We start from the raw sequence: 57,671 nt of genomic DNA, 5'->3' as shown, positions 1-57,671 counted from the left end.
CCGGCCACGAATAGCGGCTTAAAATGGCAGCGGCATCCGGCGTCATCCCCGCTACATGCTTGCCTAATACCCCGCTGTAATAGTCCAGGTAATGCTGCGTTAAAAGCGGAATATCTTCTTTGCGTTCCCTAAGGGATGGAATGCTTAAGGGAATCACGTTCAGGCGATAATAAAGATCCTCCCGGAACTCACCGGAGGCAACCATCTTCTCCAGATCCCGGTGCGTAGCAGTTATTACCCTTACATCAATCGGCGTTGACCGGGCGCTGCCGATTTTCTCCACCCGTTTTTCCTGCAGTACCCGCAGCAGCTTTACCTGCAAATGCAGCGGCATATCCCCGATTTCGTCTAAGAAAACGGTACCATTATGGGCCAGCTCAAATTTGCCTAATTTGCCCCCTCGCCGCGCCCCGGTAAAAGAACCTTCCTCGTAGCCGAAGAGCTCGCTTTCCAGCAGGCTTTCCGGAATGGCACCGCAATTGATCGCAATAAACGCATTGTTCTTCCGCTTGCTGCTCTGGTGAATCGCCCGGGCCAGCAGTTCCTTTCCTGTGCCGCTTTCGCCCTGTATTAGCAGGGTTGAACTGCTTGCGGCAACCCGGGAGGCCAGTTCTTTCAGCTCCCGGATACGGCCGCAATTGCCGATAATCTGGGAAAACTCGGTAGCAATATCGCTAACGGTAGTATCCTGGACCAGCCGTTTGATTTGATGAACATCCTTAAGAACAATTACGGCACCTTCTACCGCCTGGCCGGTAATAATCGGCAGGGCATCGCAGTACCACTGGACATTACCATGGCGGCCCCGTACCTGTCCGGAAAACACCTCGCCTTTTTCAATGGCTTTCCAGAGCTTTTTATCATCCATAATCTGCGTCAGTTCCATGGACTGCCCATCTGCAATATCGGCAAGCTGAGCGCCAATCTGGTTATGATGAATAATCCGTTTGCTCTCATTCACCACCAATATGCCGTCATGCAACAGATTTAGCACTGTCACTAATTTGCGTGACAGTGCTTCTCTTTTCTTATCCTGCCAGTGCTGATCAATCTTCCCGGAAATCAGATCGGCCATCTTCTCCAGAAAGCGGAGCAGCGAATCCTTTCGCTCCAGCACCCGCTGCGCCTGCTCCACATCAAAGCCAATCAGTCCGATAACCCCAAGGGTCTTTTCCTCCAGGCGGATTGGAACAACAACTTCAGCGGTTTCCGAGCATTTGTCCCATAATGCACAGGGGCGGCAAAGCTGATGCCGGCCCGGTTGATCAATCACGACAGGCTGACCTGTTTTTACAACATGAGAATAAACAAAGCCTTCCAGCTTTTGACTGCAGCCTGCTTTATAACGGCCTGTTCCGGCTACGCGGACCAGGTTTTCATCGGCTATTTCCACCTCGATTTGCAAGGCTTCAGCAATGGCTTCAGCAGTCTGTTGAACTGTCTCCTGAATTTCACGGAGGGAATACATCCGATCACCTCTAAGGACCCGTTTCGTATACTTACTACTGTTCGCTGAGAGCTGATCTTTTCCTGCTTCCATCTGTTAGGAGGACTTATCAATTCGTTAGACTATCTTATAGGTGTTGATAGGAAGGATATTCACCATCCCAGACGATAGACCGGTACTTTTCCGGATCTGTATCACCTTCCGTACTGAACAGCAAAATAGTGGAATTGGCGTTAAGACCAAAAGCTGCTTTTGCTTCCTCCCAGCGTCCGTCAGCGAGGAGCATGCTCAGCAGTCCCATGGTAACGGCACCTGATTCGCCGGAAACAATGCGGCTGTCCGCACCTGCCGGATTGCCGAGTATCCGCATGCCTCTGGCCGCTACCCAGTCAGGGCAGGCAAAGAACAAGCTGCTGTAGTCCCGCAGTACGTCCCAGGCGATAAGATTCGGTTCACCGCAAGCCAGCCCCGCCATAATCGTATCCATGTGCCCGCCCACATTATAAGGTTTTCCGTCTTCAGCCAGCGCCGATTTATACAGGCAGGCAGCCTGATCAGACTCAACAATGGCGACTGCCGGACTTTGCTCCCCATATACTTCTTTTAAATACCCCTGCACGGCTCCCGCCAGTGAGCCTACACCAGCTTGCAGCATGACATGGCTGGGACGCTCAATACCCATCGCCCGAAGCTGCTCCACCGCTTCGGCTGCCATCGTTCCATACCCCTGCATAATCCAGGTAGGAATCTCTTCGTAGCCCTCCCAAACGGTATCCTGCACCACTATCCAGCCGTGCTTCTTCGCATGTTCATCCGTCATTCGCACTGCATCATCGTAATTCAATTCGGTAATGCAGGCTTCGGCACCTTCGGCCTGAATATTCTCCAGGCGTTGAATGGACGAACCTTTCGGCATATAAACGATGGCCTTTTGCTGCAGTTGTCGCGCGGTCCAGGCCACACCGCGTCCATGGTTGCCGTCGGTAGTAGTGGCAAACGTAATATCTCCCAGTTGTTTTTTTACCGCAGGCGAAATCAGTGTGCTATACGGCAGCTCGCTGATGTCCGCTCCCAGACGCTTCGCCAGATAGCGGGCAATCGCATAAGAGCCGCCTAGCACCTTGAAAGCATTGAGGCCAAACCGGTAAGACTCATCCTTGACATACACGCCGGCTACACCCAGACGCTGTGCCAGGCAGTTTAAACTGCGCAGAGGTGTAGGCTGATATTGAGGAAAGCTTTGATGAAACTGTCTGGCTTTATTAATTTCTTCACAACTCAAAAATTGAGTTGCTGTTCCTGATTTGCACTTTTGCATCGTATTTACTTTCCAGTCAATGGTATGGTTCATGTTGTGATTCCCCCTTAGTGGTTATTGCCAAATTTAAAATGCAAGTATCGCGCCAACATCGGGCAAAAAGTGAATTTTTGGTATAATTCTTGCATATTTTCATAGTGACATTAACAGTCAGGGAGGAGAGCACAACCATGGGAGATCATATGAGACCAGTCCCGTTTCGGGAATTAGTTGCTCGCATTTTTGAGGAATATGCTGCCGACCGCTCCATTTTTTCTTTGCCTCATACCAGCTTTTTTCGCAAACAGGGAAGTAAACGGGTAGCACTGTTCGGTGAATCGTGTGAAATGCCGCTGGGTCCGGCCGCCGGACCCCATACTCAGCTGGCCCAGAATATTGTTACTTCCTATTTGGCAGGCAGCCGGTTTATTGAGCTGAAGACGGTGCAGGAAAAAGAGCCCCCTGTTGATAAACCCTGTATAGATGCGGAAGATGAAGGATTTAATACGGAATGGTCCAGCGAATATACCGTGGAAAAAGCCTACGAAGAGTACATAAAGGCCTGGCTGCTGCTGCATTTGCTGGAAGAAGCCTTTGAGCTGCGCACCGGCCCGGAACGTTCCTTTCTGTTTAATATGAGCGTCGGTTACAATCTGGCCGGCATTCAAACTCCCCGCATGGACACTTATATCAATAGCCTGAAGGATGCCTCCAAACATCCTTTCTTCAATAACTGCCTGGATGATTTAGCGATCCTGCTTAAAGACGGAATTTTCCTAAAAAATACAAATCTTGCCGCTCGTCTGCCTCATTTGCAGCAGTTGCCTGAGCAAATCAGTTCGCAAATTTGCAAATCGGTAACCTTGTCCACCATGCATGGCTGTCCGCCGGCAGAGATCGAAAAAATTTGCGCTTATATGCTGACAGATAAAAACCTGGAAACCTATGTTAAGCTGAATCCCACTCTCCTGTCCTTCCCGGTTGTCCGCACTACCCTTGATGCCTTAGGCTTTGACTATATTACCCTTTCGGAAGAATCCTTTGACCACGACCTGAAATACCGTGATGCTATCCCGATGCTGGTACGCCTGCAAAAACTGGCTGCCGGTCAGGGACGCTTCTTCGGCGTTAAGCTGACCAACACACTGGGTTCGGTCAATTTTAAAAACAAGCTGCCCGGCGGCGAAATGTACATGTCCGGCCGCTCGCTTTTCCCGCTGTCCATTCAATTGTCGGCTAAGATATGCCAGGAGTTTAACGGTGCTTTACCGATATCTTTCTCGGCTGGAATCAGCGAACACAATGCCGCCGATGTCTTCGCTACCGGTATACGGCCCATTACGTTGGCCACCGACCTGTTAAAACCGGGCGGCTATAACCGCATGTCGGCAATTGCTGCCCAACTGGAACAAATGGATGGCTGGGATCAGACCAGTATTTGCGTAGACAAAGTTGCCGAACTGGCCGAAAAAGCAGTAAAGGCTGATTATGCGCAAAAATATTATCGCGGCAGCAAGAAAGTAGCCATCAACGACAGTCTGCCGCTTTATGACTGTGCTGCCGCCCCCTGTAAAACCGCCTGCCCGATCAGTCAGGATATACCGGAATATATCCGCCTGGTTGGCGAGGAGCGCTATGCAGAGGCACTGGCGTTAATCTATGAAAAAAATGCTCTCCCCTCGATTACCGGTCATATCTGCGATCACGCCTGCCAATATAACTGTACCCGCCTGGATTATGAAGGAGCAGTACTAATCCGTGAGGCCAAACGCATTGCCGTTGTCAAGGGCTACGACGAATACCGGCAAAAATGGGCCCTGCCAGCAAAACAAAACGGCATAAAAGCTGCCGTACTGGGAGCAGGGCCGGGCGGACTGGCATCGGCTTACTTCCTGGCCAGGGAAGGCTTTGCTGTTACCGTCTTCGAGCAGCGCGAATCAGCCGGCGGAACACCGCGCCACATTATCCCCCAGTTCCGCATGAGCAGCGATGCCGTTGCCAGCGATGTCCGCTTTATTGAGGATCACGGTGTCCGCTTTGTCTTTAACTGCGATCCGGCCCTGACCATTGACCAATTGCAGGCGGACGGCTATCAATATATTATTGTCGCCATCGGCGCCGGAGCAGAGAAGCCGTTCCCGCTGCCCAGCCAGGGCGATTACCGCCCGGTACTTTCAGCCCTCGAATTTTTGGACCGGTTCAATCATCAGCCCGCCACTCTTCAGCTAGGTAAACACGTAGCCGTTATTGGTGCCGGAAATACGGCAATGGATGCGGCCCGCAGTGCCCTCAGAGTACCGGGTGTGGAAACCTGCACCGTTATCTACCGGCGCACCCAGAAGGAAATGCCCGCCTACCACGAAGAATATGAATTGGCACTGGCAGATCAGGTCAAGTTTCACTTCCTGCTTAATCCGGAGCAATTTACCGCCGATGGCAAGCTGGTCTGCCAGGTAATGCAGCTTGGCGAAGCAGACGCCTCCGGCCGCCGCAAACCGGAACCGACTGATGAACGGAAAACGCTGCCGGCTGATACGGTCATAACAGCCATCGGCGAAGATATTAACACCGCTCAGTTGAAACGAATCGGCGTCAGCGGTGCCGAACGCGCCGGCGTATTCCTCGTCGGCGATGCACTAACCGGCCCGGCGTCGATCGTTAAAGCAATTGCCGATGCCAGGAAAGCTGCCGATGCCATTTGCCAAAGCGTCGACGCCGCCTGGCAGCCTGCCCGGGAACAATGCCGCAAAGCAGCTGCCAGACAGGTGGAGGAAATCGCCAGGAAAAAACTTGGCCTTACCTGGCAGTCTGATGTTAAAATTGAAGGAGAACGCGCTGCTGAAGCCAATGTTGGCCAGCGGGAATTCAGCCGCTGCCTGGAATGCAGCTACGTGTGCAACAAATGTGTGGAAGTATGCCCTAACCGGGCAAACCTGGCTATTTCCATGAAATCCGGTGAGTTTGTCAACTTCTATCAAATCGTCCATCTTGACGCCTACTGCAACGAATGCGGCAACTGCGCCACCTTCTGTCCCTGGAACGGTAAGCCGTATACCGACAAGGTTACCCTGTTCAGCCTGCGTCAGGATTTTGAGAATAGCCGCAACCCTGGCTTTTGGGTAGAAGATAATACCGTTTCCATCCGCCTGGGCGATGAGCTGTTTGCAGTTGAATTGGAGCATGGACGGCTTGTGATTGCCGACAATCAGGAATTAAACAAAATGGCGAATATTTTTAATGAGCTGTACAGCAAGCGGCCAGCCCTTTTTGGCCCCGTTGATGAATAGGAGGAAGAGATATGCTGGTATTAAAAAATGCAACCGTTGTTGAATTTCACCCCCCTGCCATTCATAGCGGCTGGGATATCGTAATCGAGGGAACGGAGATTGTCGCCGCCGGTGCTGGAATAGCCGGCAGCTATACTGCCGACCGGGTGCTTGATATGGCAGGTGCCCTGGTAATGCCGGGCATTGTCTGCAGCCACAATCATTTTTATTCCGGGTTGGCCAGAGGCATTATGGCCAACATCAAGCCCTGTCCGGACTTTGTTTCTGTCCTCAGTAATCTCTGGTGGCGTCTGGACCGGGCCATCGATGAAGAGATTCTTTACTACAGCGGCATGGTATGCTCATTGGAAGCGATTAAATGCGGTACCACCGCGGTTATCGATCATCATGCCTCGCCCGCCTTTATTGAAGGTTCCTTAAAGGTCTTAAAACAGGCCTTTACGGAAACAGGACTGCGCGGGATTACCTGCTACGAAACAACCGACCGTAACGGCGGTCTGGCGGAAGTAGAAGCCTCGGTACGGGAAAATATTGAGTTTACTCAGCTTTGTGATAAAGACAAAGCCGCCGGCGGCAGTGCCTACTTAGTGGAAGCGATGATTGGTGGTCATGCACCGGTAACCTTACCTGACGAAGCGCTCCGGCTGATGGGCGAGGCGGTACGCCTCACCGGTCGCGGTGCCCATATCCATGTTGCCGAAGACCGGTATGATGTCTCCTATTCCCATCATATCTATGGTAAGGACATTATGGAAAGACTGGCCGGTTTCGGTCTGCTAACCGACAAGGCGCTATTTGCCCACGGCCTGTACCTCTCCGACCGGGATATTGCGATGATCAATGAACATAATGCGTATTTGGTACACAATGCCCGTTCCAACATGAACAACAACGTGGGCTATAATCACAAAATCCCCCAGTATACCAATTTTGCCTTAGGCACTGACGGCATGGGCAGCGATATGCTAGAGGAGTTTAAGTTTGCCTATTTCAAACATAAGGATGAAGGCGGCCCCCTATGGCCAGACAGCTTCCTCAAGTTCCTCTATAACGGCAACGATCTTCTGGCGCGCAGCTTCGGTGCCCGCTTTGGCAAAGTCGCCGCAGGCTATAAAGCGGATCTGACCGTGCTCGACTATGATGCACCTACGCCATTGCTGCCGGAAAACATTGGCGGACACATCGCTTTCGGACTGGACAGCCGCGATGTACGGACTGTCATTATCAACGGCAAGATCGTGCTGGAAAACGGCCAATTCCCCTTTGATGTTAAGCCAATCTATGAAAAGGCCCGCAAAGCCGCCGCACGCCTGTGGGATAATATGGATAAACTGTCTTAAGAATAAAAAGGCTGCCTCAGCTGTTTAGCATTGAGGCAGCCTTTTGCTTTAAAAATAGGCTTACTAAGTTACAGGTATGGAAGAATATGCTATACTTTTATTATAGCTTGTATCAATGATAGTAGACAAAGGATGGTGGTTTTATGAAATTAGCTAAGTCTGCAGTTATGCTCTTTACCCTGTTTCTGCTTCTTTTTGCTGCAACTACGACGTATGCAGCAAAAGCAACCACACCACCCGTCAGATTTCAGGACATAATCTATGACAATGTCACCATTGGCCAGTTTGACAAACAAACCCTAAAATATGAAAAAGATCCCTACCGTGATGAAGTGTTGGTGAATGTCTGGATTAAGACGCCATTGGATTCGTTTAATCAAAGCTATACGATGTACAATTATTTACTAAGAACAAACACCCGCGAAATGATGATGATGAACCGGCTTGATTTTGATAACAGCGGGAACATGCTGCAAAACATGTCCAATAAGTATAATCCGGCCCTGTGGACTTTAGTGCTTCCCGAAACAGCAACAGAAAAATGGTATAACGCCGTGACGGCTTACGCGAAAAAGAATAATAAAAAATTGCAGCAAGAATACACCAGCGAAACCAAGAAAGAAAAAAGATCACAGCCGTTACTTGGTCCATTTAATCATATCTTTGATATGCTCAGCGGTAATTAAAGACTCTTGCTTAGCTTATAAAGGGAGCACAATTAATGAGAAAAAAAGGATTGCTATGTCTCGTCATTAGCTTTATACTGCTTTCACTTTCTTCAGCTGCGTTTGCCAAACAAACGCAAAAAATCATTCCCGGTCTTGGCATCCTGACAATACCATCAGGCATCGAACTCGTAAAAAGTCCTGAGAAGGAACCGGGTTATAACCTGCTGGTGAATGACAATGGCATTTGGCGGACGGCTAAACTGTTTTTTACTTCCGCCGTACCGGACGTGAACCGGAGTGACCTTAAAGAGAATATTGAAATATTAGATATGCTCCTTAGCGAAGCTGCTGTCAAACTGCAGAATACTCCTGACGCCAGGATATTGGAAAACAGCCCGGTAAACCAAGCCGCTTTTACCAATGAACAGCTTGTAATCAAATATACCAAAGTATATAATGACATGCGCGTGCTGCGGGCCGACAGCTATATCTTAGACGGCGCAGACAAACGGCTGCGCTTGTTGGTTGTATTTTATGATGACGGCAACAGTGACTACTGGAAGCAGACAATCCCCAAAATCATTGCCGGTATTCAGCATTAGCACCACAAAAGGCGGACCTATTCAATTAGGCCCGCCTTTTATATTTAGCAATTTGGCTAAAACCAGCCTGCGTAGTCTATATTTCTGATTTCCAGAGGCCATGGACATTGCAATATGCATAAACAGTGCCTTTGCCCAGATAAGGGAATGTTGCTTCAGGCACCATGCCAGGTTTTAAATAAACAAATTCATCCCGATCCTCTGTTGTTACAGCAACCCAGTAAGTATAATGCTCAGGAAGCATTTTATGCGGAGAAGCACCTACAGAAACCTTTAACATGTCATCTTCTTTAACGGCAACCGGAATATGCTTCTCTTTTGACCCCTCCATTACATTGGCCTCCAGTTTTGCCATCTGCTTGTCACAGCAAGTGAGCTTACCACCATTATCGGTGATTAAACCGGCTATATTGCCACAGTCTTCACATTGGTAGAAATTCATTTGTCTACCTCCCTGCAATTTGTATTATAATTTTATCAGCCTATATTTTTTCGTAAAACAATCTAATGTTTTATTAATATTGACAAAAAAGATACCCTTATCCCCTCAATAATCGGGGTAAGGGTGTCCTGATCTTATAGATTGTTCATTATTTTTTCGTTTGCACTGTCCATTGCCTGATTTAGGGCTTTGGTAATCGGGTCTTTATAACCCACATCACCAAATACTGTTTTGTTTTCAGACTCTCCCGTTACCTGAAATGAGATTACTTTGTCTTGTACCGCATTGTAGAACTTGTAGCGTAATTTCGCCTTAGTTACAACTTTCGATTGGAAAAAGCTCAAGTGCCGCGTAGTTATTAATTGAGAAACTTCCATAGCGATTACATAATCGGCATTTGTTGCTTTTGCCACTGAAGCTAACACATCTTTTTCAGGAAGTTCTTTATTCGAAACATCAAAACCGGCACTATTCAATGCTTTTGCAACTTCAATCGGCGAAATAATTTCAAACATTTTATTGGAATATTGTTCAGTATATTTACTGTCGATTATTTCCTGTACATAGCCTTTAGTTTCCTCGGTAGAATTAATATAAGGAATGATTGCCATTTTGGCTGTTTTTGATTGAGAAACGGGTTCTTGCGCAAATGCAGTGGTAATTGATAATACAAATAAACACAGGATTGTGAATAATAAGGTTTTTCTCATAATTCCACTCCAATCAAATTAATCTACCAAAATTATACTTTGTATAATAATGTAAGTAAACAAAAAACTTTTAAGCACCTTTTAAATTTATATTAAATTAAAGAATTGCCTGATTTCGTCTAAAATAAGTCAATTTTAAATAAGTCAAGCCTAACCCTAAGGCGGACCTAATTCATGTAGGGCCGCCTTTTATATTTAGCAATTTAGCTAAAAACCGTCTATACATCTTTTCTAAATGATACAGGAGAACCGTCCCCCTGTATCTGTAATGACTTGAAAGGATTAGTATCACCGCAGCGAGCCAAATGTAATTTCGCCTGCCTGAACATACAAGGAAACAAATTGCAAGGTATCCTTCAGCGTCTTTACGGCAGAACCAATTGCCATTTTTGTTCCTGGGTAAATAGTGCCGGAAGCTTTTATCCTGCCAGGCTTTAAGGAGCCAAGTACCATTTCAATGTTGGTGATACGCTGACGCATGCTTTCCATTCGCTCAATTACCGCTTTGAATTGCGTTTCATTCTTCTTATGCATTTCTTGTTTTGCAGCGGGAAGCTGCTGAATGTCCAGGCTGCCAAGGTAGGTTAGTGCTAATTTCAACTCGTCATACAGCAGTTCGTCTTTTTTTATCTTTTCGCGCAGGCTGAGCAATTCCTCTTTTAAAAAAGGGTTAGCAGCCACTTCCAGCTCTGTGACGATGCCGGATTTATTACCGACAGTAACAGCCAGGATGACTTCCCCTGCCGATATCCGTCCGCCCCGGATGAGACCCCGCTTGCCTTCGACAATAATCCGGCTGCCGGCGAATAAGGTGCTGTTCATAACGGCATCGCTGACAACAATCTCTTCATCAGCGTATACGGCAGCATTTTCAATAAAATTGGCTACAATCCGCTCGCGCGCCTTAACAATGCCGCGGTTCATACCCTGAATACCCTTGTGAACAACAATACTGGCTGCTTCTACCGTGCCGCCGCAAATGCTGTCACATACCTCAACATTTCCACCGGCTTTTACACTAAATCCCGACTGAATGCTTCCCCGTACCAGTACACTGCCTTTAAACTCAATATTACCGGTATTGTAGTCGACATCGCCGTCGATGACGATGACCGGCAGTACATTGATCCGCTTATCGAGAAAGATGTGCAAATGGCCGTTAATTGCAGCATAAAGCCGCCAGTCATCAACGACAATCACATTTTTGCCAACAGGCATGGGCTTATCTTTTCCCGGCTTTGCGGGCAGCGGCTTACCGTATACGTCAATGCCCTCTATTCCGGCGGTCGCGGGAATTTTTTCTACCAACAGCTGCCCTTCTTCTACGCAGAGAAAACTGTTGATTTCCTTAAAATCAACCCGCCCATCTTCCAGTTCCTCCGGCCTGCCCTGACTGTCAGGATCAACATAGAATTTTAGGTAAGCGTTCTCGCCGCTCCGCGCCGGAACAGCGCGGGCGACTATCACATTCGCCGCGCAGCGCGTTTCCGTCAGTGCCGTAAGTGCTTCTTCATCAATGCCGAAAACAACCCCTGCAGCAGCTAACTTGTCCAGAAGCTGAGCACGGGTAACCAAAGGAGCCTCGGGAGGCACCATAATATCCATCCGGGCCTCCAGGCGGCTGAGTCCCACTCTCACCCGGATGCTGGAAGTCAACTGAACAGCCGGCACAGGATTCATAATCAATACTGGGGTACCTGTAGCCTCTTTAATTACAGTGGAAAGAAAGTCACTGTCATATTCTACTAGATTGCGCTCAGCCAATTCTTTCATGACCGCAGCCTTGGCTACAGGCACACCACTATTGACCGGCAGCCAGACACTGAGAAAAACGCCGACATCGGTTGCGGTAATTTGATACCGGCCATCCTCGGAAGGCAAGGAATTAATAATCTGTACCGGAGTGCCGGCAGCTTCTTTGATTACGGTGGACAGAAAATCACTGTCAAAGCTTAGCAGATTTCTACTGGTCAAATCCTGAATAACAGCGGCTTTCGCAACAGGCAAGCCATTGTTGATCGGCGGCCAGACGCTGAGGAAAACTGCTGTATCGGTTGCTGTTATCTGATACCGGCCATCCACAGCACGTTCAGCCACTTGTGCAACTGAACAGGAATTGGTTAGCTTTGGTGAGCAAATTGTTCGATTCATGAAAACACCGCCTGGCTAATTCATGCCAATTACGATTTCAAAAGGCAGCTCGTCAACTGCCATTTCAATGCCAATAAAGTTATTATTGCAGACTTTAACCGGAGCAGTAGACTGCGATAAGCGGGGAGGCTCACATTTTATTGCAATGCCCTCCTTACTCAGTGCGTTTGCCGCATTGGAAGTAATCATATTGACCATCTCACAGATGGCACTTTGGGCAATATCATCTAACTGAGGCACCGGCGTCCCCATCATGATCACTGATGACAAACCCTTAGCCGAATTTTCAGTCATATTAAAGACAACATTACCGGAAACCTGATTGGATAAGCCGACATTCACGGCCACTCCCAGGCAGTCAATAAATTGGTTTTTCATTAAAACTTTTCCCCTAACCACATTTTTAAAGCCCAATTGTGGTAGTATGCTTGACAGCGCCGCAATAAAGGGGTTTACGATGCGAGCATCCATATACTACCTCCTTATGTGTTTTTAGTTGAAACTGGGAACCAATCCCACACTTAATTTGTCGAGTTGAATTCCCTTTCGTTAAATAGGACTTTTGTAGTCTTTCCATGAGTCAATAGTAGTTACTTTTGCTAGAAATAAAAAAAGCCGGGCCTAAAATTGCTTTAGGTCCAGCTTTTTCACTAGAACTTACATACTAATCCGGCACCAATGCCTTTCAGCGTTGCCGTATCACCATCATAGTACCGGTAGTTCACGTTGAAATCTACCGTGTCAGTCAAATTCCGGTTGACGCCAACCTGCCAGTCCGTGCCGATCGAATTAGTCAGCACACTGGCATAGCCTGTCATTTTCTCACCTAATACCGTTGAGGCACTCAGACCGGTAATAAACTTGTTTATAGATTGGTTATCAGAACCAAGACCGCTAACAGATGCACCAGTATCATAATTGCGGTTCCCGGCTATCAGCCGTATCTGGTCAGACAGCTTATACTGCAGCGTCACATCGGTAAATCGCGCATCCATGCTTGCTGTTCCCCCGCTGATCTTCCCTTTAATCGTTTCTACTCCGGCGATCACTTTATCCGATAAAGCGGTTTCAACAAAGAAGCCGTTAGCATTGGCACTTCCCAGATCCAGTGAATTGTATTCTACCTGTGGATTCCAGTATATATACCCGGCGTTCGTTTCACCCTTTTCAATATTCGTTACAGGTGCAGCCATGGCTACCCCGGACAAAGCTAACGATGCGGCAATGACCATTAAACATTTTTTCATTATTTATTCCTCTCCTCTTCCCTTGTTATTGTAAGCACATTTGGCATAACTTTTACGATTATCGGGACCGGCTGATCAATAGTGCCGCTATATCCCGTATTGCATTTTGGTGGCGCTCTTTTTCTTTCTTTTGACGCTCGTGCCAGTCTTTTTTGGATTCGTGCGGACGGCGTTTCATTTCCCGCTCATGGCGTTCATTTTCCGCTTTTATTCGATGGTTCCGTTCCTGCTCTTGCCGATGCCTGTCATCCCGCTGCTGCTGTTCCAAGCGGTGCGAACCGGGCTGAAATGGCGAAGCCTCAATTACAGACACGCCTAAGCCGACTTGCATCAAACCAATCATGGAAAAAACCGTAACTTTTTTCATTATTTTATTCATAGCACTTCACCCCTTAGAATGCGTGATTTCATTGATGCACAACCAGCTGACTGATTAGTCAACTGGTTGTACACGGAGACCAGTTACCCCCTTTTGGCGCAACCCCTTTTATGTAAGCGAACGACGGTGCCGGTGATCAATCGGCACCGATTCGTTGTTTTACCTGATAGTGTTAGTATAAATTCCTTTTTTTAGATTTTTTTTAGAATAATATGGATTTGTCCTAAAACCGCTAAAAAAAGGAAAGCCCTTACCGGCAGTAAGAGCTTTCCCTTTGGTTTTTCAATTCGCTTTTCTATAACCAGCCGCCTTCAGTACAGCTATGTAAAGCTGCGGTGAAGGCTTCTTGCTTCAGGCATTATAAAAGCAGCTTACGGAGTTCTTCCGGACTCTGCGGCAGCAAATGGCCTGGAGGTATATCAAAAATGGTATAGGCGCCTGCAGCCCCCTGCCGGCTTAACCGGTAGGCAGCCCGGGCATAAGCGGTCAGCACGCTGGCTGTGAATTCCGGATTACTGGCCAAAGCAAGTGAGAACTCCACGACATGTCCAACCCCCGGGCTGGTTTGTCCGGTACGGAAAACGACACCGCCATGAGGGATACCGGCATGCTGGGCCTGAAATTCCGCTTCCGATACAAAAGTAACCGTAGTCTCATAACCGGCGAAATAATGCGGCATTGTTTGAATTGCCGATTCAATGAGCGCCAGATCCGCCCCTTGCTCGGCAACAACATAACATTCACGGCTGTGTGTTTCATTCGCCGCGCTAGGGGCTTCCTGTCCCGCCCGGACGGCTTCAAGCATCTCCTGCTTGGGAACAGTATACTGTTTGGCATCTTTTACGCCAGGAATGCGGCGAATGGCATCGGAATGCCCCTGGCTGACGCCTTTGCCCCAAAAGGTATAGTCCTTCCCGTGTGGCAGCACTGCACCGCCTAGTAATCTATTCAGTGAAAAAAGCCCCGGGTCCCAGCCAATGGAGATTGTCGCTACTTTGCCTGCGCTTTTGGCGGCAGCATCCATAGCTGAAAAATAGTCAGGAATCTTGGCATGTGTATCAAAGCTGTCTACCGTATTGAATACGCTGGCAAGACGGGGCCCCTGCTCCACCAGATCAGTAGCCGAACCACCGCAGAGCAGCATAGCATCGATTTGATCACGGTATTTTTCCGCTTCATCCAGTAAAATGGCGGGGACACCGCTTTTCGTTCCGCTAAGCTTACGGCGTGAGAAAACTGCCACTAGCTCCATATCTGGATTTTGGTTAACAGCTATTTCTGCGCCTTTTCCCAAATTGCCATAACCGGTAATCCCGATCCTTATTTTCTGCTGCATAAGTATCCCTCCTGCTGTTGTAATGTGTAATTATCGTACCATAACGGGACTACAGTTTCAAATCAGCAAAAAACAAAAGCCCCCGCCAAAAGCGGGGACCAAAAGGTTACGTATTATACTTCCCAATCGCCAATAAAGAAGAAAAGAAGAATAATGATGATAATAATTATGAACCAGCTTCCACCGCCGCCAAAGCAGCCACGTGCATCATCAGCCACAAACAACGCCTCCTTATCTATTACTCTTGGTGAGTTACCTATGATATTCTATGTGAAGTAAAAGCCTTTGGTGAACAAAAATTGCCGCTGGCACGGTAAAAAAATAACCGGGGAGTAAATCCATGGTATAATAAAGAAAAGCTGGATTATCATTACTTGCACAAGGAGAACAAAAATGGAAAACAGGAAACCGATTGCTATTTTGAATGGTGCCATCATTACGGCAGAAGGAGACTATTCCTGCCATACCATCAAGTTGGAAGAGGCAAAAGAACTGATTCGCTCTGCGCCGGGAATTATTTCCGCAGTAGGGCATCAGGCTACCGCAGAAGTATTGACAGATCTTCTGGAAACAGAGGTTACATTAAATAGAATTAATTTTTATCAGGAACCAGGCCAGCAAGCCCTGGTTTTCAAGCTCAACAGCCGCCCGCCGGAGGGCGTGATTCTCTCCCGGGAGGAAATTGAAGAGTTTGGCTATCAGTTTCAGGTGTTATCCCGAAATGCATAAACTTCAGTTTAAATAAAAAGATTACCGCTTTAAAAAAAGCGGTAATCTTTTTATTTAAGCAGCTTCAGCAGGATACCGGCACGATAGCCATTTTCCTGACATCCACCAGACCATGGTCTGTTAGCTTTATCTCCGGTATAACCGGCAGACTGAGAAAGGCAAGTGTCAAAAACGGATCAAATTCAGGGTGTACCCCCAGCTGCCGGGCCTGCTCCAGCAGTTTCTCCAGCTCATGATGCACCTGTTGGACACTTTTGTCAGACATCAGACCGGCAATGGGCAAGGCCAGCGACCCTATCACGCTGCCTCCCGCGGCAATTGCCAAACCGCCCTGCATGCGCCGGATCGCCTCTACTGATGCTACAATATCGGCATCAGTCGTACCCGCTGCAATCACATTGTGCGCATCGTGAGCAACGGAGGAGGCAATGGCTCCTGATCTTAGCCCCAGCCCGCGCAGCAGCCCGAGGCCAATTCTTCCGGTCTGATGATGACGCTCAAAAACGGCCAGTTTTGCAATATCCTGTTCCGGGTCTGCGACAAACAAGCCATTCTGCACGCTTACCGCCAGGCGGGTTTCTTTCGTTACAATTTGATGCGGCACCAGTTCAATGACCCGTGCCTCAGCCGAATCGGCAGCAATTTGCAGCGCGTCTGCTTTAACGGCTGCCAGCCGGACGGTATTTTCCACCGCCTGCGCGGCAGCAGAAACCGGAGTAACCAGCAGCTTGCCCTCCCGGGCGGCCAGACAGCCGTCTTTGATTACCAATCCGGGCTGCCAACTGCTAAGATCAGAAAAGGCCAGAATATCCGCCCGGTAGCCGGGAGCAATCGCCCCTAGCTCATTCAGCCGGAAGCATTCGGCAGCATTGAGAGTGGCCATTTGAATCGCAGCTGCCACAGGCACACCGGCCTCAACCGCCATTTTTACCATTTGATTGATATGGCCTAAACGGATGAGATCCCCTGGATGTCGATCATCGGTAACAAATAAGCAGCGCCGGGAAGTATAGGCGTTAACGGCCGGCAATAAATCCAGCAGGTTATGCGCCGCCGTGCCTTCCCGCAGCATAACGTACAAGCCTTGGGATACCCGCTCCAGCGCCTCTTCAGGCGTGGTGCATTCGTGATCAGAATGAATGCCTGCTGCTGCATAGGCGGTCAGACTCTGACCGCTTAAGCCCGCACCATGGCCGTCCACCAGCTTATGTTCCGCTGCCTTCAGCTTTGCCAGCACGTCCGCGCGCCCTTCGACCACACCGGGATAATCCATTAGTTCACCCAAGCCTAATACCTGCGGATCATCCAGCCACTCTGCCAAATCAGCTGCCGCCAGTACGGCGCCGGAAGTTTCCAGCGCCGTGGCTGGAACGCAGGACGGCAGCATAAAATAAATATTCATAGGAAGACAGGCACAAGCACTCAGCATATACTGTAAGCCCTGCTTGCCGGCAACATTGGCGATTTCATGAGGATCAGCCATTACGGTAGTTGTGCCCTGCGGCAGTGTCGCCCGGACGAACTCGGCCGGGCTGACCATTGAGCTTTCCAAATGCACATGACCATCAATAAAGCCGGGCGTCAGCATTAAGCCCGTACAGTCTATTTCCCTGAGTCCCGCATAACTGCCTACGCCTGCCACATAACCGCCGGCTATCGCAACATCCCCCCGGTCAAACTGCCCGGTAAAGACATTAAAAACCTGGCCGTTCTTCAGCACAAGCTCGGCGGCCTGTCGTCCTGCTGCTACTGCAATCAATGTTTCAATCGGCTTTTTGCTCATGAATCCCCCTTATCCTTTTAATGCAGGCGCATATAAAAGTTAATCAGAAAAGCTGCGGAAATAAGCCACATAAACAAGCTTACCTCTTTGGTACGGCCTGCCAGCGTTTTCAAGAATGTATAGCTGATAAAACCAAAAGCAAAGCCATTGGCGATACTAAACGTAAGCGGCATCATAATGATGGTCATAAATGCCGGCAGTCCTTCTGTAATATCGTCAAACTCAACATGGCGGATCGAGCTGATCATCAGCGCCCCTACCAAAACCAAGGCCGGAGCTGTGGCAAAGCCCGGCACTAGTCCGATAAGCGGACTGAATACCAGCGCGACCAGAAAAAGTATGGCAACCGTAACGGCCGTCAGCCCGGTTTTTCCGCCTTCGGCAATACCGGCAGCACTTTCGACATAAGAGGTGACGGTAGAAGTACCTACGGCAGCGCTGACCAGCGTTCCCAGGGCGTCTGTGGTTAAGGCTTTATCCAGATTCTCTATTTCTCCTTTATCATTCATCAGTTTGGCCTTGTTTGTCAAGCCGATTAAGGTTCCCATATTATCAAAAAGTTCTACAATCGTAAAAGTAAAAATAATGGAAAAAATGCCATAGGCCAGTGCTCCGGCAATGTCCAGCTGCATAAAGGTAGGTGCCAGGCTGGGCAGCTGGAAGCTCATAATATCCTGAATCCCTTTCGGTACCGGAACGGCGCCAAAAAACATCCCTAGTAAAGTTGTTGTCAAAATGCCGATCAGAATAGCCCCTTTTACTTTTCTGGCAATCATAACGGCCGTAATGATCAAACCGACACAAGCCAGCAGCGGTTCGATGGCCGTCAGTTTCCCAACGGTAACAAAGGTTGCTTTGTCAGAAACGATAATGCCCGCATTCTTGAGGCCAATAAAGGCGATAAACAACCCAATCCCAATGCCGATCGAATACTTAAGATTCATGGGCACAGCTTTAATAATCGCCTGCCGTATGCCGCCCAGTGTCAAAATGAGAAAAAGCACACCGGAAAAGAAAACCGCGCCCAGGGCAACCTGCCAGGGCAGGTGAAGTACCCCTACTACGTAATAGGCAAAGAAAGCATTCAAGCCCATGCCGGGAGCAACGGCTACCGGGAAGTTGGCCCATACCCCCATCAACAGGGTTGCAAAGGCTGTTGAATAAATTGTTGCGGCAATCGCCGCTTCTTTGGGAATACCTGCGTCGGCAAGAATATTGGGATTAACAAAAATAATGTACGCCAGCGCTACAAAAGTGGTGATCCCCGCTAATACTTCCGTCTTAACGTCCGTACCTTTTTGCTTAAGCTTAAACAGCTTTTCTGTCAGACTAACCTCACCCGCCCCGTTCAACTGTACATTGGTTTTCATCTCTTCATCCCCCTTTTGGTTTCTGCCCGCCGGCAATTGCCTCTTTCCTCTCCCCCTCCTGTTATTGAAGGCTCATTCCGGCAACAAAAAAGCGACTATTAGTATTGCAATATTCATACCATTTTTAGATTATTCCCTTTATTTCTCTTCCTGCTTTTTCCGCCTGAATTAACGCCGTTCCCAGCCTAAATGGGCGGGAAGTATTGCACCTATGCCGGTTAAACGGTTGCATTTTTGTATCATCTTGAGATTTCGCTGCTCATCCTGATACTAAATAGGAAAGAGCTGATCCCTCCCAGGCGGATCAGCTCAACAGATAAATCGTTTCTATCGGATATGAATTTGCTTAAGCGTTACTCCGGCAGCCTGATAACGGCGAAAAAAGCGTGTATGCGAAAGAGTCCCGAGCAGCTTCCGCACAGCCCGGATTCCCAGCACCAGGTGCAGCAGCCGGTAAGTCACTGCCGCAGCCAACAGGACATAAACATATTGCAAACCGAAGCCTGCCAGCGGCAGTGACGCCAGATCTACAGCCCGGCTTGCAAGAAGCCATCCGCTGAGATAGCCGGCTGCCGGTATTGATGTAATGTACACAAACAGCATAATGATCAAAGGACTAACCTCAATGGCTTTATGGGGACAAAAATTCATACATGCCATACAGCTGTCGCAGGCGTATGTCCAGTACGGGCGTTTCTCCCGTCCCCCGCACATGCGGATCGCCTGTTTTGGGCATAACTTCTGGCAGAGTGAGCAGCCAGTACACCTGTCAGTAGCAAAGAAAAGCTTCGCCAGGATAAGCTGCGCCAGAATCAGGTACATTAGCGATATTTTCACCAGTACCAGGCCGAGCAAGCATTGGATCAGACCATCGAAATGCCGCTTTCCCTGAAGGACCGTCGCCACCAGACTCGCGACCTTTGCTTCGGCCAGCTTGGTTATGACCGCTGCATTCTCCTCATTCATACCCCAATGCACTGCCGTCCAGTTGCTGGGCATATCTACTCCCATTACGCCCCGGACCGTATAGCCGCGCAGCCACAGCAGCAGCGCAATCAAATAGCCTGCCGTTCCCTCCAGCCCGGGTATGAATAGTCCTTTCACCCGTACCCCGGCCCGGCAGGGCATAACAAGCGCATGCGCTTGCCTGCCCTGCGGCAGCTTCCACACATACTTCATTATCAGCCAGGGGGCTGTAAAGCCATGGGTGGGATAGGTAAAAACCGCCAAGGTGCCTTGCCCAACCGGCTTGCTCTCTTCCCCGCTTTTTATCTGCTGCACTTCAGCCGGGATTGCATGCTCTTCGGCTATGCGGGCACTCCAATCGGCAATCCGGTAGGAATTGCCCGTCCCGGTCATAAAAAAGGCTGCCAGCTTTTGATACATGCGCTTTACCTCGCTACAAGATACGCTTTTAATTCAGCAACGGTATCGACAATATGATCAGGCTCTGCCTGTTCCAGCTCTTCCCGGCTGCCATAACCGTAGGCAACGCCAACCACAGCAATGCCGTTGCGCTTAGCTCCCCGGATATCGTGCATGCGGTCCCCTACCATAATAATCTGACTGCGGTCATAATCCCCCAGCTCGGACAGGGCATACTCGATTACCTCATGTTTTTCGACCCGCGTACCATCCAGATTGCTGCCGACAACAGATTGAAAATAACCGTCCAGTTGAAAGTGCTCCAATATTTTAACAGAATAAATAGTCGGTTTAGAAGTTGCTACAATCAGGGTTTTACCCTGTTGCCGCAGCCCGTCCAGCAAATCACCAATGCCGGGAAAAACGGCGTTCTCATACAGGCCGACCGTGGAAAAACGCTCGCGGTAATAGCCGATTGCCTGTTCGGCCTGTTCATCACTCATGTGGTAATATTCTTTAAAAGAATAGGTAAGCGGCGGCCCGATAAACGGGATTAGTTTATCTAAATCAGGCTCATCAATCCCCATCTTTTGCAAAGCATATTGTACACAGGTAGTAATCCCGATCTTCGGGTCAGTTAACGTTCCATCCAAATCAAACAATACAATTGAATACATTATTTTCCCTCCGGTACGACCCACCATTGATAGGCCTCATAAGGTTTCCGGCGACGGAATAAATCCTGCCGGCTGGCAATATAGCTTTTCTTTACCTCTTCCAACAGACGTCCATGCTCCGCCATTCCTTCCGGTGAGAAGCGGCGGTGTTCGCTGGTGTTGAAAACCAGGGAATATCCTTCCCCATTCTGCTGCAATTCACCGGCAGCATTGCACATACTACAGCGTACCTGACCGGAAGGTTTGAGCTGCAGCATGCTGCTGCCGCACACTTGACAGGCCAGGACATCATTAGCCGCCGTAACAACGGGCTCTGCAGCCGGATCAAGCAGCCGGGCAGCCAGACGGCGTGCAGTGGCCAGCACCTCAGGCTCAACCACTTCGCCGGGGCTTGCCGCCTGTACCTGCATATCGCCGACAACCTCCAGATGCAGAAAACGCGCAAAATTCATAACAGCCTCACGGGCATAGCCGTCCCAGCCGGGGATGCCGTAGACCGTGGCAGTTACACATTTTTTACCGCTGAATTCCCGGCTGTTGGCCATAACCGCAATCAGCCGGTCCGTAATCGTTTTTACGCTGGTGTGAGAGCCCAGAAAATAACAGGCCGAGGCAATAATTACGGCATCAGCGGCTTTAATGCGTTCCAGTAAAAAAGGCAGATCATCACTGATCACACAGCTTTTCTCTTCCGGCAGGCAGGCATAGCACGCCTTGCAGTCCCCAATATTCAGGGAAGGCAGATGGATCATTTCTTTATCAACTTCAGCAGGCAATGACGCCAGCATTTCTTTAACCAGGATTTCCGAATTCCCCAGCTTGCGCGGTGAAGCAACGAGACCGAGAACTTTCAATGCAATTACCTCCTCGTTTTATGCTGACACTGCTGGTTAGATTCGTCATCTGCCGCATAATTGCCTGCTATTCGGCGATTTTTTTCCCCTGTGCCGCCGCTTTTCCCCCTGTATCGGCTTTATTGTTATGCTGATTCCCTTTCGTGATCATTACAACCGAAGTAACAATAATAGCTGCCGCCGCAGCAGCCTGCAGTGTCATCTGCTCTCCGGCCAGTAACCAGCCAAGGATCACCGCCACAATTGGATTTACATAGGCATAGGTAGACGCAAGGGTAGGGTCGGCTGCCTTTAACAGCCAGATAAAAGCACTAAATCCAATAATAGAACCAAAAAAGATTAAATACCCCAGTGCTAATGCTGACTGCAGGGAAATAGCCGCTACGTGGAACTGCCCGGCCTCACCGGTCAGCAGGCCAAAGGTCAGGCAGAAAAAACCGCCTGTCAGCATCTGCAGGGCAATTGCCAGCAATGGAGCTTCCGGCAGTTTCGCAACTCTCGAATACAGGGAACCAATAGCCCATGCCAGGGAAGCACCCACTAATGCAGCGTATCCGGTCCAGGGAGCCGCTGTTCCGCTTACATCGCCGCCAGTACTTTTGACCAGCAAAATGATGCCGATAAAACCGGTCAACAGTCCCCCGAGAATCAGGCCGTTAGGCCGCTTGCCTCCCTGCCACAGCCAGGAGATTAAAGCCATCCAAAGGGGCACAGTGGCAACAATGATTGCCGCAATACCGCTGGAAACTGTCTGCTCGGCCCAAACTACGCCGCCGTTTCCGCATAAGAGCAGCAAACCGCCGACGATAGCCGCATTTTTCCAGTGCTCAACAGATGGCCGTGGTGTCCCCTTACTCATTTGCCAGGCATACACAAGGGCACCGGCTGTCAGGAACCGGATACCGGCCATTAGAAAAGGGGGCATCGTTTCAATAGCAAACTTCATTGCCAGATAGGTACCGCCCCAGAAAATATATACTGCAAGCAATCCTGCTGCGATTGGTAGTGTCAGATTCATAGCCGCTTCCTCCTCAGTCCAGCATCAATTCATTCGTTTCTTTTAATACGGACAAAACAATAATCGTTTTGGTAGAGATATAGTCTTCCCGGAGATTCTCCTTCAGCAACCGGCTTAGTGCCTCTGTATTACGGGTTCGCACCTTAACCAGATAACAATCTTCACCGGCTATGTTGTGGACTTCCTGTACTCCCGGTATATTAATCAACCGGCCTTCAATATCGGTAGGCCCGATGACTTTTACCAATACAAACGCCAGCATGTCCAAGCCCAGCGCCAGGGGATTGAGCTTCGCCTCATAGCCCTGAATAACCCCCTGCTCTTCCAGCTTTCTGATGCGTGTTAATGTCACCGAGGGTGCCAGATCAATCTGCCTGGCAATTTCAACATTCGTCATACGGGCGTTCTGCTGCAGCAAAGCAAGAATTTTCCTGTCTTTCTGATCCATCGATTTCACCTCACTTGCTATTATAATTCCAAATTAACCTCTTTTTCAACACTATAATTCTTATATATATCAACACTTCAAAATAATATTCTTTTTATATCGATATTAAAGAATATTATTCTAATTGAAACTTCCCTAAACAAAAAAATACTTTTATTCAAAAAAATTCCCGGCTCTCGTAAGAGAAACCGGGAATTTTTATTTTATTTAAAATCTACTGAGAAGAGGCAGGTAATGCCTTTTAATTTATAATCTTCTTTTTTATGTAGCGCGTAAGCTGGCGCATCAAGATCAACATCCTCAAATTGACGTTCTCCGTAGGATACATTGAAGTGTGCATCTTTTGCGATTTTATAGCTGACACCAGCTTCCCAGAACAGGACATCCTTACCGCTAAGCACTGCGGCAAATAAGGTTGCTTTTTCATTTAACTTTTGATCAGTCATAAATCCCGCATGTAAGGAAGCTATCGTTGCGGGTGCCACCGTATTACCGTAAGAAAACTTATTTTGTACCCAGCCGGCAACTGCCGATACATTTGGACCGATACGGTGAATTAAGTTAATTTCCTGATGAGTCGACTTACCGTATGTACTTACAGTATGATTTAAAGAAGTAGAATAAGCACTAAAAACTTCGGATTTAAACTTGCCGCCTTTAAACTGGAGAGCCCAGTTGTCGCCTAAACCTGCAGTAACGCCATATTTAAAACCCGATTTGCCGTCCGCTTTTCCTGTTACTTCTCCCGAGCCATTAAAGGTAGAATTCAGCGTACTGCCAAATTCGGCTGAGATATGGCCTTTTTCAAAATCGGTTACCGGCGACGCATAAACGGCAGTAGTACCTGCCATCAGGATGCCGAGAACGGCTGCTGCTATTTTCTTTTTCATTATTTTCCCCCTCAATCCATTAACAAAACAAACATGCTATGCTTCTTACACTCAGCTTTACATTTCATTTATTTTTCTTTTTTTATATTACCATAAAACAAGGGGTTGTAAAGAAAAGACTAGCTAGTCAGCACCAGATCTTAGGATCAAGTCAACATTTTTGGTTTAGCCCGGTGGGTTGCCTGGGCAGTCAGCGGATTTTCCGGCCAATAATGCTTCGGATACCGGCCCAGCAATTCCCGGCGTACTTCAAAATAAGTGGTCTGCCAAAAGCTCCGCAGGTCACGGGTGACCTGCACCGGCCGCCGGGCCGGCGAAAGCAGCTGCAGCGTCAGCGGCACCCTGCCGCCGCCGATGCACGGCGTATCGGTAAGCCCAAAGAGCTCCTGCAAGCGTACTGCCAGAACGGGAGCCGTCGGATTCCCATAATCAATCGCAATCTTCTGTCCGCTTGGCACAATAATATGAGATGGAGCATCCTGCTCCAGCCGCTGCCGTTCCTGCCAGGTAAGCATTCCTTCCAACGCAGCCAGCAAATTCAGCCGCTGTAGTTCCGTCCGGCTGCTCATATCGTACACATACGGTCCCAGCCAGTCATCGAGAGCAGCAAGTAATGCTTCCGGGGAGGTATCAGGCCAGCTTGCCGGCTCAAGGGCATGCAAGAACCGGATACGGCCGCACCACTGTTCAGCCGCTTTTGTCCAGGGCAGGATGGTGAGTCCCGTCTGAGTAATCCCCTGCAAAAGGGCGGCCAGACATTCAGTCCGGTCAGGCACAAACGGTGCCTCCTGCAGCAGCAATTCCCCCAGGTATTGCCGCTTTCTTCCCCGTACTGCCTGGGCCTGATTGTCCCAAAACACCTCCGTCCGTTCCTCAAGCTGGTCACGAAAGTATACACGCAGGCAGTCAACGGCGACAGGCGCAGCCAATAGAATCTGGCTCTCTGTCCCCTTATCATCCAGTTCTGCTGCTACGAGATAGCTTTCCCCACTCAAGGCCTGGACTGAAGGCAATACGGCACCTCTGCCGTTTTGGAGCAAAAAGCGGCCGTCATTGCGCCGTTGGGCAATGCGGTCGGGATAGGCGAAGGCCAGCAATAAGCCACAATGTCGGCTGTCCGTTTGTGCCTCTACCCCGATTGACAGGCTGCTTTGCAGGTAGTGCAGCTCTGCCTCCAGACGGCGGAAGATTCCCGGATCAAGCGTTTTCCCGCCCGAACGGAGCTCATCCAAGCGCAGCCTCAGATCGGCCTCGCGGCTGCCGCCCTGGAAAATATCCCGCTCATTGAGCAGCACCGCCACTTGACAGGCCAGCCGCCCCATCCCTTCTTCTTTCGCCAGCAAGATCATATGCGCCAGCCTTGGATGGAGTCCCATTTCAGCCAGCTGCCTGCCATGCTTGGTTATCTGTCCTTCGCCGGATATGGCCCCCATTTGCCGGAGCAGCACTCTGGCTTGCTCAACAGCAGCCTCCGGCGGCACATCCAGCCATTTAAGGTCGGCAGGTTGACGTACACCCCAAACAGCCAGCTCCAATACAAGCGAAACTAAATCAGCCGCTCTGATCTCGGGTATGCTCTGTGCTTCCAGCCGCAAGTTTTCTTCAGCCGTCCACAGCCGGTAGCAAACCCCCGGTCCCAGGCGTCCGGCCCTTCCCTGGCGCTGATCGGCAGAAGCCCGCGAAACAGTAACCGTCTCCAACCGGGTCATCCCGGTACGAGGTGAAAAACGGGGAATCCGCATACGACCTGCATCAATAACAACATGCACCCCTTCAACAGTCAGGCTGGTTTCGGCAATCGAAGTAGCCAAGACAACTTTCCGTTCGCCGGCCGGACTCGGCGCCAGCGCCACATCCTGCTGCTGCAAGGGCAAGTTGCCATAAAGTACGGCAATCCTGACCCCGGTATATGCTTTCCCGGCCAACTGCCTTTCTACCCGGCGAATTTCGCCCGCTCCCGGCAGAAAAACCAAAATATCGCCTTCCTCACAGCGAAGTGCCGTGTCAATGGCCTGCACCACGGCAGTCTCCAGGCTGCCCGTTAAAGGCCGCTCCAGATACCGGGTCTCTACCGGAAACTGGCGCCCCTCACTGACCAGGACCGGAGCCTGATTGAGCAATGCCGCCACCGGCTGAGCCTCCAATGTCGCCGACATAACCAGAATCCGCAGTTCGCTGCGCAGCACTGCCTGCGACTCCAGTGCCAGTGCCAGTCCCAGGTCAGCCTGCAGGCTCCGTTCATGAAACTCATCAAAAATAATCAAACCCACATCACTGAGCATAGGATCATTTTGCAGCATTCTTGTCAGGATGCCTTCCGTAATCACTTCAATTCTGGTTCGTGGGCCTATTCTGCTGTCCAGGTGAACGCGATAGCCTACTGTTTGGCCAACCTGTTCTCCCAGCAGTGAAGCCATGTACCGGGCAGCAGCACGCGCCGCCAAACGGCGTGGTTCCAGCATGATAATACGCTTGTCCTTCAACCACGGCTCCTGCAGCAGGGCTAACGGCACCCGGGTGGTTTTACCCGCTCCGGGTGCTGCGACCAAAACCGCATTGACAGAGGAGCTGAGCACAGCTTGCAATTCCGGTAGAACGGCTTCTATCGGCAATCCGGTCAATTTCTTCACCCCATTAACAAATCAGCTATAAAAAAAGCATTATTTGCTGATTAGACAGGCAAATAATGCTCTTAATGCATTTACGATAAGCGTTTTAATTCGCCAATAATATCGGCTATTTCTTCTTTGCGGTCAACAGTGTCAAGCGAGTCATTCGTAGTCAGAATGAAATCCAAGTAGTCCTGAATTTCATCAATGGCATCAATAATTTCTTCCTCTGCTTCCGGAAGAGCTTCTTTTATCCCATCTAACTTCTCGATAACCTCGTTCAGCATTTGGCCTACATCGTCACTGTTTCCCGGTTGAATAACGTCTTCCAAAATGGTTACTACCGGTTGAAAATCTACCTTGCTAATACAACTCACTCCTTTTTTAAGGATGTACAATACTACTTTTTCCGCTTCGTTCCGCACCTATTCGCTAATCATCACAAATGATTTATTATCCAGCTTACTGGCAGCACATGGCTGCTACGGTACCGGAGAACTTTTCAGAAAAACATGTAGCGCTGACAAACATCCATGAGTTTATTGTATTCTGTACAGGTAATAAATTTCCTTTCACCCATAAAAACTTTATGTCACTTTTTGTTAATTTTTCTAAGATATTGCCATTTCCTGAAGCTGCGGCGAAAGACAAAACTCTGCCGCCGTAGCAGCCCGTACCTGATCGACCGTTACTCCCGGCGCAACTTCCGTCAGTTCCAGCCCCTGCTTAGTTACGCAGAAAACAGCCAGGTTGGTTACGATTTTGGTTACCACGCCTTTTCCGGTCAGCGGCAGCGTGCACTCTTTCACAATCTTAGGCGCACCATCTTTGGCTGTATGCTCCATCGCAACAATAACCTGCTTGGCTCCCGCTACCAGATCCATGGCTCCCCCCATGCCCGGAACAATTTTCCCGGGTACCATCCAGTTTGCCAGATTACCGGCTTCGTCTACTTCCAAGGCCCCCAGAACGGTAAAGTCCAAATGACCGCCCCTGACTACGGCAAAAGACATGACACTGTCAAACATCGCACCGCCGGGTATAACCGAAGCCGGTTTGGCACCGGCATTGACCACATCGGGATCAACAGGCTGTTCTGCCGGTCCAAGACCAATATAGCCATTTTCCGAGTGCAGCAGTACCTGAATGCCCTGGGGAATATGGTCAGCAACCAAGGTCGGAATACCTATGCCCAGATTGACAACATTGCCATTCTTGAATTCACGGGCAACCCGTTTCGCAATGATTTCCTTAGCATCCACTGTCAGCATTCCTCCCTGATTGGCAAATATAATCAACAAATATTCCCGGAATCATTACCTGGTCCGCATCAATTTCACCGGTTTCCACAATATGATCCACTTCGGCGATAACAAGATCGGCCGCCATGGCCATCACCGGATTGAAATTACGGGTTGACCTGCGGCAGATCAGATTGCCGCTTTTATCGCCTGTCGTGGCTTTAATCAAAGCCACATTGGCTCTCAGCGGAAGCTCCAGCAGATAATCCCGGCCATTGGCATTGATCACCTGCTTATTTTCGGCAACAACCGTTCCTAGTCCGGTCGGGGTTAAAACACCCCCCAGTCCCGCGCCGCCGCACCGCAGGCGTTCAGCCAAAGTTCCCTGGGGCACTAATTCCACTTCCAGCTCGCCGCTGTTCATTTGCCTGCCCGTCTCCGGGTTGGTCCCAATATGAGAAACAATCACTTTTTTCACTTGGCGGCCTGCAACCAGCCGGCCAATGCCTTTATCAATAAAACCCGTGTCATTGCCGATCACCGTCAGGTTTTGCAGCTGCAGGTCCACCAAGCAGTCAATCAGCCTTTCCGGTGTGCCTACCGCTAAAAATCCACCGATTGCCAGGGTAAGATCATGCGTAAGATAGTTCCGGCACTGTGTAATTGGTATTACTTTATTCATGCTTTCCTCCAGTGTCGTTTTTTCATTGTTCATTTATGCAATGAGGAATCCCCCTTCCGGCGGGATTCCTCATTAATTATTATTTTTCCGGAATTTCCAGATTCATCATCGCCGAACTCAGCGACTTGCCGTGAATATCCAGGGCAAGTGTTCGGGTTACGCCGCCCCCCAGGGCCTGATACATAACAAAGTTAAGCGCACCTACATTCGGCATTTCATAACGGACAACTTCCCCTTGCACAATTTCGGCGAAATGTTGTTTTACCCGTTCAGCGGTAACATGCTGCTTTATGAAATCATAGTCTTCCGGTTTATAGGCAATAACCGAAATATTGGAGGTATTCCCTTTATCCCCTGTTCTGGAGTGGGCAATTTCACGTAATTTCATCTTACAACACCTCGTATTGTACAGTATAGTTTACTAAGGAGCGGGGAACCAGCGCCGAAACCATTGCAACTACCTCTCTGGCAACTTTCCAGGCTCCCGCGCCGCCGGCCGGTCCGTTGGTATACAGCGTTTCCACTTCATTACCGATGCGGACAGCTTCCTTCATATTCTGCGTACGTCCGGTGACTCTTGCTCTCACTTCATAGGGTTCATGACCTGCTGACAATTTCGGGCTGTGCAGCGAGTCAACTCCAATCAGATCGCATCTTAGCTCCTGGACCTGAACGCCCATCAGCTTCAGTCTTTCTTCCACAATAGCAAGTGCCAGCTGACCGCGGTTTACAGCACCCGGCCCGGCATAGCTGATCTGGCCTTCGCCAATATAGCTGTCAATATAGCCAATCGAAACCTTCAGGGAATCTGTCTTTGGACTGCCCTTGCCGCCCGCTACCCGGACTTCATCCTTGGCAGTCTGGGTAAAGGTAATTCCACTAAAATCCGCTACCACATCCGGTGTAATATACGATTGAGGATTATGGATCTCATACAGCAATTGCTCTTTGCAGGTTGATAGAGTAACCATTCCGCCTGCTTCGGGAACCTTGGTAATAATAAAGCTGCCGTCTTCCTGTACTTCCGCAATGGGGAAGCCCAGCCGCGCTAAACCGGCTACATCTTTATAACCGGGATCAGCAAAATAGCCACCTGTTATTTGACCGCCGCATTCCAGTAAATGTCCCAGTGCAGTCGCCTGGCCCATCAGATTGTAGTCCTCAACAGACCAGCCAAACTCATGAATAAGCGGGGCAATAAACAAGGCCGGATCAGCTACGCGGCCGGTAATGACTACATCCGCGCCGTTTTTTAACGCTTCAACAATGGGCTCAACGCCTAAATAGGCATTAGCGGAAACAAGCTTATCCTTAATTGTTGACAGTTTTTCACCGGTTTCTTCGATGGTGTAATCCTGCTGACTAATGATATCCAGCACATCGTCACCGGTAACAGCTGCTATTTTCAGACCAGAAAGACCTAATTTCTGGGCGATTTCTTTTACTTTCCGGGCACCGGCAACGGGATTTGCCGCTCCCATATTCGAAATAATCTTAACGCCATTTTTCTGGCAGATTTCCAGCGCAGCTTCCATACGAGCCGCCAGCAAGGCATCATAACCGGCATTGGGATCTTTCATTTTTGCCTGCTGAGCAATAGCAATTGTTCTTTCGGCAAGACATTCAAAACATAAATATTGAATATTTCCTTTTGCCGCAAGCTCGACAGCCGGTTCAATCCGGTCGCCGGAATATCCTGCACCTGAGCCAATCCTTACTTTTTTCATCTTTTCACCTCATTATTTTTTTAAGCTCTCCCCCGGTCTGGTTCTGCTAAAAGGGGAAGACTCCGATAAGCGCGCATGTGATGGTCATAATGATTGTTGCTCCCCATAAAAAGGGGATCGAGAACTTTTGATGCTCACCTAATTCTACACCGGTTAACCCAACGATTAAGAAGGTCGCCGGCGTCAGCGGGCTGACAGGAAAACCGGTTGTCATCTGTCCCATAAGTGCTGCCTGGGCAACGGCAATTGGCTGTACACCCAGCATTTTACCAACTTCGGCCACAACAGGGATGACACCCAGATAAAACGAATCCGGATCAAACACTAAGCTTAGCGGCATAGAAGCAATCCCCATCGCAAAAGGAATGTGCTGTGCCAATGCAGGCGGTACAAAAGAAACTGCCACTTTGGCCATCGCTGCAATCATCCCGGTTCCTTTCATTATGCCGGTAAATACGCCTGCCGCCAGCAGAATGCTCGCCATCATCAGGGCTGACTTGGCATGAGCATCAACCCGGGCTTTTTGTGCGGCTACATCCGGATAATTCAGCAGCAGTGCCAGTACGGTACCGATCATGAACATCGGTGCAGGGTCGACTTTGCCACTGACCATTGTACCCATCACAACCAGGGCTAGGACAGCATTAATCCAAAACAGCTTCGGACGGCGTAACGCTTTTTCTTCTTCTTTAACTTCCCGGGTGAGCACAATATCACCTAGCTCGGCAGTTGTAAAACCAAGTCGTTTCTCTTCTCTTTTTCCGAGCAGATATGCAACCGCAAACATATACACAAGTCCAACTAACTGAGGAATAACCAGCGGAGTAAAAATATCGGTAACCGGAACATGCAGTGCGGCTGAAGCGCGCAGCGTCGGTCCTGTCCAGGGCAGATAGTTAATGCCTGCTGCCATAGCAACCATTAAGCACAACAACCGTTTGTCCATCTTCAGCCGTTCATAGACCGGCAGCATAGCGGGAATGGTAATCAAAAAGCATACCGCCCCGGAACCATCCAGATGAATTAACAGGGCCAGCAGTGCAGTACCCATTAATATCCGGGTAGGCTTTGCGCCGACTGTTCTTAATATCCGGTCAATAATGGGGTCAAACAAGCCTGCATCACCCATTACACCAAAAAATAGGATTGCAAAAATAAACATGGTTGCCACAGGTGCGATATTCTGAATACCGCTGATAATGAATTTACTTGTAGCAAGACCAAAACCACCCGCCAGTGCAGCAACTACGGGTACAAAAATGAGTGCAATCAGAGGAGACATCTTTTTGGAGATAATGGCTCCCAGGAGCACTACGATCGTAATAAGACCAAGCAATGCCATACTTTCACCTCTTTACTTATTTTAGTGTTACCTCGTCTCACTATAATCGCAAGATCCGTGCCAACAGGATAAATCGCTGTTTCGCCTTATTTTTCACGCTTTTTCAGTTGGAATGCCTGTCTATTATTCTATAATCTTAGAAATAACCTAAGCTTACCATCCCCGCTTTGCCTGTTTAATCCAGACTTAACCGCGATTTCTAATTTTTTAGAAAGAAAAGCGGTAATTTTCTAACTTTTTAGAATAACCGCTGTTTTTTACCTATATAAAAATCCTCATATCACATGATATGAGGATTTTCTTTACTTACTTTCTTCAATACCGAGTACTTTCATCTTATTATACAGTGTCGCCAGTGAAATTCCCATCTGCAGCGCAACCCGTTTTTTGCCTTCGACCGTATAGCCTTCGCAATGCAATGCATTCATCAGAATCTGCCGCTCCGTATCGCGTACCACATCAGCAAGCGTTTTCCGGGCGACCACCGGTACATTTGTATCAACCAGCAGCATCGGTGGCAAATGCAGCTGCGTAATCAAATGATCTTCACACATATTGGCGGCAAACTCAATGGTGTTGCGCAGCTCTCTGATATTGCCCGGCCAGCGGTATTTCAGCAGGATGTCATATACTTCCGGAGAAAACCGAAACGGTCTGCCCACCTTATGCGAATACTGAATCAGAAAATAATCTGCCAGCAGTCGGGCATCGGTACTCCGTTCCCGCAATGGAGGCAAATGAACATTCAGGATATTCAGGCGGTAAAACAGATCCTCCCGGAAACGGCCCTCTTTTACCATAGCCAGCAAATTGCGGTTGGTCGCAGCAATAACCCGGACATTCAGCGGTATTTCCGAAGCCTCGCCTATTTTGCGTACTGCCCGTTCCTGCAGCACGCGCAGCAATTTCGCCTGCACATCGAGGCTCAATTCCCCAATCTCATCAAGCAGAATGGTGCCGCCGTCGGCAATTTCAAACAAACCGGTTTTGCCGCCTTTGCGGGCACCGGTAAAAGCGCCCTCATCATAGCCGAACAGCTCGCTTTCCACCAGGCTGGAAGTCAGCGAGGCACAGTTGAGTGCCACGAATGGCCCGTGAGCCCTTTTGCTCGCACTATGAACGGATTGGGCAAAAATCTCTTTACCGGTCCCGCTCTCACCGGTAATTAATACATCCGTCTCGCCGGCAGCAATTTTTTTGCAGAACTGCAGCGTTTGCTGCAGCGCACTGCTGGAGCCGATTACATCGTGAAAGCTGTATTTAGCCCGGTAAGCATGTTCTACCATCTTTTTTAGTCGGTTTGTTTTCTTTTCGTACTTATTTATTTCCTGACTGAGGCGCCTCACCTCTGTTATATCCTTGACTACCGAAACTCCGCCCACTACCCGGCTGTCAATCATAATCGGCGCCATATCCACCACATACTGGATGTCACCTTCCCGGCGGTATACACCGGCCATTGGCACCCCTGATTCAATGATCTGCGGCAATATGGCTCCCGGACGCACGCTTGTCAACAGCTTGCCTACGATCTGTTCATACGTAACGCCTGTTATTCTCGTATATTCCGGATTAATATACCGTACCATATACTGTTCATCGCTTATCAGTATCCCGTCGTAAATCGAGTCTAAGATGCTGAAAAACCAGGCTTGAGCTTGCTCGAGAGAGTTGAATACGAACTCCAGCCCTTGCAGATTCTCCCGATCATATCCCATTACTTTCCTCCTGACGTAAACCTATTTTGGTGGCTGCCCGATTCTCTTCTATTTGTAGTACTATTCTGCATTACTCCCGGTTTCCCTTTTTAGCAGGAACGCACTGTTTGCCTCACAGACAAACAGTGCGTTCCTATATCAGTTATCAAATTGAATGTTGATACTTACCCATTCCGATTGTGTGCCAACCCGGACCGGCGGCCCCCAGGTACCAAAGCCGCTGGAGACAATCATATGAAAAGCGCCGCTATGCCAATAGCCCCAATCAAGTTTGAACATTGCCTGCGTAAGGAAATTAAGCGGGAACAGCTGGCCGTGGTGAGTATGCCCGGCCAGATACAAATCAATGCCCTGCTGTTCACCAGCCTCCACTTCAACAGGCTGGTGATCCATTACAATAATCGGCAAAGCCCGGTCACACTGCTGTAAAATTTCCTTGAGAGGCTTGCGTGGCGAATCTGTCAGTTTTTCCCGGTAGTAATCATCCCTGCCGGCCAGGTAAAAAGAATCGGCGATTTTTACAGCCTGATCACGCAGCAGTGTAATATTGGCCTTACTCAGTTCCTGCACCGTCTTTTCCGAGTCTCCCCAAATGTATTCATGACTGCCCAAACAGCCAAAGATACCGTACTTCGGCCGCAGCCTGCGTAAAATCTCCGGCATATTATCATCCACGAATACACCAATATTTTCATCCAGTATATCCCCGGGCAGCAAGACAATATCCGGCTTTTGCTGATTGATTGCGGTAACTAAATTTTCCAGACGCCGCCGTCCCACTAATAAGCCCAGATGAAGATCAGAAATCATAATAATGTGTATACTATGGACAGGCGTTTTTTTGTGAATCCTAATATCGTAGTGTCTGAGCTGCGGTGAATTAGCGACCCAGATCCCATAGACTACCAGCAGACAAACGGCAAGTACAATGCTCCAGCCGACAACAGGCAAATTACTGGTTATTTCCAGGGGAATAACCCCTGCTAGATGGCCGATCCACAAACTAAAGTCAACAGCGCACCAGAATAGCAGCAAATAAAAATAAAACGCCAGCCAATAGGCCCCGATCCAAATCAGCCAATCGTTGAGAGCGCTGGCATAGAACATGGCACCGCCTCTTCCGAGAAAGTAAGCAGCGGTTAAAAAGGCAAATACTGCCCAGTATAACCCGGTTACTGCAGGGCTTGCTGCTGCCAGCAGGGAGCCTGCCAGCTTCAGACCGATATAGTAGCTGGTCATGCAGTAAATTCCCAAACTAAGAATGGTAATCATTATATACTTTGTCTTCATAGATACATGTGCCCATTTCCCCTTTATAAAAGTAACAGCTGTCTTATTGTTAACAACAAAGCCTGACTCCATTCGTCAGGTGAAAGGAGAAATGCAATGGATGAACCTCTTAGCCCAGCTATGCTGGATAAGCTGACCATGGTCTGCATTTGCAAGGGAATCAGCCGGGCCACCATTAAAAAGGCGATTACCGGCGGTGCCGACACGGTAGAAAAAGTACAGGCTGCGACCGGTGCCGGTTCGGGTTCCTGCGGAGGCAAACGCTGTACTCCTAAAATTCAGGACCTGCTCGCCAAAAATTAATCTTTCTTCTCAAAATAAGAACCTGCAGCTCAGAATGAACTGCAGGTTCTTGTGTTTTTTATTCATAGCGAAGCGCTTCAATCGGATCAAGCAATGCTGCCTTGCGGGCAGGATAGATGCCGAAAAACAAGCCAATGCCGATCGAGAAGCCGAAGGCCATAATAATGGAGGCCGACGATATAACGGTACTCCATCCGGCAATTGCCGATATTCCATAGGCCGCTCCGATCCCGAGAGCAATACCGGCCAGTCCGCCGGCCACGCCAATCACAATCGCTTCAATGAGGAATTGCATTAAAATATTCCGGTACCTTGCGCCAAGTGCCTTACGGATACCAATCTCGCGTGTTCGTTCCGTAACCGATACCAGCATAATATTCATAATACCGATACCGCCAACCAGCAAGGATATGCCGGCAATAAAGCCTAACAACAGTGTGATTGATCCGGTTGCTTCTTCAGCAGTCTCCATAATGCTGACCATATTCCGGACAGTGAAATCATCTGCTTTGTCGTTGCCCAGACGGTGCCGGGAACGCAGCAAAGTAGTGACATCCTCCTGTACCTGATTGACGATCTCTGTATTTTCCGCCTGAATATTAATTAACTGGATATAGGTAATCCCCATTAACCGTTCCTGAGCCGTTGTCAGGGGAATTACCACTGTATCATCCTGGTCACCGCCGCCGGCGGACTGCCCTTTACTCTCCAATACTCCCACAATGCGGAAAGGAGTATTGTTAATACGAATGGACTGGCCGATTGGGTTAGTGTCCCCGAATAAATTGCTGGAAACGGTAGGTCCGATAACTGCTACCCGCTCCCGTGTTTCCAGGTCCTTATCCGTTATAAAACTGCCGGCCTGAACAACCATGTTGCGTACATCCAAATAATCCGGTGTTGTTCCCATTACCGAAGTCATCCAGTTCTGATTACCCGCGACTAGTTGATACTGCTTGCTTACACTGGGAGCCACCTTATTCACACCATCAACTTCATTGGCAATAGCCTGAGCATCTTTTAGGGATAAGGTTATGCCCGAGCCTGCCGCCTGCCTTACGCCGGAAGAGGAGGGAGCGCCAGGTGACACCATAATCAGATTGCTGCCCAGTCCGGCAATCGAGTTCGATACCTGTTCCCGTACGCCCATCCCAATGGAAACCATGGCAATAACGGCCCCCACACCAATGATAATCCCCAGCATAGTCAGAATAGATCGCATTTTATTGCCTACCAGCGCATTTAGTGCGATTGAAATACTCTCTCGGAACATGGCGTTCACTCCTCTCCGGTATCCCGCACGATCAGTCCATCCCGAACATGGATAACCCTTTTTGCATATTCGGCAATATCGGGCTCATGGGTGACCAAAATAATCGTGCGCCCCAGTGCATTCAGCTTATCAAATATTGCCATTACTTCGACGCCTGATTTGGAGTCAAGGTTACCGGTAGGTTCGTCTGCCATAATAATAGTTGGATCATTGACCAATGCTCTGGCAATTGCAACTCTTTGCCGCTGGCCGCCCGACAATTCGTTCGGACGGTGATCAAGGCGTTTTTCCAGGCCAACCGCTTCCAGCGCCTCGATGGCCTTCTGTTCCCGCTCTTTCTTCGGAACTCCCGAATATACCAAAGGCAGGGCTACATTTTGCATAGCAGAAATGCGGGGCAGCAAATTAAAGTTCTGGAATACAAAACCAATCTTTTTGTTACGGGTCACTGCCAGTTGGTCATCCGTCATAAATGCAACCTCTTGCCCGTCCAGCAGGTATGAGCCTTCCGTCGGGCGGTCCAGGCAGCCGAGAATATTCATCAGCGTCGACTTGCCTGAGCCGGACGGTCCCATAATGGCGGTAAATTCCCCGGCACTGATCGTTAAGTTAATTCCTGCCAAAGCAGCAACTTCGGAGTCACCCATTTGATATATTTTTTTTACCTCTGATAAGGCGATTGTCATCGTTAACCCCCCTACCTTCTCATGCCGGGTATCCCGCCGCCACCCTGGCGCTGCTGTGTTGAAGCGGCTGATGCTTTAACCTGAGCCACTACCACCTGGTCACCTTCGCTTACACCACTGGTCACTTCAATCCGGTCTTCACCGCTCAGGCCGGTGGTTACAGGTACGTCTTCCGTTTTGCCGTTGCTGCGGGATACGGTTACATATTGTCCCTGACTGCCCGATTTTAAAGCAGATAACGGCAGCGTTAAGGTATCCTTGCTTTCACCGCTATGAATTAAAACACGTGCTGTCATTGTTGGCTTCAGCAAATTATCGGTAGCATCAACATCTATAAATACGGTATAGTATACAACATTGGACGTAACGGTTGCCTTTTGCGAAATCCGGGACACCTTGCCGGTAAACTGCTTGCCTGTGTATGCATCAACAGTAAAGACTGCAGTCTGTCCGACAGCAATTTTACCGATATCCGTTTCATCCACTTGTGTTTCTATTTGCATTTTGGACATATCGGCAATGGTCAGAATAACCATTGGATTCGAGATACCCTGTGCTACAGTTTGACCGGCTGGGATAGGTTTGCCAATAACGATACCGTCAATCGGTGCTTTAATGATGGTGTCACTCAATTGGGAAACAGCATCATCATAGGCAGCCTGAGCTACCTTATAATCCAGACGGGAACTGTCCAGCTGCTGTTCGGAAACAGCACCGATCCCGTTGAGACGCACATTGCGATCATAGTTGGCAGCGGCATTATTTAATTTTTCCCGTGCCTGGGAAGCTTGCGCCTGCAGACGGGTATCATCCAAAATGACTAACTCCTGCCCGGCTTTTACCGCATCATTTTCCTGCACCTTCATTTCCTCAATCAAGCCGGTGATCTTGGAACTGATTTCTACCATATTGACCGGCTTGATCGTACCCGTTGCCGAAACAGTGGATACAATATCGCCCCGTTCTACTTTTACCGTCTTTGCAGTTACTGCCGGCTTAGTCTGGCTGGCCTGGTAAACCAGGCCGCCTTTAACTGCTGCTGCAGCAAGAATGACCAGAAGCAGCCATTTCTTGTATTTCATGATGAAAAGCCAAAGCGCTTTCATTTTACTCCTCCTCCGTCTGCAGCAGTTATTCTGCTTTCAAACCAATCGCTTTATCAATCTTGGCTACATTTACATTGTAATCAAACAGCGCTTGTATTTCATTCGTCTTAGCCTGAGTGAGCGCCAGCTGCGCATCGATAACATCTAAGTTTGTACCTACGCCGGCATTATATTTTTCTCTGGCAATAACCAGATCTTCTTCGGCCTTGCCGACTGCTACCTTATTGGTATCGATGCGTTTTTCCGCTTCCTGCATGCTGAGGTAGTTTTGCCGCACTTCAAGCGCAGCACTGTTTTTTACCTGAACTAACTGTTCCTTGGCTTTATCAAGCAAAGCATCAGCCTGCTTCACTTTTGCACTGGTAGAACCGGCATCAAAGATCGACCAGCTTGCCGACAAACCGACTGACCAGTCATCATCGCCGCTGCCAGGCAGTACCGAGCCATTCCAGCCATTGGATGCACTCAGTGATACAGAAGGAAGCTTACCGCTTTTTGCCATTTTTACAGCGGTTTCCGAAATCTTCACATTTTCCTCTGCCTGAGCAACATCTGGTCTGGTTTGCGCTGCCTGAAGACTGTCGTCTAATGTTTTATCATATTTGTTGTAGCTGAGAGTATCCGTAAGTGCAAGCTCAGTACCTGGATCAATCGTCATTGTATTCAGCAGTCCTGCAACGGCCAGATCGTAATTGTTTTGTGCTTTAATTAAGTTTTGCTGCGCATTGGCAAGCTCTACTTCAGCCCGGAGAACATCCGACTTGGCAACAACACCTACATCATATTTCGCTTGTACGGAATTTAAATGTTCCTGCAGGTTGCTGACGGATTGCTGATTGACTTCCACCAAATTTTTTGTTTGCAAAATGGTGAAGTAGGCAGTAGTCGTATCGAGCTTTAACTGTTGTTTGGTTTTTTCCACACCTAAGTCGGCAACCCCTACACCGCGCTTAGCCTGATCAATTTGACCTTCTACTCTGCCGCCGCTGTAAAGCTGCCAGTTCATGCGCAGCGAACCACTAAGATCATCCGTACCGGCCGGATTATGATCTTTTAGGCTGTAGGAATTTCCTAATGATACGGTAGGCATCCTGCCTGCCTGTGCTTCACTAACACTCCATTGTGATTTATCCTTGTCTGATTGAGCCATTTTTATGGAAGGGTTATTTTTGAGCGCCAAGGCTACACTGTCTGACAACGATAATTCTACAGGTGCGGCAAAAGCAACAGAAGCATTCAGCATGACAAGAACTGCTGCAATTAATTTGGCACTATTTCTAACACTTTTTTTCTTATTCACGGGCTTACACCCTCCTTTAAACTCATTCTACCTCCCGTTTTTTTGAATTTCTTTAGAGATTATTAAATAAAAAAGACACTTGTCTAAGCAAGTGTCTAGCCGTTTACCGGTAGCAAAATTGTAAAGCATGTACCCTGTCCGATTGTGCTTTCTACCGTTATTTTGCCATTATGCTTTTCCACAATCCATTCGGCAATCGACAAGCCAAGTCCAATGCCCCCTTCTTCCCGCGAACGGGCCTTGTCCACCCGGTAAAACCGGTCAAATATATACGGAAGATCTTCCGGTAAAATTCCATGCCCTGAGTCGATAATCTGCAGCTGAATATTTGCTCCTTGCTGGCAGCCCTTTAGCACAATCGTGCCAGTTGCTGTATACTTAACCGCATTATCCAGGATAATTACCAGCAGTTGATGAAGCCGGTCTTTGTCCGCTTTCAGAGTAAGCTCTCCATTTAATTCAGCCACAAGCGCCAGTCCTTTTAACTCAGCAAGTGGCTGGAATTGTTCAACCACCGCCCGTATGACCTCGTTGGCGCTGATGGCAGTACGATTTAGCTGTGCTTCCTCACCATCAGCCCTGGCCAGTGTAAGCAGCGTAGCTATCAGCTTGTTCATGCGCACACTCTCACGGACAATGTTTGTTATGCGAATGCTTTCTTCCTGAATGCTGTGACTGGGATGGCGCAGAACAAGCTCAGCATTACTTTTAATAATTGTGAGCGGCGTCCTCAGCTCATGTGAGGCATCTGCGACAAACCGCTGCTGTTTATTCCAGCTGTTGCGAATTGGCACTAAAGCACGGCGGGCTAAATAAAAGCCGGCAGAAATAATAATGAGAATTCCGATACTCATCGCTACACCGATGACAATCAGCAGACTGCGCAACAGGGAGGTTTCCGAATCAACAATGCCTATGGCAATAATATCCTGGACGGTAAAGGAATCACCAAACTCCTGCAGCACAGTATCAGGCTTGCGGTACGGCTGGCTGTATACGCGGTAATCATGCCCGTGAATCCGTTTCATGGCCGGCGGTCCCGGACTTACCTGCGATGCCAGTTCCTTTATGCTGCCGCCCTGATCCAACCTGCTGGGATAAAGACTGAGTAATGCTCCGTTTGCATCGCGCAGCAAAATAAAGATCCGGGGGTCAAAAAGTACCGCATCCGGTTTTACAATGGCCAGCTTGCCATCAACAATCAGAAATTCTTCCGCCTTTGCCCTGAGAGAATGATCTACCTCATCAAACAGGCGGTATGCCACATAGCCGTAAACGATGGCGCCAAAAACAGCAAAAATCAGCAGAAAAACCAGGGAATTTAGTGTAGCCAGCTTCCGTAATATTTTTTGGAGCATTCTATTTCTCCTTAAGGATAAAGCCTGCACCGCGAATGGTCTGAATTAGTGCATCCCGTCCATAGGGAGCAAGCTTCTTACGCAAATAATGAATGTATAAATCAACAATATTGATCGTAGTATCCGACTCCAATCCCCAAATGCGGTCATAAATTTGCTCCCGCGTCAGAATTTGCTCCCGGTTAATCAGTAAGAATTCCAGCAATTCATACTCCTTTACGGTTAGATGCAGCGGCACTTCATTAATAAAAGCATCTTTTACCCTGGCATTAATCGTAATTTCGCCATAGGATAATTCTCCTTCGTTCCCTATATTACCGCCACGGCGCAGCAAAGCTTTGACCCGGGCCAGCAGTTCCGGAACAGCAAACGGCTTGATCAAATAGTCATCCGCACCTGCTTCCAGGCCCGTAACCCGGTCTTCGATGCTGTCCCGGGCAGTCAGCAGCAATACGGGTATACCGATACCTTTTGCCCGTATTTTTTTAACAATAACTAAGCCGCTCATTTCCGGCAGCATAATATCCAGTACGACCAGATCATATATCCCTTGCAGCGCTTTATACAAGCCCTCACTGCCGGCAGCGGCTTCCTCTACCAGATAAAATTCCTCCTGCAGCACAGCAACTACCGCTTCGCGCAGCATATCGTCATCTTCTACAACGAGAATTCGCATGTAATCTTCTCCTTGTATTTCTTAACTTAAGTATGTGCCGATGCTACTGGTGCGATACGGTGATAATAAAAAAAGCAGTCCGTTCTATGCGGACTGCTGGGGTATTACTTACTATATAATTGAGCTAACAGCTTTTTGACATCAGCATTTTCTAAATACTCGTCATAGGTCATACGCCGGTCTACAATTCCCTTAGGAGTGATTTCAATAATCCGGTTGGCAACCGTTTGAATGAACTGATGGTCATGCGATACAAAGAGCATCGTCCCTTCGTAGTTCGTCAGGCCGGTATTCAAAGAGGTAATGGATTCTAAATCCAGATGGTTTGTCGGTTCATCAAGAATCAATACATTTGCACCGCTCAGCATCATCTTAGCGAGCATGCACCGCACTTTTTCGCCACCAGACAAAACATTAGATTCTTTTTGCGTCTCTTCTCCGGAGAACAGCATCCGTCCCAAAAAGCCGCGAATAAAGGATTCTTCCTGGTCACGGGAGAACTGACGCAGCCAGTCTACCAGATTTAATTCAACGCCGTCAAAATAAGCGGAGTTATCTTTCGGGAAGTACGCCTGCGAAGTAGTGACCCCCCATTTGAACTCACCACTGTCAGCAGGTAATTCGCCCATCAGAATTTTAAACAGAGTTGTTTTTGCTAAGCCGTCAGGACCAACAAACGCAATTTTATCGCCTTTGGCAACCATAAAGCTAATATCATTCAGAACGGTTTCACCATCAATTACTTTGCTGATGTTTTCCACATTCAGCAATTGAGCGCCTGCTTCCCGGTCAGGCTTAAAAGCCACATACGGATATTTACGGGAGGATGGCTTAATATCATCCAGAGTAAGTTTTTCCAATTGCTTTTTCCGGGAAGTAGCCTGTTTGGATTTCGAAGCATTTGCACTAAAGCGCTGAATAAAGTTTTGCAGATCTTTAATTTTATCTTCTTTTTTCTTATTCGCGTCTTTGGCCAGTTGAAGCGCCAATTGGCTTGATTCCAGCCAGAAATCATAGTTGCCTACATACAGTGAAATATTTTGGAAGTCAATATCGGCAATATGCGTACAAACCTTATTCAGGAAGTGACGGTCATGCGATACGACAATGACCGTATTCGGGAAATCATAAAGAAAATCTTCCAGCCAGGTAATCGATTCAATATCCAGATGGTTTGTCGGTTCATCCAGCAGCAGAATGTCCGGATTGCCGAAAAGCGCTTGTGCCAACAGCACACGTACTTTGTCGTTGCCGCTCAAATCAGCCATTTTTTGATAATGAAATTCCTCACCTATTCCCAGACCATTCAGCAACCGGGCTGCCTCTGTTTCTGCATCCCAGCCGTTAAGCTCAGCAAATTCACATTCTAATTCCGAAACCTTCATGCCGTCTTCATCAGAAAAATCAGGTTTGGCATATAATGCATCCTTTTCTTCCATAATAGCATAAAGCCGGGCATGCCCCATAATAACCGTCTTTAACACTTCAAACTCATCAAATTCATAATGGTTCTGTTTAAGAACGGCCAGACGTTCCCCCGGAGTAATCGCCACCTCTCCTGAAGTTGGCTCAATTTCTCCTGATAGGATCTTGAGGAAGGTTGATTTACCGGTACCATTTGCGCCAATCAGTCCATAACAATTGCCAGGAGTAAATTTTATATTGACGTCTTTAAAGAGAATTCGTTTACCAAATTGAAGGGTTAACCCATTTGTACTTATCATATTTCAACAACCATCTTTCGTAATGTACTTGCGAGTTATAATTTTATCATATATCCAAACATATGTCTAATTTTAGCAGGAAAATCAGCAGGCAAAGCAGTTAACATAGGTAGGTACTGATAAAAACATTGACTTTTTGCCCTTTTAACAGTATACTTTACTTCGTACAGCTTCTCTACTTTAGAGAAATAATTCGAAAAGGATTGTGATGATTACTGATGTCCGAGAGAATGAATCTACAGGATGTGCTTCGGGAATATGGTGTTCCTTTGGCAACGCTCAACGTAACGGCATCCCATGATGACTGCCTCCGCCTGCGGGAAAGGCTGATGGCGATCCGGAGCGTAAGTCAGGGCAACGACCAGGGATATTTGGAAGTAGCCTGTACCTTCTACATTGATGTCCATGATATCGACCGTTATCTCTCAGGCGAGCTGCCTAATTTGGCCGAAATTTACACCTTCCCTGAAGATGTAAAAACCCATACGGAGGAATAAAAATGAAAAAATTATTGATATTAACCTTTCTGTTTGCTTTTGCTTTTAATGCTGTCGGTTTCGCTGCTGTAAGCGGCGGCAAGCCTAAAATGTCTGCTCCCAAAGCCCCAAGTACTCAACAAGCCGCACCTTCTACTAATTCAGGCTATAAGCCTTCCGCTCCCGCTAACAGCTACAATGAAAAGGCTCCTGCAGCTGCTGCCAAGCCTGCTCAACAAAATGTTCAACAGCCCTCGTCCGGCGGCTTCCTGCGTAATATGGCGCTCTTAGGCGGCGGTATGATGCTGGGCAGCATGCTCGGAAATATGTTTGGCTTCGGCGGTATGTTCTCAGAAATGATCGGTCTTCTGTTCAATGTAATGCTCTTTGCCGGTGTATTTATGGCTGGTCGTTACCTGTGGAATAAATACAAAAAAAGTAAAGAAGAAGATCAATATAAAAACCGTTATAAAAACTAACCTTCCGGCTTACAGCCAGCGAAAAACCTTCCATGTAAACATGGAAGGTTTTTTTACTGTCTGATTTTACTTGAACTCGGCAATTACCTTCATATAATTGCCGGGATTAACGGATATATCGTGAACAATTTCCGGAATCTCTGCAAAAGAAATGGTCTTGGTAATGACAGCGGCAACATCCACTTCTTTTTGTGCAATTAAACGGATGCTTTCGGGAAATGCCTGAAAGCTGTTGCGTGCTCCGACAATATCCAGCTCTTTTTTAGTAAACAAGGCCGTTGGGAGCGCGACCTCGCCTTTCGGATAACCGACTAAAGATATCCGGCCTGAATATGCCACATAATCAATAGAACTGCGAATAGCAGCAGCATTGCCGGAAGCCTCAACGACAACTTCCGCCATTGTGCCTCCGGTAATTGACTTTATGACCTCAACCGCATTCTCTTTTACCGGATTAATAGTATATTTTACACCGGCCTGGCGGGCCATTGCCAGTCTCTCCTCTACCGGATCAACCATAATGGGGTTCGCGCCGATAGTCATAGCATACTGAGCAGCCAGCAGACCAATTGGGCCGCAGCCTGTAATTACCGCATATTCACCCTGCCGTAAGCGCGAGCGGTTCACGGCATGTATAGAAATGGTAAGCGGTTCCGCCATCACTAAATGATTCCAGGGAATCCCGGCTGGCACTTTGTGCACCAAGTGACAGGGATGATAAATATATTCCGCCATCCCCCCATCAATGTGAACTCCCCGGACAGTCAAATTCTCGCAGCAATTGGTTCGTTGATTGCGGCAGGGATAGCACGCACCGCAATAGACATAGGGTTCCAGCACAACTCTGTCACCAACGGCGATAGAGACTTCACCTGCCGGCACTGCCACAACCTCACCGGCTACCTCGTGACCAATAACTCGCGGATAGGTAACGAGCGGGCTTGTTCCTAAATAAGCACTGATATCAGAGCCGCAGATCCCCACACTTTTCACGCTAATCAAGATTTGATCTGCTTTATATTCAGGTTGAGCAATATCTGCAACCTGAATATCACCTGCTTCCTTTAAATAGATTGCCTTCACGTGACCCACTCCCATACCGATGATTTATATTAAATCAGCTAAAATTAAAGATAATGCAGGTATATAGGTAGTCGCAGCTAAAGCAATCAACAACGCTATATAAAAAGGAAGAATTTCTTTTAGGAATTCATCCATCTTTACTCCTGTCAAGTTACAGGTAAGAAACATGGTTGTTCCAAAAGGCGGTGTAATCGCGCCGATAGAAAGATTAAAAATCATAGTAATACCGAAGTGAACGGGATCAATTCCCAATAAATGTACAGTAGGCATTAACAGAGGAGTTAAAACAATAATGGCAGCATTACCATCGAGAAACATACCGAGAATCAACAGAAAAACGTTGACAATCAGGAGAAACACGTATGGATTTGTTGTAAAATCAGTCAGCATCGCCGTTACATCGCTGGCAACGCCTTCCCAGGTCAGCATCCAGGCAAATCCGGCTGAAGACATTAAAATAAGCATAATCGAACCGTTGGCACGAGCAGACTCTGCCAAGGCCGATTTTACATCAGCCCACGTAGTTGCCCGGTAGGCAAAACCGACAATCAGCGAGTAAATCACGGTAACTGCTCCTGCCTCCGTGGGCGTAAATATGCCATACCGGATACCACCTAAGATAATAACCATCAGCATTAAACCCCAGAAGGCATCTTTGGTTGCCACAAGCACTTCCTTGGTGCTGGGCTTTGTGGTGCGTACCGGTTTATAGCCGCGCCGTTTCGCAATCCAGTCGACTGTAATCATCAACAAAAGGGTAAGCAGAATACCTGGTCCCATACCGCCTAGAAACAGCTTGCCGATCGAGGTATCGGAAACGAAACCATAGATAATTAGTCCAATGCCGGGAGGTAAAATTGGTCCCAGCAGTGCAGAAGCTGAAGTTAAGGCCGCTGCAAAAGGTTTGCTGTACCCGTTGCGGACCATTTCGGGAACAAGTACTTTACAAATCATGGCCGCATCAGCCAGGCCTGCTCCGGAAGGACCGCCAATAAGAGCACCGAGAACAACGTTAGTTTGGGCAAGACCGCCCCGTAAATGTCCGGACAGCAAGTCAGACAATTTAAGCAGCCGCTGCGTAATACCAGTATAGTTTAAGATTGACCCCAGCATCATGAAAAAGGGAATAGCTAAAAGTGGTATATTATCAGCGCCGCCAATCATACGCTGGATAACCATTACAGGTGATAAATCATTGCTGATGAAAAAATACACAAATGTTGCCAGGGTGATGGCAAATGCTACCGGAACGTTAATCCCGGCAAGTACCATCATAACTAAGGATGCAATTAAAACCGTCATATTTTCCTTACTCTCCTAAGTCACATTTTTTGCGCTTGCCTGTAATATCCAGCCAGGTAAGCTCAAGATAGTAAATCAGCATGAAGACGCTTGCCACCGGAATGGCCAAATCCACATACGTATAGGGTATACCAAGCATCGGTGTTACTTTATCGGCGGCCCCCATGGACAGCTCCCAGCCGTACCAAATCATCAGCAGTAATGTGATGATTACGCAGATATCAGCTGCTATTGTTGCAGTCCGTTCATATTTTGGAGGCAAGCGGCGGACTAAGACATCAATACTGCAATGTCCTTCGACCTTGATGACAGATGCAGCACCAATCATCGTAAGCCATACAAAAGTAAAAATAGTCACTTCCTCAACCCAGCCCCAGGGAGCCCCTACAACATAACGCATAAATACATTAGCACAAGCTAATAAGACAATGAAGGCCATTAAAGCCATTCCCACGATTTCATCTATCTTTTTTATGAAATTCCAGATCACTTGCCCCACTAAGTCACACCCCTTGCTATTCTGATTAGATCGGCCCCGGTTTTAGCAACCGAGGCCGATCGTATCTAGTATTTTTACTTGCTATTGATAATCGCGACTACCTTGTCATACAAATCAGCTGGGAACTCTTTAAACTTCTTATGCACGTCTTTTGTAGCTTCTTTAAATGCAGCCCGGTCAACATTTTCTACGACCTGTACTCCGGCTGCCTTCATTTTTTCAATGCATTCTTTATCGGCTTTTTCATTTTCTTTTATTAAGAATCGGCCGGCTTCCTCGCCTGTTTCTTTCAGCATCGCCACAATTTCAGGAGGAAGTTTTTCAATGAACTTTGTGCCTGCAATCCAGGTAGAAAGATTCACTTGATGGCGGGTCAGCGATAAGTATTTAGCACCTTCATACATTTTTCCGCCAAAATGTACGGGGATAGGATTTTCCGCTCCATTAATTACACCTTGCATGATTCCAGGATACGCTTCTGCTAAAGGCATTGGCGTAGCAGTTGCTCCCATTGCATTCATCATCTCAGTAGAAAGACGGATGTTAGGAACCCGGATTTTAAGACCTTCAAGATCTGCCGGCTTTGTGACAGGCTTAGTAGCAATAATATGGCGATCACCATAAATCCATTTGCTGTGAACAACATACAGACCTTTGGTTTCTAATTTCTTAGACATATCTTTAAAGAGATCACTGTCAACAAGCTTAAACAGCTGTTCTTTATTATCGTAGAGATATGGCAGGTACGTTACGCCGAACTCAGGAACATAATCCATTAAAAATCCACCATCGGAAATGGTGATGACGTTCGCACCAATGGTAAGCTGTTCTGTAACATCTTTTTGTGAACCTAATTGAGAGCTAGGGAAATATTGAAATTCAACTTGACCCTTGCTTTTCTCTTTCATCAAACGGCCCCATTCACGAACGGCCTTGTCATTTGGTTCACCTACGTTATTTCCATATGCTATTTTAATTACAATTTTTTCACCGGATTTTGCAGCGTTTGTTCCGCTTCCTCCGCCGCAGCCTACTAAGAACATGGAAAGAACCACCATACAGGCCGCCAGTACAAGAAACTTCTTCGTCAGAAAATTATTCAAAACATTATCCCCCTTCACAATATACAAAAAAAAGTTAAGAATCAGTTTTTTCTTTATTCTCCTCCTTATAACAATTAATACGAATAATACAACAATTATATATAGCAAAATTCATGCCAAGCCCTTCTGGGCACATAATCACGCTAAATTACCTAATTTGTTTCATAATTGAAATTCACTTCGTTTCATAACTGTAATCATTTTTCATTTTACGCCACAGTGTTACCCGGCTGATCCCTAAACGATAGCAAACTTCTTCCGCACTATATCGGGATAACAAATGCCTGATGATTTGTGCTTCCATTGATTTTAACGTTCCTTTTTCCTGAACAGTGATATAGCTGCCACTGCCGACCTGCACTTCGTTTTCCTGAAAAATAGCGGCAATCTGCCCGGCAGTCACAATTTCTTCCTCACTATAAACAACTACTTCCGCCATATTTCTAAGCTCCCGGATATTGCCGGGCCAGGGATACGCCTTTAGCAGCTTCATCACATTAGCATGTATGGTTACTGCTTTCTGTTCTTTAGCTGCCAGCTTATGCACGTAATATTCAAATATAGGCGGAATATCTTCCAAACGTTCCCGTAACGGCGGCAAACGTAAGCGTAACACACAAATCCGGTAATACAAGTCAGCCCGGAATCCCCCCTGCTTAACATGCGTCAACAGGTCCCGGTTCGTGGCTGAAATAATTCTCACATCGACTGGTATAATTTTATCATCGCCGATACGCATAATCTCTTTCTCCTGCAGTACCCTGAGCAAACGACTCTGAATATCGGGCGAAAGCTCGCCGATTTCATCGAGAAAAATAGTCCCACCGTGAGCCAATTCAAACAGGCCCTGCTTACCGCCTTTACGGGCACCGGTAAAAGCTCCTTCCACATAGCCGAACAATTCGCTCTCCAGCAGGTTAGGCGGAATAGACGCAGTATTAACGGACACAAAGGGTCCTCTGCTGCGCCTGCTGTGATTATGTATGCTCTGCGCCAGAATTTCCTTTCCCGTTCCTGTTTCACCGTAAATCAGCAAATTCGAATCGTATTTCGCATAATTTTTTGCTTTATGTATAATGTTTTGCATTACTTCTGATTGACTGATAATATCAGCAAATGTATCTTTGGCGTACAAGCCTTTCTGATAGGAAGAGAGGCGAATCTTCCGTTCAGAATCCTGAATATTACTTACTTCCTGAAACGTTATGATATCGCCTCTCTTACGATTATTAAATTCCAGAGGAATAACGCGGGCAAGCAAACTTGTTCCATTTATAGTCACAATTCTTTCCTGGTTACGGTATTGAAGAAACTTCTCAATATGACTTTCATGAATACTTTGACCAACGGCTCCACAAATCCGCCGGGCAAAGTTATTGCAGAAACTAACCTGTTTATCCCCGGTGACCGCAATGATTCCTTCTTCAATATTATCGATAATTGCCGTCAACTGAGCAGCTTGCAGGTGCTCTCTTTCCTTTGCCCGGATAATCCGCATTGCCTCTTCAATTGCCTTGCGGATCGATATTGTACTGGAATCGAGAAGTTCCGCCACAATGCCGCAGCGTTTCGCTGTTTCGTATGCCATACGGCAGCCGATAACAGCTTTAACCCCTTTTTCATACAGCTGAAAAACAGTTTGTGCGATCTCTTCTTCATCTACGCAGGAGCGAATATAAATCTGCGTATCAGCTATGCGAAAGTCTCCTACTGTTCCATCAAATATATTAGCACGGCTCACAATGCCAATGCTTTGAATGCCATCCCGGGTGAGATGGCTTAAAGCACTAAGCAAGTCATTCGTGGACATGGTAATTTCAACTACGACAATACCTGCTATCTCGCTGATTTTTTCGGCAACTCCGCCGCGGCTGATCACCACTTCCACTCCCGGATGCCGCTGCAGCTTGGCCTGCGCATTGTAATCATCAGCAACCTCCACCAGCAGTGGAATCTTCAGCTCTTTTGCAATATTTGCGGCAATATTGGCCATGCTGTTAAAAGGTGCCAGAAATAGTACAGGCATCAACTAAACCACCTCTCCTCACTACATGTTATTACAGCTTTAATTTCGCAAGTGCTTCCGCAAGTGCGTTATTAATCGGCTCATCTTTTGACTGCTGCTGTTCTTTCATAAATCTAGCTACATCTTTCTTAGAAACATTTGTGGTTTCTTTTTTTCTTCTTTCCGTAAAGGCCGACAGTTTTTCCCGGTACCCGCAGGCGCATGTAAACAGCTGGTTTTCTCCTTCGCCGCGCATTTCCAGCTTTTTGTGGCAGTTGGGGCAGCGAGCATTGGTAAGACGGGCAATACCTTTCCGGTGACCACATTCCCGATCCTGACAAACAAGCATTTTGCCCTTCTTACCATTTACCTCCAGCATATATTTGCCGCAATCAGGGCACTTGCTTCTGGTCATATTATCGTGACGAAACTTTTCCTGGCTGTTTTTAATCTCCTCTACTGCCGTCTTAGTATACTTTTTAATATCTGCCAGGAACTCACTCTTTCGCAGCCGCCCTTTGGCGATGGCGCTTAATCGCTGCTCCCATTCGGCAGTCAACGCTGGCGAACGCAAATCATCAGGCACCAGTTCCAGCAATTGCCTGCCTTTTGCCGTAATGGCAATATCTTTGCCTTTTTTCTCGATCAGAAAGCTTTGAAACAGCTTTTCGATAATGTCGGCCCGTGTCGCAACTGTCCCTAAACCGCCCGTCTCTCCCAGTGTTTTCTTTAATGACTCGTCTGCCTTATTGAGATATTTCGCGGGATTCTCCATTGCCGATAACAACGTACCTTCATTAAAGGGTGCCGGTGGTTTTGTTTCACTTGTATTTAACGTAAAAACAGCAATCGGCAGTTTATCTCCTTTATTGAGCAGTGGCAAAAGCTGTTCTTTAATTTCTTCTTTCGTATCTTCATCCTCTAAATCAGATTGGTAGATTTCTTTCCAGCCCATGGCAATGACTGTTTTGCCTCTGGCAACAAAAGTGTGTCCCCCTATGTCGGCTTTAATGGTTGTTTGTTCATACTCAAAGGGCGGATACAACACTGCCAGGAAACGTTTGATTACTAAATCATAAATTTTCCGTTCCTTCTCGCTTAATGCGGACAAAATAACCGTCTGCTCAGTGGGAATGATGGCGTGGTGATCCGATACCTTTTTATCATCCACAAAAGCAGCATTCGCTTTTATCGGTGCTTTTCCAATCTTAAAAGCAAGTTTTGTATAGGGGCCGACACTGCAGGCATGGACCCGGTCCTTTAATGTCTCAACAAGATCAGTGGAGATATAGCGGGAATCAGTACGGGGATATGTTAAAACTTTATGGGTTTCATACAGCTTTTGCATGATAGAGAGCGTTTCTTTTGCTGAATAACCAAAAAATTTGTTTGCATCACGCTGCAGTTCAGTCAAATCATAAAGCTGCGGTGAGAAGCGTTTTTTATAAGCTTTATCAACGGCCGTAACCGTTGCGCTTTGCTGCTTCAGCGCTGCTATAATAGCTTCGCATTTATCTTTATCAAAGCTGCGGGTTTCATTGGTCTTATTATCCTGCCAGGTAAGCTGCAGCTTGTCAGCCACAGCAGAAATTCCATAGTACTTACGCGGCTTAAAATGCTGTATTTCTTCTTCCCGCTGGGCAATCATCGCTAGGGTCGGTGTCTGAACTCTGCCGCACGACAGCTGGGCATTAAACTTGCAGGTCAAGGCTCGGGTTGCATTAAGCCCAACATACCAATCGGCCTCTGAACGGGCCACTGCCGAATAATAAAGATTATCGTATTCTTTTCCGGGGCGCAAATTGCTAAACCCTTGCTGGATGGCCTTATCCGTAACCGACGAAATCCATAAGCGCTTTAAGGGCTTATTGCTATTCGCTTTTTCAATAATCCACCGGGCCACCAGTTCTCCTTCGCGGCCCGCATCGGTAGCAACAACAATTTCCGTAATATCCTTACGATGCAGCTGCTCTTTAACAATTTGAAACTGCCTGGAGCTTTGCTTAATGACCACAAGCTTCAAATGCTCCGGCAGCATGGGTAGATCTTCAATTCGCCAGGTTTTATATTTATCGTCATACGCTTCCGGATCGGCTAATGTGACCAAATGGCCTAATGCCCACGTTACAACGTATTTATCTCCTTCAAAATATCCGTTGCCCTGCTTTGAGCAGCGCAGTACGCGGGCAAGATCCCGGCCTACAGACGGTTTTTCTGCTAATACCAATACTTTTGCCATACTATATCCTCACTCTCAACTATAGGTAATTATTTTTGAATGAAATAGATGATCCCGCCAATGACAAAAACAAGCCAGGCCAAACCAATCAAACCGACCAGGCCGACCATAAAAGGAATTCGCTTACGCCATTTTTTACTTTCCTGCTCGCTCTCTAACCGGACCTGCTTAGGCAATAACTGTGTCAATGCGAGTATCCCTGCCGGAACGATCGTCAGATCGTCGGCGATCCCCAGAAAGGGCAAATAATCGGGTATTATATCAATTGGACTAATTACGTATATTGTCATAAATACAAGCAAACCCCTGACATAAGCAGGTGTTTTCGGATTTTTCCATGCATAATATAAAATCAGCACATCGTCCTTTATTTGAACAAGCCAACCCCAAAACCGCAATATACCGCCACCTCGCAACACTTTCATCACCACCTGACTTTAATACCGTGTCACATCTAATTCAGTGAATACTGACGGTCTGTTTTGTGCAACCAATCGTTGTCGTCAGTCAGCATACGTCCGGTATGCCTCCCTCCTCCGCCTTGATTTGCAGAAAACAGCCTCGCCATTATCCTACCGTTTTAGATCTGACACGGTACTAGCTTCTCCTCATTATAGCTTGTTCATAGCAAGATGCGCAAAACAAATAATAACAATACTGTCGGGGGGGACACTCAATACGTCCCCCCCGACAGCAGCAAACTACCCTAAATCGTATTTCTTCAGTTTTTCATACAGAGTTGATCGATGTATTCCCAAAAGGCGGGCTGCCACCGTCCTATTTCCATCCGCCTGACGCAGTATTTCCACAATCTTTTCTTTCTCTGTTTGTCTTTCTGCTTCACTGGCAAGAGGTCCGGCATCTTGATTATCATGCTGCTGTAACGGAATTTGCAGCACCGTAAGGTGACTTGGTTTAATTTCAACAGCCCCGGTCATTACGGCCAGCTTCTCCATACAATTTAGCAGTTCCCGGACATTTCCCGGCCAGCTGTAGCTGCGCAATATAGCATTAGTCTGAGCGGACAGCTTTTTAGCGGGTATCTTCAGCTTGGCACAAACTGCTTGCAGCAGTATAGACGCTAATTCACTAAAGTCTTCCATGCGTTCTCTAAGAGACGGCAGCTGCAGGTGAATTACATTGAGGCGGTAATATAAATCTTCGCGAAAGGTCTTTGCAATCACCATTTTACTCAAGTTTTTGTTCGTTGCAGCGATAATCCGAACATCGCAGGAAATAACAGTGTTGCCACCTATCCGCTCTATTTTTTTATCCTGCAAAACCCGAAGTAATTTGGCCTGCATGACTAAAGGCATATCCCCTACTTCATCTAAAAAAACAGTCCCCTGATCAGCCAATTCAAATTTGCCTTTTTTCCCACCTTTTCTGGCACCGGTAAAAGCACCTTCTTCGAAGCCAAATAATTCAGCTTCCAAAAGCTCTGGAGGTATTGCTGCACAATTTACACAGACAAACGGCTTATTCTGTCTTTCACTTGCGTTATGAATTGCATGGGCAAACACTTCTTTTCCTGTACCGCTTTCTCCTGTAATAAGTACGCCGCTATTACTAGCCGCAGCTTTTGCCGCGATATTCTTCGCCTGGACGATTTTACGGGACTGTCCGATTATATTTTCAAACGTGAAGCAAGCAGTGTGCAGGCCTGCTGTTTCTATTTTTTCCTGCTGATATTGTTGAGCCAGAATCGTTAATTTTTTTTGCAGATCTTTTAACTGATTCCCATCAAAACTGATAAATTCTCCTAATGCCCCTTTAATTTTTCCCTCGGCAAATAGAGGTAAGCGGTTCAATAAAAAAATTCGGCCTTCATAACAAAAAAGTTGATACACATCAGGCACGCCTGTTTCGGCAACTGTCACCAGATGAGCTTCAGGAAACAAATCAACCAGCGAAGAGCCAATGATCTCTTCCCGATCATAACCAAACATTTCTTCAAAAAACGTATTAACTCTTGTTATATAACCGTTTTTGTCAATTACAGCAATCCCACGGTGCGTGTTCTCTATTACCTCTTCTAATAATTGCGACTCTGTTTGCAGTGAATTATATTTGTCAGTAATAGCTTGTAATTCAGATGAATCCTGAATGACTGTCACGGCCCCAACGACTTCCATTCCTTGCATAATAGGCGAAGTACTAAAAGAAAGACTTTGACCGTTAATTACGCATCGACGCTTCAGCCTGCCTTCGCCTGTGACTACTACTTGCTTCAGTAAGAAGTCATTTGTAATAACCCCTATATCCTCACCCATTACATCCCGGGCATTAACATTAAGCAGTCTTGCAGCGCCTTCATTTATTGTAACAATTCGACCGTAGCTGTCGATAACAAGTATGCCGCTATGAGCGGAATGAATGATAGCAGCAATTTCACTTTCCGATCGCTCTAGCTGCGCATGAAATGCCCGCAAAAACGTACTCTTGGTAATAATACCGACCAACTTATTGTTTTCATCTACCACTGGCAGACGTTTTACCGGAATGTCCCAGGCTTCTTCCAACGTGGAATCGGGTCTTACCGTAATTACATTCGTGCACATAAAGGAACGTACAGGTTCATGAAGCGGCAAATTATTAAGTATCGCCTTAATCAGTTGCGCAAAAGTAACAATACCGCATACTCTTTTTTGCTCATCAATAACGGGAGCACCCTTAATCTGGTATTTATAAAAAAGAAAAGCTGCATCAGACAGAGTATTGTAAGACCAGAGTGCCTTAGGTTCCAGAGTCATATAATTGCGAACCAGCATACCGAAACTCCTCCCAAGCCTGATTCTCTTGTTTTATTTTTCACTCCAGCTTTAATTATCCTGCTGAATTGGCTATTTTTTTATTATTCGGAAAATAAAAAGGTGTCGGATACTGTCTGTGGCGACAGATACCCGACACCTTTTATCTGTTATTATGCCCGGGTGTGCCAGTAGCCCACTGTTTCATATTGTCCCTGGTTATCACAGGAGGAACTATTGGTTGCATATCCCTGATACTCAGCTTTTTGAAAGAAATCGCTGCTTTGCTCTTCATTAGTAGTAGTAAATTCCTGGCTGCCACAGCCTCTTACCAGCAGGCTTTCAAATTGAATCATACCACCATTTTCAATAGCCTTACGGACATATGTCCCCTGAAGACATTCTTTTCCATCCATCTTTTGTAATAACACGTTAAAATCAGACATTTTTACTCCCCCTCTATAGCTTCTAGCCTTTACTATTGCATAAACTGTGCCAGACACTAAAGCCCAGACTACCTACAGCCAATTACAGCCATTGATTGCAAAACGCATCAATGGCTGTAATTACAAGCATTATTCACTAGCACTTTTTTAGATGGAAAAGGTCCTCAGGAACAGCCGCATTCTCTTTAGCTGTTATTTCCTGCGGCGTTAGGCGGAAAACTGCCACCGCATTACCGTCATGGGAAGAGCGATATTTTTCAATCAGGGTAGTCGATAATGTGTTGCGGTAATACTTCGGCAAAAATTTATCAAGCAGCATCTGGAGAGCGTCGGCAGACTCTGCAAAATCGGTCACCTTTTCAGCCTTACCGAAAAGCATTACACTCATATATGCTGTATCCGCATGACAAGGTACCGGATCAGTCACTGTGCCCTCTTCCTTATAAATTGTAAAACACACTTGCGGCTCCTGCGCAAGGATCGCTACCTTTCTGCCCGAGCCCATTCCATGAAAGTAAATGGAACCGTTGTGCCACACATAATTCACCGGAACTGCATAGGGAAGACCATCGCTCACCATCCCGATGATACCAACTCTTTCCCGTAAAAGAAAAGCTTCGATTTTCTCCTGGTCTGTGCAGTTGCGCCGCTTATAACTAACCTCATGCATTACAGAGCACCATCCCTATCCATTTTTTCTAATTGTGTAAGAAATTGCTCCATCCACTTATTATTTTGTTCAATATATTCTGGATGAGCAAGCAGTTCCTCCGGAGTCTGCACATAATCGCCAGGGGTCATCTCAGATCTGCAGTTTTCCACAAGACTATTAATAATTGGCAATGTATTCTCCAAATGATACTGAAATCCAAAGACCCTTTTTCGATAAATGAAAGCCTGATGCCTACAAGCATCACTTTGGGCTATGCACTGTGCAGCCTCCGGCAAAACACTAAAAGTATCTCCATGCCACTGAAATACAACGGGCTCCTCAGGGAAAAATGAAAATAAAGGCGTCGACCTTGCTTCTTCACTTAACCGCACAGGCAGCCAGCCAATTTCCTTGTGACGATTTTGCATCACCTTACCGCCTATTACATCAGCGATTAATTGCCCGCCAAGACAAAGGCCAATAATTATTTTCCCCGCCTCTATAGAATCCCGAATAAATAGCTTTTCTCCAGCCAGCCATGGATACATGTCTTCTTCATAAACATTCATTGGCCCTCCCATAATCACTAACCAGTCGAAATCCTGCTGTCCGGGAAATACGTCACTCCGGTATAATTGTGTACTTGATACTTCATGACCATTTTTCTCAGCCCAGGTTAATATGCTTCCGGGGTTTTCAAAGGGGACATGCTGCAAATAGTGGAGTCTCATCTGTCTTCCAATCCTTCCATAATGAATGTAAGCCTTTGCTCCATCCAGTTAAACTATCTTTGTAGTGCAATTTATACCTATCCCTTGCTCTTCGATCCCCTTTGCCAGAGTTCCTGCTCAGAACGTTGTTTGCCAGCTTTCCATCGCTGCGAGGTAGGGGGAGTGTCGTTGCATTAGCGTAGGTTAAGCGACAGTGTCGGAGCGTTGCAATGACTCTTCCCCCTGCCGGGCCTTTCACTTCAAAGCTAAAAGCACTCACCTAACAATACGGATCTACTTAGGCTTCACTCTAGCACTTCATCGCTGACGAGTCAGGGGGAGTGCCGTTGCATAAGCGTAGGTTAAGCGACAGCGTCGGAGCGTTGTAATGGCACTCTCCCTGCCGGGCCTCTCACTCAAAGCTAATAACCACTCACCTAACAATTCTAATAAGATTCTGCTATATACACTCTATTGCTGATTCCCCTGCCGGGCCTTTACAAGACAGACAAAACAAAAAAGCACTCACATTCGTAAGTGCTTTTTGCTAATCAGCGACTCCCTATCCTCCCAGGCCGTTTCCAGCCAAGTACTTTCGGCGTATATGGGCTTAACTACCGTGTTCGGGATGGGAACGGGTGGATCCCCATAGCTATCGCCACTGAATTTTTAACAGGTGAACATCCTTCATTCAGGTATATTCCCTGAAAACTTCACAGAAGAAGAATACTTTGCGCTTTTTATTCATTAGGGCTTATTTAAGTCAAGCCCTCGGCCTATTAGTACCAGTCAGCTGAAATGGTTGCCCATCTTACACACCTGGCCTATCTACCTTGTCGTCTACAAGGGGCC

Annotated in this window: 52 protein-coding genes and 2 rRNA genes (1 of these 54 running past the window's edge); 8 read left to right on the top strand and 46 right to left on the bottom strand. The window is 47.5% G+C overall.

Features of this window, described 5'->3' with window-relative positions:
* Positions 1–1,468: the 5' portion of a sigma 54-interacting transcriptional regulator gene (locus tag EV210_RS04990; protein ID WP_132076568.1), read on the bottom strand. 293 nt of this gene lie to the left of the window's left edge; the window shows 1,468 of its 1,761 coding nt (coding positions 1–1,468); the start codon lies at positions 1,466–1,468; its stop codon lies off the left edge, out of view.
* Between the two features lie 106 nt (positions 1,469–1,574).
* A complete protein-coding gene (gene dpaL / locus EV210_RS04985) occupies positions 1,575–2,798 on the bottom strand; it encodes a diaminopropionate ammonia-lyase (protein WP_132076565.1) in 1,224 nt (407 codons plus the stop codon).
* Positions 2,799–2,935: 137 nt separating this feature from the next.
* On the opposite strand from dpaL, the gene ygfK reads away from it, so the two are divergent.
* The 4 genes from ygfK (at position 2,936) to EV210_RS04965 (ending at position 8,641) form a co-directional block, all read left to right on the top strand.
* Complete coding sequence (gene ygfK / locus EV210_RS04980; RefSeq protein WP_132076562.1) at positions 2,936–6,031, top strand: putative selenate reductase subunit YgfK; 3,096 nt, start codon at positions 2,936–2,938, stop codon at positions 6,029–6,031.
* Between the two features lie 11 nt (positions 6,032–6,042).
* Complete coding sequence (gene ssnA / locus EV210_RS04975) at positions 6,043–7,371, top strand: putative aminohydrolase SsnA (RefSeq protein ID WP_132076560.1); 1,329 nt, start codon at positions 6,043–6,045, stop codon at positions 7,369–7,371.
* Positions 7,372–7,514: 143 nt separating this feature from the next.
* Positions 7,515–8,057: a hypothetical protein gene (locus tag EV210_RS04970; RefSeq protein WP_132076557.1), complete on the top strand. Its 543-nt coding sequence runs from the start codon at positions 7,515–7,517 to the stop codon at positions 8,055–8,057.
* 35 nt (positions 8,058–8,092) lie between these two features.
* Positions 8,093–8,641: a hypothetical protein gene (locus EV210_RS04965; RefSeq protein ID WP_132076554.1), complete on the top strand. Its 549-nt coding sequence runs from the start codon at positions 8,093–8,095 to the stop codon at positions 8,639–8,641.
* A gap of 76 nt (positions 8,642–8,717) precedes the next feature.
* Here the strand turns inward: EV210_RS04965 and EV210_RS04960 are convergent, their stop codons facing one another.
* The 7 genes from EV210_RS04960 to EV210_RS04930 form a co-directional block, all read right to left on the bottom strand.
* Positions 8,718–9,083: a desulfoferrodoxin family protein gene (locus tag EV210_RS04960; protein ID WP_132076551.1), complete on the bottom strand. Its 366-nt coding sequence runs from the start codon at positions 9,081–9,083 to the stop codon at positions 8,718–8,720.
* A 134-nt stretch (positions 9,084–9,217) separates the two neighbouring features.
* Positions 9,218–9,793, bottom strand: coding sequence for a hypothetical protein (locus EV210_RS04955; RefSeq protein ID WP_132076548.1), 576 nt, complete (start codon positions 9,791–9,793; stop codon positions 9,218–9,220).
* 288 nt (positions 9,794–10,081) lie between these two features.
* Complete coding sequence (locus EV210_RS04950; RefSeq protein WP_132076545.1) at positions 10,082–11,944, bottom strand: DUF342 domain-containing protein; 1,863 nt, start codon at positions 11,942–11,944, stop codon at positions 10,082–10,084.
* Between the two features lie 15 nt (positions 11,945–11,959).
* Positions 11,960–12,415 carry a chemotaxis protein CheX gene (locus tag EV210_RS04945; protein ID WP_132076542.1) on the bottom strand — a complete coding sequence of 152 codons (456 nt, stop codon included), beginning with the start codon at positions 12,413–12,415 and terminating at the stop codon, positions 11,960–11,962.
* A 179-nt stretch (positions 12,416–12,594) separates the two neighbouring features.
* Positions 12,595–13,191, bottom strand: coding sequence for a hypothetical protein (locus tag EV210_RS04940; RefSeq protein ID WP_132076539.1), 597 nt, complete (start codon positions 13,189–13,191; stop codon positions 12,595–12,597).
* 58 nt (positions 13,192–13,249) lie between these two features.
* Positions 13,250–13,570, bottom strand: a complete 321-nt coding sequence (locus tag EV210_RS04935) for a hypothetical protein (RefSeq protein WP_132076536.1) — start codon at positions 13,568–13,570, stop codon at positions 13,250–13,252.
* Positions 13,571–13,928: 358 nt separating this feature from the next.
* Entirely contained in the window at positions 13,929–14,906 is a 978-nt protein-coding gene (locus EV210_RS04930; RefSeq protein ID WP_132076533.1) for a diaminopimelate dehydrogenase, read from the bottom strand.
* A 393-nt stretch (positions 14,907–15,299) separates the two neighbouring features.
* On the opposite strand from EV210_RS04930, the gene EV210_RS04925 reads away from it, so the two are divergent.
* The gene (locus EV210_RS04925; protein ID WP_132076530.1) at positions 15,300–15,635 is read left to right on the top strand and encodes a YddF family protein; all 336 of its coding nucleotides are present in this window, start codon (positions 15,300–15,302) and stop codon (positions 15,633–15,635) included.
* A 64-nt stretch (positions 15,636–15,699) separates the two neighbouring features.
* On the opposite strand, the gene ade is transcribed toward EV210_RS04925, so the two are convergent.
* The 17 genes from ade to EV210_RS04840 all read right to left on the bottom strand — a co-directional run bounded on the left by ade (position 15,700) and on the right by EV210_RS04840 (position 34,649).
* Positions 15,700–17,418 carry an adenine deaminase gene (ade, locus tag EV210_RS04920; RefSeq protein WP_132076527.1) on the bottom strand — a complete coding sequence of 573 codons (1,719 nt, stop codon included), beginning with the start codon at positions 17,416–17,418 and terminating at the stop codon, positions 15,700–15,702.
* A 17-nt stretch (positions 17,419–17,435) separates the two neighbouring features.
* Positions 17,436–18,788 carry an NCS2 family permease gene (locus tag EV210_RS04915; protein WP_132076524.1) on the bottom strand — a complete coding sequence of 451 codons (1,353 nt, stop codon included), beginning with the start codon at positions 18,786–18,788 and terminating at the stop codon, positions 17,436–17,438.
* A 327-nt stretch (positions 18,789–19,115) separates the two neighbouring features.
* Positions 19,116–20,174: an EFR1 family ferrodoxin gene (locus tag EV210_RS04910; RefSeq protein WP_132076521.1), complete on the bottom strand. Its 1,059-nt coding sequence runs from the start codon at positions 20,172–20,174 to the stop codon at positions 19,116–19,118.
* 5 nt (positions 20,175–20,179) lie between these two features.
* Entirely contained in the window at positions 20,180–20,830 is a 651-nt protein-coding gene (locus EV210_RS04905) for an HAD family hydrolase (RefSeq protein ID WP_132076518.1), read from the bottom strand.
* The gene (locus EV210_RS04900; protein ID WP_132076515.1) at positions 20,830–21,684 is read right to left on the bottom strand and encodes a flavodoxin family protein; all 855 of its coding nucleotides are present in this window, start codon (positions 21,682–21,684) and stop codon (positions 20,830–20,832) included. The genes EV210_RS04905 and EV210_RS04900 overlap by 1 nt, the downstream gene beginning before the upstream one ends.
* A 67-nt stretch (positions 21,685–21,751) precedes the next feature.
* On the bottom strand, positions 21,752–22,702 hold the full coding sequence (gene yedA, locus EV210_RS04895) for a drug/metabolite exporter YedA (protein WP_132076512.1): 951 nt from the start codon (positions 22,700–22,702) through the stop codon (positions 21,752–21,754).
* A 13-nt stretch (positions 22,703–22,715) separates the two neighbouring features.
* Positions 22,716–23,150 carry an Lrp/AsnC family transcriptional regulator gene (locus EV210_RS04890; protein WP_132076509.1) on the bottom strand — a complete coding sequence of 145 codons (435 nt, stop codon included), beginning with the start codon at positions 23,148–23,150 and terminating at the stop codon, positions 22,716–22,718.
* A 203-nt stretch (positions 23,151–23,353) separates the two neighbouring features.
* On the bottom strand, positions 23,354–24,040 hold the full coding sequence (locus EV210_RS04885; RefSeq protein WP_132076506.1) for a hypothetical protein: 687 nt from the start codon (positions 24,038–24,040) through the stop codon (positions 23,354–23,356).
* Between the two features lie 146 nt (positions 24,041–24,186).
* On the bottom strand, positions 24,187–26,670 hold the full coding sequence (hrpB, locus tag EV210_RS04880) for an ATP-dependent helicase HrpB (protein ID WP_424218033.1): 2,484 nt from the start codon (positions 26,668–26,670) through the stop codon (positions 24,187–24,189).
* A 71-nt stretch (positions 26,671–26,741) separates the two neighbouring features.
* Positions 26,742–27,074, bottom strand: coding sequence for a hypothetical protein (locus EV210_RS04875; protein ID WP_132076500.1), 333 nt, complete (start codon positions 27,072–27,074; stop codon positions 26,742–26,744).
* 186 nt (positions 27,075–27,260) lie between these two features.
* Positions 27,261–27,920, bottom strand: coding sequence for a 3-oxoacid CoA-transferase subunit B (locus EV210_RS04870; protein WP_165898791.1), 660 nt, complete (start codon positions 27,918–27,920; stop codon positions 27,261–27,263).
* A complete protein-coding gene (locus tag EV210_RS04865; RefSeq protein ID WP_132076493.1) occupies positions 27,901–28,572 on the bottom strand; it encodes a CoA transferase subunit A in 672 nt (223 codons plus the stop codon). The genes EV210_RS04870 and EV210_RS04865 overlap by 20 nt, the downstream gene beginning before the upstream one ends.
* A gap of 79 nt (positions 28,573–28,651) precedes the next feature.
* A complete protein-coding gene (locus tag EV210_RS04860) occupies positions 28,652–28,960 on the bottom strand; it encodes an AtuA-related protein (RefSeq protein WP_132076490.1) in 309 nt (102 codons plus the stop codon).
* 1 nt (position 28,961) lies between these two features.
* On the bottom strand, positions 28,962–30,299 hold the full coding sequence (locus EV210_RS04855) for an acyclic terpene utilization AtuA family protein (RefSeq protein ID WP_132076487.1): 1,338 nt from the start codon (positions 30,297–30,299) through the stop codon (positions 28,962–28,964).
* 46 nt (positions 30,300–30,345) lie between these two features.
* Positions 30,346–31,641, bottom strand: coding sequence for a CitMHS family transporter (locus EV210_RS04850; protein ID WP_132076484.1), 1,296 nt, complete (start codon positions 31,639–31,641; stop codon positions 30,346–30,348).
* A 302-nt stretch (positions 31,642–31,943) separates the two neighbouring features.
* Complete coding sequence (locus EV210_RS04845) at positions 31,944–33,359, bottom strand: sigma-54 interaction domain-containing protein (RefSeq protein ID WP_132076481.1); 1,416 nt, start codon at positions 33,357–33,359, stop codon at positions 31,944–31,946.
* A gap of 138 nt (positions 33,360–33,497) precedes the next feature.
* A complete protein-coding gene (locus tag EV210_RS04840; RefSeq protein WP_165898790.1) occupies positions 33,498–34,649 on the bottom strand; it encodes a metallophosphoesterase in 1,152 nt (383 codons plus the stop codon).
* A gap of 96 nt (positions 34,650–34,745) precedes the next feature.
* Here EV210_RS04840 and EV210_RS04835 point away from each other — a divergent pair, with 96 nt between their 5' ends.
* Positions 34,746–34,952 carry a (2Fe-2S)-binding protein gene (locus EV210_RS04835; protein ID WP_132076475.1) on the top strand — a complete coding sequence of 69 codons (207 nt, stop codon included), beginning with the start codon at positions 34,746–34,748 and terminating at the stop codon, positions 34,950–34,952.
* Between the two features lie 58 nt (positions 34,953–35,010).
* Here the strand turns inward: EV210_RS04835 and EV210_RS04830 are convergent, their stop codons facing one another.
* The 7 genes from EV210_RS04830 to EV210_RS04800 all read right to left on the bottom strand — a co-directional run bounded on the left by EV210_RS04830 (position 35,011) and on the right by EV210_RS04800 (position 43,075).
* Positions 35,011–36,225: an ABC transporter permease gene (locus EV210_RS04830; RefSeq protein ID WP_132076472.1), complete on the bottom strand. Its 1,215-nt coding sequence runs from the start codon at positions 36,223–36,225 to the stop codon at positions 35,011–35,013.
* Between the two features lie 5 nt (positions 36,226–36,230).
* Positions 36,231–36,911, bottom strand: coding sequence for an ABC transporter ATP-binding protein (locus EV210_RS04825; RefSeq protein WP_132076469.1), 681 nt, complete (start codon positions 36,909–36,911; stop codon positions 36,231–36,233).
* A gap of 11 nt (positions 36,912–36,922) precedes the next feature.
* Positions 36,923–38,017, bottom strand: a complete 1,095-nt coding sequence (locus EV210_RS04820; protein ID WP_132076466.1) for an efflux RND transporter periplasmic adaptor subunit — start codon at positions 38,015–38,017, stop codon at positions 36,923–36,925.
* A 25-nt stretch (positions 38,018–38,042) separates the two neighbouring features.
* The gene (locus tag EV210_RS04815) at positions 38,043–39,317 is read right to left on the bottom strand and encodes a TolC family protein (protein ID WP_132076463.1); all 1,275 of its coding nucleotides are present in this window, start codon (positions 39,315–39,317) and stop codon (positions 38,043–38,045) included.
* Positions 39,318–39,412: 95 nt separating this feature from the next.
* Positions 39,413–40,675 carry a sensor histidine kinase gene (locus EV210_RS04810; protein ID WP_132076460.1) on the bottom strand — a complete coding sequence of 421 codons (1,263 nt, stop codon included), beginning with the start codon at positions 40,673–40,675 and terminating at the stop codon, positions 39,413–39,415.
* Between the two features lies 1 nt (position 40,676).
* Complete coding sequence (locus tag EV210_RS04805; RefSeq protein ID WP_132076457.1) at positions 40,677–41,351, bottom strand: response regulator transcription factor; 675 nt, start codon at positions 41,349–41,351, stop codon at positions 40,677–40,679.
* 104 nt (positions 41,352–41,455) lie between these two features.
* A complete protein-coding gene (locus EV210_RS04800) occupies positions 41,456–43,075 on the bottom strand; it encodes an ABC-F family ATP-binding cassette domain-containing protein (RefSeq protein WP_132076454.1) in 1,620 nt (539 codons plus the stop codon).
* A 218-nt stretch (positions 43,076–43,293) separates the two neighbouring features.
* On the opposite strand from EV210_RS04800, the gene EV210_RS04795 reads away from it, so the two are divergent.
* Both EV210_RS04795 and EV210_RS04790 read left to right on the top strand, forming a co-directional pair.
* On the top strand, positions 43,294–43,572 hold the full coding sequence (locus EV210_RS04795; protein ID WP_132076451.1) for a hypothetical protein: 279 nt from the start codon (positions 43,294–43,296) through the stop codon (positions 43,570–43,572).
* A 2-nt stretch (positions 43,573–43,574) separates the two neighbouring features.
* Positions 43,575–44,030: a hypothetical protein gene (locus EV210_RS04790; protein WP_132076448.1), complete on the top strand. Its 456-nt coding sequence runs from the start codon at positions 43,575–43,577 to the stop codon at positions 44,028–44,030.
* A 66-nt stretch (positions 44,031–44,096) separates the two neighbouring features.
* On the opposite strand, the gene EV210_RS04785 is transcribed toward EV210_RS04790, so the two are convergent.
* The 13 genes from EV210_RS04785 to EV210_RS04725 form a co-directional block, all read right to left on the bottom strand.
* On the bottom strand, positions 44,097–45,113 hold the full coding sequence (locus EV210_RS04785) for a zinc-binding alcohol dehydrogenase family protein (protein WP_243650442.1): 1,017 nt from the start codon (positions 45,111–45,113) through the stop codon (positions 44,097–44,099).
* A 24-nt stretch (positions 45,114–45,137) separates the two neighbouring features.
* Complete coding sequence (locus EV210_RS04780) at positions 45,138–46,415, bottom strand: TRAP transporter large permease (protein ID WP_132076442.1); 1,278 nt, start codon at positions 46,413–46,415, stop codon at positions 45,138–45,140.
* A 7-nt stretch (positions 46,416–46,422) separates the two neighbouring features.
* On the bottom strand, positions 46,423–46,914 hold the full coding sequence (locus EV210_RS04775) for a TRAP transporter small permease (protein ID WP_132076439.1): 492 nt from the start codon (positions 46,912–46,914) through the stop codon (positions 46,423–46,425).
* A gap of 74 nt (positions 46,915–46,988) precedes the next feature.
* Positions 46,989–48,017 (bottom strand): C4-dicarboxylate TRAP transporter substrate-binding protein, encoded by a 1,029-nt coding sequence (locus tag EV210_RS04770; protein ID WP_132076436.1) that lies wholly within the window; start codon positions 48,015–48,017, stop codon positions 46,989–46,991.
* A gap of 175 nt (positions 48,018–48,192) precedes the next feature.
* On the bottom strand, positions 48,193–50,043 hold the full coding sequence (locus EV210_RS04765; protein WP_132076433.1) for a sigma 54-interacting transcriptional regulator: 1,851 nt from the start codon (positions 50,041–50,043) through the stop codon (positions 48,193–48,195).
* Between the two features lie 31 nt (positions 50,044–50,074).
* Positions 50,075–52,261: a DNA topoisomerase III gene (locus tag EV210_RS04760; RefSeq protein ID WP_132076430.1), complete on the bottom strand. Its 2,187-nt coding sequence runs from the start codon at positions 52,259–52,261 to the stop codon at positions 50,075–50,077.
* A 29-nt stretch (positions 52,262–52,290) separates the two neighbouring features.
* Complete coding sequence (locus EV210_RS04755) at positions 52,291–52,686, bottom strand: YkvA family protein (protein ID WP_132076427.1); 396 nt, start codon at positions 52,684–52,686, stop codon at positions 52,291–52,293.
* A 276-nt stretch (positions 52,687–52,962) separates the two neighbouring features.
* A complete protein-coding gene (locus tag EV210_RS04750) occupies positions 52,963–55,032 on the bottom strand; it encodes a sigma-54-dependent Fis family transcriptional regulator (RefSeq protein ID WP_132076424.1) in 2,070 nt (689 codons plus the stop codon).
* Between the two features lie 152 nt (positions 55,033–55,184).
* Complete coding sequence (locus EV210_RS04745; RefSeq protein ID WP_132076421.1) at positions 55,185–55,457, bottom strand: hypothetical protein; 273 nt, start codon at positions 55,455–55,457, stop codon at positions 55,185–55,187.
* Between the two features lie 136 nt (positions 55,458–55,593).
* Positions 55,594–56,127 (bottom strand): pyridoxamine 5'-phosphate oxidase family protein, encoded by a 534-nt coding sequence (locus tag EV210_RS04740; RefSeq protein ID WP_132076418.1) that lies wholly within the window; start codon positions 56,125–56,127, stop codon positions 55,594–55,596.
* Positions 56,127–56,840 (bottom strand): type 1 glutamine amidotransferase, encoded by a 714-nt coding sequence (locus tag EV210_RS04735; protein ID WP_132076415.1) that lies wholly within the window; start codon positions 56,838–56,840, stop codon positions 56,127–56,129. Before EV210_RS04735 ends, EV210_RS04740 begins: the two co-directional genes overlap by 1 nt.
* Before the next feature lie 528 nt (positions 56,841–57,368).
* A 5S ribosomal RNA gene (gene rrf / locus EV210_RS04730) occupies positions 57,369–57,485 on the bottom strand.
* A gap of 93 nt (positions 57,486–57,578) precedes the next feature.
* Positions 57,579–57,671: ribosomal RNA gene (locus EV210_RS04725) — 23S ribosomal RNA — on the bottom strand; the annotation flags it as partial.

This window comes from Anaerospora hongkongensis (assembly GCF_004339805.1).
Classification (GTDB): Bacteria; Bacillota; Negativicutes; order Sporomusales; family DSM-15969; genus Anaerospora; species Anaerospora hongkongensis.
This window is presented reverse-complemented; position numbering and strand designations above follow the sequence as displayed.

Excerpts from the sequence above, each read along its gene's own strand:
- EV210_RS04745 (WP_132076421.1), bottom strand. The coding sequence starts at position 55,457 with ATGTCTGATTTTAACGTGTTATTACAAAAGATGGATGGAAAAGAATGT.
- EV210_RS04830 (WP_132076472.1), bottom strand. The coding sequence starts at position 36,225 with ATGTTCCGAGAGAGTATTTCAATCGCACTAAATGCGCTGGTAGGCAAT.
- EV210_RS04750 (WP_132076424.1), bottom strand. The coding sequence starts at position 55,032 with ATGCTGGTTCGCAATTATATGACTCTGGAACCTAAGGCACTCTGGTCT.
- EV210_RS04925 (WP_132076530.1), top strand. The coding sequence starts at position 15,300 with ATGGAAAACAGGAAACCGATTGCTATTTTGAATGGTGCCATCATTACG.
- EV210_RS04755 (WP_132076427.1), bottom strand. The coding sequence starts at position 52,686 with ATGAAAGTGTTGCGAGGTGGCGGTATATTGCGGTTTTGGGGTTGGCTT.
- ssnA (WP_132076560.1), top strand. The coding sequence starts at position 6,043 with ATGCTGGTATTAAAAAATGCAACCGTTGTTGAATTTCACCCCCCTGCC.
- EV210_RS04765 (WP_132076433.1), bottom strand. The coding sequence starts at position 50,043 with ATGCCTGTACTATTTCTGGCACCTTTTAACAGCATGGCCAATATTGCC.
- EV210_RS04915 (WP_132076524.1), bottom strand. The coding sequence starts at position 18,788 with ATGAAAACCAATGTACAGTTGAACGGGGCGGGTGAGGTTAGTCTGACA.
- EV210_RS04905 (WP_132076518.1), bottom strand. The coding sequence starts at position 20,830 with ATGTATTCAATTGTATTGTTTGATTTGGATGGAACGTTAACTGACCCG.
- EV210_RS04825 (WP_132076469.1), bottom strand. The coding sequence starts at position 36,911 with ATGACAATCGCCTTATCAGAGGTAAAAAAAATATATCAAATGGGTGAC.
- EV210_RS04935 (WP_132076536.1), bottom strand. The coding sequence starts at position 13,570 with ATGAATAAAATAATGAAAAAAGTTACGGTTTTTTCCATGATTGGTTTG.
- EV210_RS04865 (WP_132076493.1), bottom strand. The coding sequence starts at position 28,572 with ATGAATAAAGTAATACCAATTACACAGTGCCGGAACTATCTTACGCAT.
- EV210_RS04885 (WP_132076506.1), bottom strand. The coding sequence starts at position 24,040 with ATGAAAAAGAAAATAGCAGCAGCCGTTCTCGGCATCCTGATGGCAGGT.
- EV210_RS04970 (WP_132076557.1), top strand. The coding sequence starts at position 7,515 with ATGAAATTAGCTAAGTCTGCAGTTATGCTCTTTACCCTGTTTCTGCTT.
- EV210_RS04735 (WP_132076415.1), bottom strand. The coding sequence starts at position 56,840 with ATGAGACTCCACTATTTGCAGCATGTCCCCTTTGAAAACCCCGGAAGC.
- EV210_RS04810 (WP_132076460.1), bottom strand. The coding sequence starts at position 40,675 with ATGCTCCAAAAAATATTACGGAAGCTGGCTACACTAAATTCCCTGGTT.
- EV210_RS04930 (WP_132076533.1), bottom strand. The coding sequence starts at position 14,906 with ATGCAGCAGAAAATAAGGATCGGGATTACCGGTTATGGCAATTTGGGA.
- EV210_RS04780 (WP_132076442.1), bottom strand. The coding sequence starts at position 46,415 with ATGACGGTTTTAATTGCATCCTTAGTTATGATGGTACTTGCCGGGATT.
- EV210_RS04855 (WP_132076487.1), bottom strand. The coding sequence starts at position 30,299 with ATGAAAAAAGTAAGGATTGGCTCAGGTGCAGGATATTCCGGCGACCGG.
- EV210_RS04945 (WP_132076542.1), bottom strand. The coding sequence starts at position 12,415 with ATGGATGCTCGCATCGTAAACCCCTTTATTGCGGCGCTGTCAAGCATA.
- EV210_RS04950 (WP_132076545.1), bottom strand. The coding sequence starts at position 11,944 with ATGAATCGAACAATTTGCTCACCAAAGCTAACCAATTCCTGTTCAGTT.
- EV210_RS04955 (WP_132076548.1), bottom strand. The coding sequence starts at position 9,793 with ATGAGAAAAACCTTATTATTCACAATCCTGTGTTTATTTGTATTATCA.
- EV210_RS04800 (WP_132076454.1), bottom strand. The coding sequence starts at position 43,075 with ATGATAAGTACAAATGGGTTAACCCTTCAATTTGGTAAACGAATTCTC.
- EV210_RS04960 (WP_132076551.1), bottom strand. The coding sequence starts at position 9,083 with ATGAATTTCTACCAATGTGAAGACTGTGGCAATATAGCCGGTTTAATC.
- EV210_RS04740 (WP_132076418.1), bottom strand. The coding sequence starts at position 56,127 with ATGCATGAGGTTAGTTATAAGCGGCGCAACTGCACAGACCAGGAGAAA.
- EV210_RS04795 (WP_132076451.1), top strand. The coding sequence starts at position 43,294 with ATGTCCGAGAGAATGAATCTACAGGATGTGCTTCGGGAATATGGTGTT.
- ygfK (WP_132076562.1), top strand. The coding sequence starts at position 2,936 with ATGGGAGATCATATGAGACCAGTCCCGTTTCGGGAATTAGTTGCTCGC.
- EV210_RS04820 (WP_132076466.1), bottom strand. The coding sequence starts at position 38,017 with ATGAAAGCGCTTTGGCTTTTCATCATGAAATACAAGAAATGGCTGCTT.
- EV210_RS04860 (WP_132076490.1), bottom strand. The coding sequence starts at position 28,960 with ATGAAATTACGTGAAATTGCCCACTCCAGAACAGGGGATAAAGGGAAT.
- dpaL (WP_132076565.1), bottom strand. The coding sequence starts at position 2,798 with ATGAACCATACCATTGACTGGAAAGTAAATACGATGCAAAAGTGCAAA.
- EV210_RS04840 (WP_165898790.1), bottom strand. The coding sequence starts at position 34,649 with ATGAAGACAAAGTATATAATGATTACCATTCTTAGTTTGGGAATTTAC.
- ade (WP_132076527.1), bottom strand. The coding sequence starts at position 17,418 with ATGAGCAAAAAGCCGATTGAAACATTGATTGCAGTAGCAGCAGGACGA.
- EV210_RS04870 (WP_165898791.1), bottom strand. The coding sequence starts at position 27,920 with ATGCTGACAGTGGATGCTAAGGAAATCATTGCGAAACGGGTTGCCCGT.
- EV210_RS04965 (WP_132076554.1), top strand. The coding sequence starts at position 8,093 with ATGAGAAAAAAAGGATTGCTATGTCTCGTCATTAGCTTTATACTGCTT.
- EV210_RS04790 (WP_132076448.1), top strand. The coding sequence starts at position 43,575 with ATGAAAAAATTATTGATATTAACCTTTCTGTTTGCTTTTGCTTTTAAT.
- EV210_RS04910 (WP_132076521.1), bottom strand. The coding sequence starts at position 20,174 with ATGTATCAAAAGCTGGCAGCCTTTTTTATGACCGGGACGGGCAATTCC.
- EV210_RS04760 (WP_132076430.1), bottom strand. The coding sequence starts at position 52,261 with ATGGCAAAAGTATTGGTATTAGCAGAAAAACCGTCTGTAGGCCGGGAT.
- yedA (WP_132076512.1), bottom strand. The coding sequence starts at position 22,702 with ATGAATCTGACACTACCAATCGCAGCAGGATTGCTTGCAGTATATATT.
- EV210_RS04940 (WP_132076539.1), bottom strand. The coding sequence starts at position 13,191 with ATGAAAAAATGTTTAATGGTCATTGCCGCATCGTTAGCTTTGTCCGGG.
- EV210_RS04850 (WP_132076484.1), bottom strand. The coding sequence starts at position 31,641 with ATGGCATTGCTTGGTCTTATTACGATCGTAGTGCTCCTGGGAGCCATT.
- EV210_RS04845 (WP_132076481.1), bottom strand. The coding sequence starts at position 33,359 with ATGGGATATGATCGGGAGAATCTGCAAGGGCTGGAGTTCGTATTCAAC.
- EV210_RS04805 (WP_132076457.1), bottom strand. The coding sequence starts at position 41,351 with ATGCGAATTCTCGTTGTAGAAGATGACGATATGCTGCGCGAAGCGGTA.
- EV210_RS04835 (WP_132076475.1), top strand. The coding sequence starts at position 34,746 with ATGGATGAACCTCTTAGCCCAGCTATGCTGGATAAGCTGACCATGGTC.
- EV210_RS04890 (WP_132076509.1), bottom strand. The coding sequence starts at position 23,150 with ATGGATCAGAAAGACAGGAAAATTCTTGCTTTGCTGCAGCAGAACGCC.